The 57,671-nt window shown below is 35.0% G+C and carries 64 protein-coding genes (1 of these 64 only partly in view); 14 read left to right on the top strand and 50 right to left on the bottom strand.

Annotated features, from left to right (window positions below; all coding sequences use genetic code 11):
- Positions 1-42: 42 nt before the first annotated feature.
- Together ABMA72_RS13440 and ABMA72_RS13435 are read right to left on the bottom strand one after the other, a co-directional pair.
- Complete coding sequence (locus ABMA72_RS13440) at positions 43-1,020, bottom strand: SAM-dependent methyltransferase (RefSeq protein WP_393057491.1); 978 nt, start codon at positions 1,018-1,020, stop codon at positions 43-45.
- A gap of 74 nt (positions 1,021-1,094) precedes the next feature.
- Positions 1,095-1,586: a hypothetical protein gene (locus ABMA72_RS13435; RefSeq protein WP_393057489.1), complete on the bottom strand. Its 492-nt coding sequence runs from the start codon at positions 1,584-1,586 to the stop codon at positions 1,095-1,097.
- Positions 1,587-1,662: 76 nt separating this feature from the next.
- Between ABMA72_RS13435 and ABMA72_RS13430 the strand changes: the two genes are divergently transcribed.
- A complete protein-coding gene (locus ABMA72_RS13430; RefSeq protein ID WP_393057487.1) occupies positions 1,663-3,495 on the top strand; it encodes a hypothetical protein in 1,833 nt (610 codons plus the stop codon).
- A 52-nt stretch (positions 3,496-3,547) separates the two neighbouring features.
- On the opposite strand, the gene ABMA72_RS13425 is transcribed toward ABMA72_RS13430, so the two are convergent.
- Together ABMA72_RS13425 and ABMA72_RS13420 are read right to left on the bottom strand one after the other, a co-directional pair.
- Positions 3,548-4,966 carry an ankyrin repeat domain-containing protein gene (locus tag ABMA72_RS13425; RefSeq protein ID WP_393057485.1) on the bottom strand — a complete coding sequence of 473 codons (1,419 nt, stop codon included), beginning with the start codon at positions 4,964-4,966 and terminating at the stop codon, positions 3,548-3,550.
- A gap of 14 nt (positions 4,967-4,980) precedes the next feature.
- Positions 4,981-5,298, bottom strand: coding sequence for a hypothetical protein (locus ABMA72_RS13420; RefSeq protein WP_392859144.1), 318 nt, complete (start codon positions 5,296-5,298; stop codon positions 4,981-4,983).
- Positions 5,299-5,603: 305 nt separating this feature from the next.
- Between ABMA72_RS13420 and ABMA72_RS13415 the strand changes: the two genes are divergently transcribed.
- Positions 5,604-6,041 (top strand): hypothetical protein, encoded by a 438-nt coding sequence (locus tag ABMA72_RS13415; RefSeq protein WP_393057484.1) that lies wholly within the window; start codon positions 5,604-5,606, stop codon positions 6,039-6,041.
- Between the two features lie 3 nt (positions 6,042-6,044).
- On the opposite strand, the gene ABMA72_RS13410 is transcribed toward ABMA72_RS13415, so the two are convergent.
- The 6 genes from ABMA72_RS13410 to ABMA72_RS13385 all read right to left on the bottom strand — a co-directional run bounded on the left by ABMA72_RS13410 (position 6,045) and on the right by ABMA72_RS13385 (position 10,887).
- On the bottom strand, positions 6,045-6,572 hold the full coding sequence (locus ABMA72_RS13410; protein ID WP_393057482.1) for an NUDIX hydrolase: 528 nt from the start codon (positions 6,570-6,572) through the stop codon (positions 6,045-6,047).
- 14 nt (positions 6,573-6,586) lie between these two features.
- Positions 6,587-6,985, bottom strand: coding sequence for a hypothetical protein (locus ABMA72_RS13405; protein WP_393057480.1), 399 nt, complete (start codon positions 6,983-6,985; stop codon positions 6,587-6,589).
- A 112-nt stretch (positions 6,986-7,097) separates the two neighbouring features.
- Positions 7,098-8,717 carry a C1 family peptidase gene (locus tag ABMA72_RS13400; protein ID WP_393057478.1) on the bottom strand — a complete coding sequence of 540 codons (1,620 nt, stop codon included), beginning with the start codon at positions 8,715-8,717 and terminating at the stop codon, positions 7,098-7,100.
- A gap of 155 nt (positions 8,718-8,872) precedes the next feature.
- The gene (locus tag ABMA72_RS13395) at positions 8,873-9,748 is read right to left on the bottom strand and encodes a hypothetical protein (RefSeq protein ID WP_393057476.1); all 876 of its coding nucleotides are present in this window, start codon (positions 9,746-9,748) and stop codon (positions 8,873-8,875) included.
- A gap of 278 nt (positions 9,749-10,026) precedes the next feature.
- Positions 10,027-10,563 (bottom strand): metalloregulator ArsR/SmtB family transcription factor, encoded by a 537-nt coding sequence (locus ABMA72_RS13390; RefSeq protein ID WP_103218350.1) that lies wholly within the window; start codon positions 10,561-10,563, stop codon positions 10,027-10,029.
- 3 nt (positions 10,564-10,566) lie between these two features.
- Positions 10,567-10,887 carry a hypothetical protein gene (locus ABMA72_RS13385; RefSeq protein WP_393057474.1) on the bottom strand — a complete coding sequence of 107 codons (321 nt, stop codon included), beginning with the start codon at positions 10,885-10,887 and terminating at the stop codon, positions 10,567-10,569.
- Positions 10,888-11,016: 129 nt separating this feature from the next.
- Between ABMA72_RS13385 and ABMA72_RS13380 the strand changes: the two genes are divergently transcribed.
- Positions 11,017-11,649: a metallophosphoesterase family protein gene (locus ABMA72_RS13380; protein ID WP_393057472.1), complete on the top strand. Its 633-nt coding sequence runs from the start codon at positions 11,017-11,019 to the stop codon at positions 11,647-11,649.
- Between the two features lie 9 nt (positions 11,650-11,658).
- Here the strand turns inward: ABMA72_RS13380 and ABMA72_RS13375 are convergent, their stop codons facing one another.
- From ABMA72_RS13375 to ABMA72_RS13330, 10 genes are all read right to left on the bottom strand, one after another.
- On the bottom strand, positions 11,659-11,850 hold the full coding sequence (locus ABMA72_RS13375; protein WP_393057470.1) for a YwbE family protein: 192 nt from the start codon (positions 11,848-11,850) through the stop codon (positions 11,659-11,661).
- A 228-nt stretch (positions 11,851-12,078) separates the two neighbouring features.
- Positions 12,079-12,462, bottom strand: coding sequence for a hypothetical protein (locus ABMA72_RS13370; protein ID WP_393057468.1), 384 nt, complete (start codon positions 12,460-12,462; stop codon positions 12,079-12,081).
- Positions 12,449-12,913, bottom strand: coding sequence for a hypothetical protein (locus tag ABMA72_RS13365; RefSeq protein WP_393057466.1), 465 nt, complete (start codon positions 12,911-12,913; stop codon positions 12,449-12,451). The genes ABMA72_RS13370 and ABMA72_RS13365 overlap by 14 nt, the downstream gene beginning before the upstream one ends.
- A gap of 12 nt (positions 12,914-12,925) precedes the next feature.
- Entirely contained in the window at positions 12,926-14,164 is a 1,239-nt protein-coding gene (locus tag ABMA72_RS13360; protein WP_393057464.1) for a hypothetical protein, read from the bottom strand.
- Positions 14,165-14,304: 140 nt separating this feature from the next.
- Positions 14,305-14,673, bottom strand: a complete 369-nt coding sequence (locus tag ABMA72_RS13355; protein ID WP_393057462.1) for a thermonuclease family protein — start codon at positions 14,671-14,673, stop codon at positions 14,305-14,307.
- A gap of 148 nt (positions 14,674-14,821) precedes the next feature.
- On the bottom strand, positions 14,822-15,238 hold the full coding sequence (locus ABMA72_RS13350) for a hypothetical protein (RefSeq protein ID WP_393057460.1): 417 nt from the start codon (positions 15,236-15,238) through the stop codon (positions 14,822-14,824).
- Between the two features lie 10 nt (positions 15,239-15,248).
- Entirely contained in the window at positions 15,249-15,557 is a 309-nt protein-coding gene (locus ABMA72_RS13345) for a hypothetical protein (RefSeq protein ID WP_393057458.1), read from the bottom strand.
- Between the two features lie 180 nt (positions 15,558-15,737).
- The gene (locus tag ABMA72_RS13340) at positions 15,738-16,271 is read right to left on the bottom strand and encodes a class I SAM-dependent methyltransferase (RefSeq protein WP_393057719.1); all 534 of its coding nucleotides are present in this window, start codon (positions 16,269-16,271) and stop codon (positions 15,738-15,740) included.
- A 19-nt stretch (positions 16,272-16,290) separates the two neighbouring features.
- Positions 16,291-17,580, bottom strand: a complete 1,290-nt coding sequence (locus ABMA72_RS13335) for a DGQHR domain-containing protein (protein WP_393057456.1) — start codon at positions 17,578-17,580, stop codon at positions 16,291-16,293.
- Complete coding sequence (locus tag ABMA72_RS13330; protein ID WP_393057454.1) at positions 17,573-18,163, bottom strand: hypothetical protein; 591 nt, start codon at positions 18,161-18,163, stop codon at positions 17,573-17,575. The genes ABMA72_RS13335 and ABMA72_RS13330 overlap by 8 nt, the downstream gene beginning before the upstream one ends.
- Before the next feature lie 210 nt (positions 18,164-18,373).
- Between ABMA72_RS13330 and dndB the strand changes: the two genes are divergently transcribed.
- From dndB to ABMA72_RS13305, 5 genes are read left to right on the top strand one after another with little or no spacing between them, the layout of a single operon-like run.
- A complete protein-coding gene (dndB, locus tag ABMA72_RS13325) occupies positions 18,374-19,450 on the top strand; it encodes a DNA sulfur modification protein DndB (RefSeq protein WP_393057452.1) in 1,077 nt (358 codons plus the stop codon).
- 7 nt (positions 19,451-19,457) lie between these two features.
- On the top strand, positions 19,458-20,960 hold the full coding sequence (gene dndC / locus ABMA72_RS13320) for a DNA phosphorothioation system sulfurtransferase DndC (RefSeq protein WP_393057450.1): 1,503 nt from the start codon (positions 19,458-19,460) through the stop codon (positions 20,958-20,960).
- On the top strand, positions 20,957-22,960 hold the full coding sequence (gene dndD / locus ABMA72_RS13315; protein WP_393057448.1) for a DNA sulfur modification protein DndD: 2,004 nt from the start codon (positions 20,957-20,959) through the stop codon (positions 22,958-22,960). The genes dndC and dndD overlap by 4 nt, the downstream gene beginning before the upstream one ends.
- On the top strand, positions 22,960-23,370 hold the full coding sequence (locus ABMA72_RS13310; RefSeq protein WP_393057446.1) for a DndE family protein: 411 nt from the start codon (positions 22,960-22,962) through the stop codon (positions 23,368-23,370). The genes dndD and ABMA72_RS13310 overlap by 1 nt, the downstream gene beginning before the upstream one ends.
- On the top strand, positions 23,367-24,473 hold the full coding sequence (locus ABMA72_RS13305) for a cysteine desulfurase family protein (RefSeq protein WP_393057444.1): 1,107 nt from the start codon (positions 23,367-23,369) through the stop codon (positions 24,471-24,473). Before ABMA72_RS13310 ends, ABMA72_RS13305 begins: the two co-directional genes overlap by 4 nt.
- A gap of 8 nt (positions 24,474-24,481) precedes the next feature.
- Here the strand turns inward: ABMA72_RS13305 and ABMA72_RS13300 are convergent, their stop codons facing one another.
- The 4 genes from ABMA72_RS13300 to ABMA72_RS13285 are packed head-to-tail and all read right to left on the bottom strand — an operon-like array spanning position 24,482 to position 28,606.
- The gene (locus ABMA72_RS13300) at positions 24,482-24,760 is read right to left on the bottom strand and encodes a hypothetical protein (RefSeq protein ID WP_393057442.1); all 279 of its coding nucleotides are present in this window, start codon (positions 24,758-24,760) and stop codon (positions 24,482-24,484) included.
- An 11-nt stretch (positions 24,761-24,771) separates the two neighbouring features.
- Complete coding sequence (locus tag ABMA72_RS13295) at positions 24,772-25,953, bottom strand: hypothetical protein (RefSeq protein ID WP_393057440.1); 1,182 nt, start codon at positions 25,951-25,953, stop codon at positions 24,772-24,774.
- Complete coding sequence (locus ABMA72_RS13290) at positions 25,954-27,720, bottom strand: DEAD/DEAH box helicase (protein WP_393057439.1); 1,767 nt, start codon at positions 27,718-27,720, stop codon at positions 25,954-25,956.
- Between the two features lies 1 nt (position 27,721).
- Positions 27,722-28,606 carry a hypothetical protein gene (locus ABMA72_RS13285; RefSeq protein WP_393057437.1) on the bottom strand — a complete coding sequence of 295 codons (885 nt, stop codon included), beginning with the start codon at positions 28,604-28,606 and terminating at the stop codon, positions 27,722-27,724.
- 785 nt (positions 28,607-29,391) lie between these two features.
- On the opposite strand from ABMA72_RS13285, the gene ABMA72_RS13280 reads away from it, so the two are divergent.
- Positions 29,392-30,216, top strand: a complete 825-nt coding sequence (locus ABMA72_RS13280; RefSeq protein ID WP_393057435.1) for a hypothetical protein — start codon at positions 29,392-29,394, stop codon at positions 30,214-30,216.
- Positions 30,217-30,492: 276 nt separating this feature from the next.
- Here the strand turns inward: ABMA72_RS13280 and ABMA72_RS13275 are convergent, their stop codons facing one another.
- Positions 30,493-32,103, bottom strand: coding sequence for an ATP-dependent endonuclease (locus ABMA72_RS13275; RefSeq protein WP_392859062.1), 1,611 nt, complete (start codon positions 32,101-32,103; stop codon positions 30,493-30,495).
- Positions 32,104-32,417: 314 nt separating this feature from the next.
- On the opposite strand from ABMA72_RS13275, the gene ABMA72_RS13270 reads away from it, so the two are divergent.
- Positions 32,418-34,124, top strand: coding sequence for a DUF6119 family protein (locus ABMA72_RS13270; RefSeq protein WP_392859060.1), 1,707 nt, complete (start codon positions 32,418-32,420; stop codon positions 34,122-34,124).
- Between the two features lie 83 nt (positions 34,125-34,207).
- Here ABMA72_RS13270 and ABMA72_RS13265 read toward each other — a convergent pair whose 3' ends face one another.
- From ABMA72_RS13265 to ABMA72_RS13155, 23 genes are all read right to left on the bottom strand, one after another.
- Positions 34,208-35,041 (bottom strand): hypothetical protein, encoded by an 834-nt coding sequence (locus tag ABMA72_RS13265; RefSeq protein WP_392859057.1) that lies wholly within the window; start codon positions 35,039-35,041, stop codon positions 34,208-34,210.
- A complete protein-coding gene (locus ABMA72_RS13260; RefSeq protein WP_392859054.1) occupies positions 35,031-36,623 on the bottom strand; it encodes an alkaline phosphatase D family protein in 1,593 nt (530 codons plus the stop codon). Before ABMA72_RS13260 ends, ABMA72_RS13265 begins: the two co-directional genes overlap by 11 nt.
- Positions 36,624-36,832: 209 nt before the next feature.
- On the bottom strand, positions 36,833-37,222 hold the full coding sequence (locus ABMA72_RS13255; protein WP_392859052.1) for a hypothetical protein: 390 nt from the start codon (positions 37,220-37,222) through the stop codon (positions 36,833-36,835).
- 28 nt (positions 37,223-37,250) lie between these two features.
- On the bottom strand, positions 37,251-38,222 hold the full coding sequence (locus ABMA72_RS13250) for a zinc dependent phospholipase C family protein (RefSeq protein ID WP_392859049.1): 972 nt from the start codon (positions 38,220-38,222) through the stop codon (positions 37,251-37,253).
- Positions 38,223-38,282: 60 nt separating this feature from the next.
- Positions 38,283-38,990, bottom strand: a complete 708-nt coding sequence (locus ABMA72_RS13245; RefSeq protein ID WP_392859047.1) for an RloB family protein — start codon at positions 38,988-38,990, stop codon at positions 38,283-38,285.
- The gene (locus ABMA72_RS13240) at positions 38,974-40,263 is read right to left on the bottom strand and encodes an ATP/GTP-binding protein (protein WP_393057433.1); all 1,290 of its coding nucleotides are present in this window, start codon (positions 40,261-40,263) and stop codon (positions 38,974-38,976) included. Before ABMA72_RS13240 ends, ABMA72_RS13245 begins: the two co-directional genes overlap by 17 nt.
- Before the next feature lie 319 nt (positions 40,264-40,582).
- The gene (locus ABMA72_RS13235; RefSeq protein WP_392859042.1) at positions 40,583-41,680 is read right to left on the bottom strand and encodes a tyrosine-type recombinase/integrase; all 1,098 of its coding nucleotides are present in this window, start codon (positions 41,678-41,680) and stop codon (positions 40,583-40,585) included.
- A 9-nt stretch (positions 41,681-41,689) separates the two neighbouring features.
- Positions 41,690-41,875 carry a helix-turn-helix domain-containing protein gene (locus ABMA72_RS13230; protein ID WP_392859039.1) on the bottom strand — a complete coding sequence of 62 codons (186 nt, stop codon included), beginning with the start codon at positions 41,873-41,875 and terminating at the stop codon, positions 41,690-41,692.
- A gap of 8 nt (positions 41,876-41,883) precedes the next feature.
- Positions 41,884-42,192 carry a single-stranded DNA-binding protein gene (locus ABMA72_RS13225; RefSeq protein ID WP_392859036.1) on the bottom strand — a complete coding sequence of 103 codons (309 nt, stop codon included), beginning with the start codon at positions 42,190-42,192 and terminating at the stop codon, positions 41,884-41,886.
- A gap of 17 nt (positions 42,193-42,209) precedes the next feature.
- Positions 42,210-42,614: a hypothetical protein gene (locus ABMA72_RS13220; RefSeq protein ID WP_392859033.1), complete on the bottom strand. Its 405-nt coding sequence runs from the start codon at positions 42,612-42,614 to the stop codon at positions 42,210-42,212.
- A gap of 186 nt (positions 42,615-42,800) precedes the next feature.
- Complete coding sequence (locus ABMA72_RS13215; RefSeq protein ID WP_392859031.1) at positions 42,801-43,511, bottom strand: hypothetical protein; 711 nt, start codon at positions 43,509-43,511, stop codon at positions 42,801-42,803.
- On the bottom strand, positions 43,511-45,031 hold the full coding sequence (locus tag ABMA72_RS13210; RefSeq protein WP_392859028.1) for a helicase HerA domain-containing protein: 1,521 nt from the start codon (positions 45,029-45,031) through the stop codon (positions 43,511-43,513). Before ABMA72_RS13210 ends, ABMA72_RS13215 begins: the two co-directional genes overlap by 1 nt.
- Complete coding sequence (locus tag ABMA72_RS13205) at positions 45,021-45,578, bottom strand: hypothetical protein (protein WP_392859026.1); 558 nt, start codon at positions 45,576-45,578, stop codon at positions 45,021-45,023. The genes ABMA72_RS13210 and ABMA72_RS13205 overlap by 11 nt, the downstream gene beginning before the upstream one ends.
- 1 nt (position 45,579) lies before the next feature.
- The gene (locus tag ABMA72_RS13200; RefSeq protein WP_392859025.1) at positions 45,580-46,362 is read right to left on the bottom strand and encodes a TrbI/VirB10 family protein; all 783 of its coding nucleotides are present in this window, start codon (positions 46,360-46,362) and stop codon (positions 45,580-45,582) included.
- A complete protein-coding gene (locus ABMA72_RS13195) occupies positions 46,359-46,841 on the bottom strand; it encodes a hypothetical protein (RefSeq protein WP_392859022.1) in 483 nt (160 codons plus the stop codon). The genes ABMA72_RS13200 and ABMA72_RS13195 overlap by 4 nt, the downstream gene beginning before the upstream one ends.
- Complete coding sequence (locus tag ABMA72_RS13190; protein ID WP_392859020.1) at positions 46,838-47,131, bottom strand: hypothetical protein; 294 nt, start codon at positions 47,129-47,131, stop codon at positions 46,838-46,840. The genes ABMA72_RS13195 and ABMA72_RS13190 overlap by 4 nt, the downstream gene beginning before the upstream one ends.
- A gap of 13 nt (positions 47,132-47,144) precedes the next feature.
- Positions 47,145-48,533 (bottom strand): hypothetical protein, encoded by a 1,389-nt coding sequence (locus ABMA72_RS13185; protein WP_392859019.1) that lies wholly within the window; start codon positions 48,531-48,533, stop codon positions 47,145-47,147.
- A complete protein-coding gene (locus ABMA72_RS13180) occupies positions 48,530-49,189 on the bottom strand; it encodes a hypothetical protein (protein WP_392859017.1) in 660 nt (219 codons plus the stop codon). Before ABMA72_RS13180 ends, ABMA72_RS13185 begins: the two co-directional genes overlap by 4 nt.
- A gap of 1 nt (position 49,190) precedes the next feature.
- Positions 49,191-51,149 carry a VirB4 family type IV secretion system protein gene (locus ABMA72_RS13175; protein WP_392859015.1) on the bottom strand — a complete coding sequence of 653 codons (1,959 nt, stop codon included), beginning with the start codon at positions 51,147-51,149 and terminating at the stop codon, positions 49,191-49,193.
- On the bottom strand, positions 51,142-51,408 hold the full coding sequence (locus ABMA72_RS13170; protein WP_392859012.1) for a hypothetical protein: 267 nt from the start codon (positions 51,406-51,408) through the stop codon (positions 51,142-51,144). Before ABMA72_RS13170 ends, ABMA72_RS13175 begins: the two co-directional genes overlap by 8 nt.
- A gap of 9 nt (positions 51,409-51,417) precedes the next feature.
- Complete coding sequence (locus ABMA72_RS13165; RefSeq protein ID WP_392859010.1) at positions 51,418-51,738, bottom strand: hypothetical protein; 321 nt, start codon at positions 51,736-51,738, stop codon at positions 51,418-51,420.
- Between the two features lie 10 nt (positions 51,739-51,748).
- Positions 51,749-53,587, bottom strand: coding sequence for a hypothetical protein (locus tag ABMA72_RS13160; RefSeq protein ID WP_392859007.1), 1,839 nt, complete (start codon positions 53,585-53,587; stop codon positions 51,749-51,751).
- On the bottom strand, positions 53,584-53,724 hold the full coding sequence (locus ABMA72_RS13155; protein WP_392859005.1) for a hypothetical protein: 141 nt from the start codon (positions 53,722-53,724) through the stop codon (positions 53,584-53,586). The genes ABMA72_RS13160 and ABMA72_RS13155 overlap by 4 nt, the downstream gene beginning before the upstream one ends.
- 479 nt (positions 53,725-54,203) lie before the next feature.
- On the opposite strand from ABMA72_RS13155, the gene ABMA72_RS13150 reads away from it, so the two are divergent.
- From ABMA72_RS13150 to ABMA72_RS13135, 4 genes are all read left to right on the top strand, one after another.
- Positions 54,204-54,995 carry a hypothetical protein gene (locus tag ABMA72_RS13150; RefSeq protein WP_392859003.1) on the top strand — a complete coding sequence of 264 codons (792 nt, stop codon included), beginning with the start codon at positions 54,204-54,206 and terminating at the stop codon, positions 54,993-54,995.
- Positions 54,992-55,339, top strand: coding sequence for a hypothetical protein (locus ABMA72_RS13145; protein WP_392859001.1), 348 nt, complete (start codon positions 54,992-54,994; stop codon positions 55,337-55,339). Before ABMA72_RS13150 ends, ABMA72_RS13145 begins: the two co-directional genes overlap by 4 nt.
- Positions 55,340-55,412: 73 nt before the next feature.
- Positions 55,413-55,847, top strand: coding sequence for a hypothetical protein (locus tag ABMA72_RS13140; RefSeq protein ID WP_392858998.1), 435 nt, complete (start codon positions 55,413-55,415; stop codon positions 55,845-55,847).
- 8 nt (positions 55,848-55,855) lie between these two features.
- Positions 55,856-56,761, top strand: coding sequence for a hypothetical protein (locus ABMA72_RS13135; RefSeq protein WP_392858996.1), 906 nt, complete (start codon positions 55,856-55,858; stop codon positions 56,759-56,761).
- Between the two features lie 341 nt (positions 56,762-57,102).
- Here ABMA72_RS13135 and ABMA72_RS13130 read toward each other — a convergent pair whose 3' ends face one another.
- Together ABMA72_RS13130 and ABMA72_RS13125 are read right to left on the bottom strand one after the other, a co-directional pair.
- Entirely contained in the window at positions 57,103-57,312 is a 210-nt protein-coding gene (locus ABMA72_RS13130) for a hypothetical protein (RefSeq protein WP_393057431.1), read from the bottom strand.
- A 265-nt stretch (positions 57,313-57,577) separates the two neighbouring features.
- Positions 57,578-57,671 carry the final stretch of an RHS repeat-associated core domain-containing protein gene (locus tag ABMA72_RS13125; protein WP_392858994.1) on the bottom strand. It continues 8,021 nt past the right edge of the window, so 94 of the gene's 8,115 nt are visible here — the last part of the coding sequence; its start codon lies off the right edge, out of view; it ends in the stop codon at positions 57,578-57,580.

Genomic DNA, 57,671 nt, shown 5'->3' with positions numbered 1-57,671 from the left:
CCTTGCGACTAACTTCTTTGGCATATGAGTACCTATTTATAGCTATCTTGTTGCTATAATAACGTACTCCTTTTTGTGGGAAGGAACTTGTCGACTAATGATATTATGAAATCCCCAATCGTAGAATTGATCCTCAAATGATTCAAGGTTTTCGATATACTCCATCTTTACAACTGGAACAGTAAAGATAATTCCTTTTAATGTTCGGTTATACTTCTTTGCTAGCCTTAGGACTTCTTTAATAGACTGTTTAGGATTAATATTAATATCCGCATGAATCCAGCGTACTTCCTCAGGTAGATCTTCATGAGAAAGGTCCTGCACTGATCTTTTCATATGTGTGAAGTTTTTGTGATTAGCGACCTCTGGGTCTAATTTTGCAGGATCTATTCCCACAACCTTGCAACCTTCATCAAGAAGAAGTTGTGATGCACCACCTGGAGCACAACCAAAGTCTAGCCACAAATCCCCTTTATATAATTTGATTGCGTATAGCTTTATGATTTGAGCAAGTTTTAAATAACCTTTAGAAGGTGCATTTTCGGCTACATTTACTTCAACCACTGAGTTAGGATAGCGAGTACATCCATTGGCCACACTATGAGCACCAAACCAAATTTCATTTGGGCCTAGGGCAATTAAATCAATAACAGTCTTACCTTCAGCACTATAGCCATTTACCTCACGTCCAAAGGCCTCTTGTGCATCAAATTCGCTCTCACACCCAATTGAAAAACTGTGAATCATGAAGTTTTCACTATCAAGCCCTGATGCCTTAACATCATTTACAATATTTTCAGGAGTCGATTTTCCATAGAAGATCCCACTACGTGTTGCAAATGTAAGTTGGAGTTGCGAGATTGTTTTCAAGTCATATGCAACACCCGTATTCTTAAATGTGACAAAGCCTTTCTTAGAAAAACTTAAAACCAATTCCGGATAAAATATCTTAATCTCTTCTTTTAAAAGAATTTCATTTCCTGGATTTGTACATACAAAAATATATTGTTGCTGACTCATGGCCATCCTTATATCTCAGGTGCCATGCACCTTTGGTTTCGCACATGCACAACAAAAAGAGCATGGCACCGTTTTTAAAAAATTACTGAAACCTCTTCTAGCAGGGCCGCATGTCTATTTCTAAGCTCAATCGGGTCATCAAAGCTCATCGACGTCGTCTTTTCAAAGAGAGTTGTGCTCTCACCACTTGGAAGCTGGCACTTAATAAAGGCAGAGCATTCATTCTTATGCTCCCCTAGCATCTTTGTTTCAATGCACAGATTAATCCTAAGCTCTTGAGAGGCCTTTCCAGGATACTTCTTACATAGCTCAATGAGAGATTTTTTAAGTTCTGGATTATCCCATTTTAGGGCCTCCAAAATTGACGGCTCACAAGATTGCACTCGAAATACATCCCCATCAACAACACACTTAATCCCTTTATCTGTCGAGGTTTCAAGGTAGCGATAGGCAAAATTCTCAAGGTTATGAATAAAGAGCGCTGAAACACCATCAGACTCAATTAGCCATTCACGATTCTTAGAATTCATTTCTTCTGTAAGCTTTTCTTTATCAATTTTCGTCATACATACATAATACTTGCTAAATCTAAGCAGTAAAGAGATTCTATAATTATAACTAAATAATAATTGGAGGAAGTAAATGAGTCATGCTATTGAACCATCGTTAAAATCAAAAAAAGCTGGGATAGCCTTCGGCTTCGTCATCTCCTTTGTGCTCGGTTCAGCATTTGTTTTTTCAGCACTAAAAGCAGGAATTACCCCAGGAATCAGCCCTCTTGTCGTCTTATTTGGCTGGGTCGCAATGGGTAGCTTCTTTAAAAGCGACATGAAAGGCTTTCTTGCCATGGCCCAAGTAACAGGTTCAGCGGGAGTTGCAGTAACGGCCGGTGTCGCCTTCGTTGCGCCAATCGTTCAAATCCTAGCTGCAGAATTAGGACAACCAGTTCCTCCAGTCGATATTCTATCACTCGTCCTAGCTTCCGCTGCCGGATGTTTCCTAGGTTGGGGCTTTGTGGGCCTTGCAACACAGAGGTTCTTAACAGATCCAAAACTTCCAGCTCCAGAGGCCGTCGCTTGTGACCGCCTTATCCAAACAGCTGCAGAAAATCCTCAGGCCCGTCCACCTTTAAAATTCTCACTTATTCCAGGTCTAGCATTTGGATTTGTGATGGCCTTTCTAAGCCAAATAAAAGTTTTAAAAGCAAGTATCTATGATCTTAAGTTCACTCTAAGTGGAGTTGAAACTAAACTTCCTCTTCCAATTAACCCACTTTACTTTGGTATTGGAGCGCTTCTTACTGTTCCGACGGCAATCCTAATCTTCTTCGGAGGACTTCTGAACGCAGTCGTTAAGGGAATGTCAGCGGCCCAAAATATGCCAGGGACAACTTTTCGTTGGGTTGGTGGTGCTGCCATGGTTGTTGCCGTAGTTTACTCACTAATTGCTTATATTATTGAAGGTAGAAAAACTCGCAACGCTCTAGCTAATAAAGAAGCAGACTTTGATGCTGACCAATTAGAAATTCCAGCAAGCGTAAGAAAACAGCTTCTGGCCTCAATTGGCTTTGGTGCATTCTTACTAGTAGCCATGATGATGTATTCAGGAGCAACACTTGTAGGACTTGTTGCACTTGGAATCGTTGCACTACTGCTTATCTTTTTCCTAAGTGGCCTAGGTGCACTTTTATCACTTCAAGTTGGATCATCTGCTTCACCTGTAAGTGGAACCGTATTCATGGGAATGCTTGTTCTAAGTTTAGTAGGACTTGCAATTGGTCTTGAAGGTATCCAGGGTGTTTACTTTCTAGTTCCAATTATTGTTGCAGCTTGTGTTGCCATTTGTGCATCTAACGACTCATCACAAGATTATAAGACAATGCAATTTAATGGCCTTAAGGTTTCAAGCTCTTTTGTGGGACAAATCGTAGGTCTTCTAGGTGGTGCAATCTCTGTTCCTCTAGCAATTTACGTAGCTCATGAAACAGGAACTCTTGGAAGCGAGGCCCTACCAGCACCACAGGCAGCTTTCTTTGCAACTGTACTAAAATCGCTATTTATTCAAAGTGATATTCCAATGATGCCAGTTCTTGCAGGTACAGGTCTTGGACTTCTTGCAGTTATTGTTGAAATCATCGGAAAGCGTAAGGGTGTAATCCTAAGCTCTCTTGCTTTTGCAGTTGGAATCTATCTTCCTTCATATATCGGAACGGGAATTCTTCTAGGTTCTCTTGCAAGACTAGCTGGAACAAAGTCAGTGACAAAGATCACTCACCGAGGAATCCTGACGGCCGCAGGTCTAATCACAGGAGACGCTCTATTTGCTCTTCTTTTTGGAATCCTTGCAATTGGCGGAATGGAGATTGCTGGAGTTAAGGACTTTAATTTTCAAACAAGCCTAAGCGTCTTATTCTTTGTAGGTCTTCTGCTTACGACAGCGATTAACTACGCTAAGACTTCTTCGATTGAAAAATAATACCTCGATACATAACAAAAAAAGGGAAGCTTATGCTTCCCTTTATTTATGGCTAATATCCGCAACCGACTCCACTTGAAGAAGGTTCTACATACTCACCATTTCCAAAATTATCATTCTCTTTAAACATATGATGAATTTTATCGAATGTTTCAATCCACTTATTCTTTTCAACAATACTTTTAAACGGCATGATGAAGCTTAAGCTTCTAGAGATACCGTCTGACCCAGTAAATACTGTATTAATTGCTGTAAACTTTAATCCAACAACTCCGACATGAGAAGGAACTGAAACTTCTTCGAATGGTCTAAACGTTCTAAAGTCTGCTTCAATTGTTTCGTCATACCCACATACCTTTTTTGACTTTGCATCCTTAACTTCAAATCCAATTTTTGAACTCGTATTATAAAGTTGTTTTGTATTGTATCTTGAGGCAACTCCAATATCCCAAAGATCAGTACCTTCAGTATTCTTAAATGCTTGGTTACTTAGTTCCATTAGTTCCTGAATTAAAGCAACTGTCTTCTCTTTTTCAGCAAGAATATTCTGAGCACTAGTTGTCCAACCGCTCTTTGGAGCTAGAAGCTCCACAATTACCCTTGAGTTGTTATTAGCTGCTACCACAATTGGAACATCCTCATTAGCTCCTCTCAAATCAACGTCAACATCACCTTCTTCAACTAAAACTCTAACTACTTCAGAATGATTATTAAAGACAGCTAACGATAAAGGTGTTGAACCACTAGTATTTTTAATATCGACGTATGCCCCTGCTTCAATTAAGTCACTTACAACTTGAACGTAATTTCGAGAAGAGGCCCAATGTAAAGGAGTATCCTTGTACTTATTTCGAACATTAGGATTCATTCGATTCTCTATTAAGAGTAATGCTATATGCTCAGAATACTCCTCTCCTCTAGCCAGAGTTCTGAGTAGAGCATTAGAGCCATTTGAATCTCTATACCTCATATTTGCTAATTTATTATCAATCAAATATTTAACTAACTCAAAACGATCTTTAGACCCAATTTTAGGAGTATAACTAGCAATATGAAGAGCATCATTCCTTGAGGGCCCAATATTTGTAAATGATGCATTAGCATCTTCAAAATAGCGTAGGCATTTTATACAACCGGTATAAACAGCGAGGCTGACTGCACTGCTCCCATTCTTAGTAACTTGGTCATAATTGATCCCGGAAGAAGACAAGAAAGAGTATCTTTCAATAACTCTAAGAACACTCGGCTTATTATTCCAGGCTGCAAGAGTTGCAATAGTGTCACCATTGTCATTTAGAGCTCTATTAAAATCAATTTCCTCACCTCGGTATTCTACTTCGGATAAGAAAAAATCTAACTCTTGATCGTTCTCGTTTATAACAATTCTTCTTAGCTCATTGTAATCAACAGCGGCAAAAGTATTGGCAACTAAAAGAAATGTACTCAATATAAGAAGCAATATATTTTTCAAGACTCCCCCTATACCTAGAAACGACAGTTAAAATTAACGTTAGCATCAACTAGAGGATCAACATATGGATTATTCGCTCTCACAAATCCATTGATACACTGACCTGGCATTACATAACCATTTTGGAATGCAGTCATCCATGCACCATACGCAGTCATACCACGCATATTCATATTACAATAAATAGGTCTGCTATAGTAATGGTTACAAACTTCACAAACAGCTTGTCCTCCACCATTGACCCAGCAATTAGCATTTGCATTAACATATGCTTGAGCATTAGATAAAGTACCAACAATAACGAATGCCAAAAGCATCATAAACTTTTTCATGAGAATCTCCTTTAAAATTAATCGTATGGAGCCTCAATACGTTTCACTAAATATCATTGTCAATGAGTGCAAATTCATAGAGAAATTCAACTCTTTAGAATATCTTTAGATTTAGAGTTTAAGCTACTCTTAACTAGGCTATGAAACAGGTATGCTACAAATTGAGCAAGATAGAACTTAAGAAAAACTTTACCTACGGAAAATTAGCAAGATAGAGGTGTCAAATATTGTCAAAAGTACACTCTCTAACTAAACCTAATCAATTTGGTATATATATTAAAAAAAGATTATTCAAAGGCAATTTTATGAAATTATTAAATATCATTCTATTACTACTAGCTGTCTCTTTCACTGCCACGGCCCGCCCAAGAGATGGTGCCCTTTACTGCGGGAAACACGAGTCTCACATTAAGATCTATTTCAAACAAGATTCTAAACTTTACTACTATATTGATAACACTGACTTGAGAAATCTCAAAGAATACAGATGTGTTGAATTCACACCAGAACTTCCATTCTACGATGAAGTTCAAGGTGCCTACCTAAAAGCACAAAAAGATGTTGAAAAATATAGTTCAGCTTCTACTGCTCTTTATCGACTTGAACATGACACGCGCTACTACTGTGGAAATCCACAATCAGGTGGACTATACGCTGCTTACACAAAGAAGTATTCTGAAGCGCTATACCTTTACGATATTGAGTCAAAGACTTTTGATACTTACGATTGTATTAATCTTTAGTACTTATAAGAACTCTTCACGTATAAGCTTTAAAAGATAAGTCTCACGTTCAATGGACATGCCTTTCTTCTCACTTGAGGCAATGGTCTGTTCATTGTGAGCAATTGCATCGTGGATATTTATCCACTTTGGTTTCATACCATTATTCACTTCATAATGTTCTAGCTGCGTTTGGCCTAAGTCGTAATCCACAAAACAAGTAAAACAGTATGAAATCATATGCTGGATATCGAAGTCTGGTTTATACCATGGCCTAAATTCTTCATAGATACCAAACTCTTTGATCTCTCGAATATTTTGAGCGCCAGTTTCTTCTTTTAGCTCACGAATCATCCCGGCCTTGATATCTTCACCGCTATCAAGACCCCCTCCAGGAAGACTATAGTCATCATACCTTTCAGTATAGAGCATGAGAATCATCTCACCATTTAGAGCAATGGCCCTTGTAGCAAGACGTTTGAAGACACTCTTTTCTTCAATCGATTCCCTTGGTCCAATATCTGGATGAATAGTACTCTTTATCATTCTCATTAATCTAGAACTTCCTAATTTTGGACCACTTCACCACAAGTAAACATCTTCTTTCCGTAATATGGATTCTTAACAGAAGATCCTTTTTGAATCCAACGGGCCTTTGCCATTGGACATTTAACGATTTTAAGATCGCTATTTTCAAGTGACTTACCATTCTTGATGTAAATTTCAGAAAGAAGTTTAAATGAATCTCTTAAAGCGCTGACACTTTTTATATTCTTATCACAGTCACCGTATTTATAATCTTTAGCATAGTGACCTAGTTCTTTCGAACACATCGTTTTCCAAGACTTTAAGGCCTTATTTAAATCACCCTCAACTAATGACTTCTGAAGACTTAGGTAATTTTGATATTCTAACTCATGGCAAAAAACGTTTAAAGATAATATTAAAGCTATAAATAATTTCATAATTTCTCCTATGGGTAGCATGATATTACATATACCCCCCTAGGGTATATCGCAAAAACTATAAAATCAAATTAATACGTATTAATCTAGAATTTCCTTAACGCGGCCCTTCTTAAAATCCTAGCTCACATTTCGTTAGCTGTTGATCCCTATAGTAGCTATCAGTCATTAATCTTGCAGCACTCTTACACTCGTATACGGTGTATTCGTCCTCATAAATGTCCTTGCAATTTTCAAGTTGAGTGTACTTGTCCATGCTCTTAGGAATCGATCTAATGAGACTACTACAATGAGAAAAGTTAGATTGCCCCTTAAGCTCTTTAAAGCAACTAGCAACCTTATCCATATAGATAATATCAAAAAGCGTTGCATGAGATAGACACTCTTGGAGCGTGTAGCTGCCCTTAAACTTATCAAAACATTTTTGCTTGTCAGGATTAGGGCCTGTTTTTGATGCTTCAGAACAGTCTTTGAATGTTTCTACATAAGCGGGAAAAGTGAGCTTATTAAAGGTATAGTCAATATTTTCATCTTCTTTATCACTTACTTTATTAACTAGAGTGAATAGGTAGAGCTCTTCATTTAGCTTCGTGAGTTTATGTCTTACGTTTTTAAAACTCACTTCTTTAATTTCATCTAAATCTAGGCTTCCCGAATCATCGGTTGTTGCATATTGATACAAGTTAATAAAGCTATTATCTAGTGAGACTATTTTTGGTTCACCAGCATCATCAATCCTTACAATTGCAAACTGAATTTTAAACTGTGTTTTTGGTAAGTACTCTACCCTTCCATTGATTTTTATATTTATGTCACTACCAGCAAAATCAATATCTGACTTCACTGATACCTTAGGAGATATAGTTGCTGGAACTTTCGGCTTAATAAGCTTCAATTTCTTCTTTAGCTCGACGGCCATAATTTCAGGGGCCCCATAGAGTTTATTAATATACTCAAAGGAAATTGTTCCATACCCATTACTTCCCCAGCTTTTTCCATAGCTATTTTTGAACTTAAAAGTTTTATCTTTTAGGTTATAACCTGTAATGACGATGGAGTGAGCAAAACAATGATTAGAAATATTGCATTCATCTCTTAGCCTCGTATTATATTTGATTTCTCCATTTTTCGAACTAAGCATGATGTCATCGTTAATTACGATATTAACAGATACTGGCCGTTTATTTTTAGCGAGGTATGAAATAATTAGATCAGATCTTTGATTTTCATAATCGTCTATATCAGTGATTTCTAAATTATTACCTAATGAGATAATTCTATTTTTATCGACAACGCTATTATGGTGGTAGCATTCATAACCAGATGATCTAACAGAGGCGTCTTCTGAGCATGGCATGCCTGGGGAGAACCAGCTTTGCTGGTAAGGTAGATCCTGCTCAAAAGTGATCCCATACTTTCTTGCTGCATAAAGATTCCTAATGACACTAGAGCCTTCTTCTAATTCTCCATAACGAGCATAGTTCTTGGTAGCATAAATCATAAATTGTTCTGAGATATTTATCTCAATATTATGTTGTTTGATGATTTCACTTTCTAATAAAGAGGTAGCACTAAAGAATGTACATGCCCCTCGATTTCCTTGATTTTTAACTGAAGACTGAATGCTACTTAAATCCAGTGAAGCCGGAATTACAGACTCACTCGCTATTGCTAAATTGCAAAGAGATAACTGCAAGACCAAAATTGTGAATAAAAATAATGAGTGCTTCATAATTCCAAACTTTAAAAAGAGTTGTATCAGTAATTAGATACAGCAAGACTGAAGCCAGCTTTTGCAAAGAAGTGGGCTTTTGAGGTGTGGATAATCAGCTAGTTATGGGTTGTTGGTTAGGAAAAGTGTTGAATAAATTTTGAGTGTATAAATCATTAACACTCCTGTGCCTGACACCTTAATTCAATTTGATCTAACTCGTCCATGTCATCCACATAAATAATGCTAGCACACTTACTCAAGCTCATTGAGTCGATAAAAGCTACAATTGAGCTATTTTTAAATAACTTCCCGACATAGATATAACTCGGACGAGACGTATAATCCTTCCCCGCATCAAAGTCGTAAAAATCAACTCCATCACGAGAAACTCTTAAACCATATCTAAAAACATAATCGCCATCATAAATTATATCCGTCATATCAATGCGAAGATCTTTTGTAACAAATGATTTAAACTTTTCCTCTTTTATCGTTAACGCTTTATTTGAAGGTTTTTCTAACTCAAGCATATCTTTAGTCCCCTCACTCCAAGAAACAGCTTTAAACTCTTTCTCTAAGAATAAGTTCTCCTTTCCAAAATAAGCAATACTTGGAGCACTACTACGTTTTACAATTCCCTCTAAAGAGAATCCGAGATTAGAGACAATATACTTTCTTAGTTCATAGAAATACTGAACTTTCATTTTACCTAGTTCACTTATTTTATGAGAAGAAGTGTGCCCATCATTTGTATGGTAAATATATAATGAATCGTCTTTACTAATTCCAAACTTTTGTAAGACCTTATTTGTTAACTCCTCTGAAATAGTAAAGGGTTTACGAAGATCATCTTGCTTTAGACCCTGTTCTTTTTCTAAATATGCAACAATCTCTTTTTCCAGATCCCCTTCTAACATTTCATCCCTCATTGTTAGAATTGGTTTTCCTGCGTAATCATTTGTAGTGATAAAAATATTCTTAGGTAAGGAAGACCCTGCAGAAGAGTTCAATGTGAAAAGAATGAATAGAAAACAAAAAATAAACTTCAAGACGTAGCTCCTATGTTTGCCTTACTATTCGTCATATTATGACATAAAAACAAATAAATTTAGGATCTTATGGATAAAACAAGCTATAGAATATAACTAACTTAAATTGTTGATGCAAATACTGAAATTACTACAGAAAACGACATGTACCTAAATTCCACAGTTTGAATTACATGCTTCTTTATAGGGTTTATCGAAACACCTTTCGAAACTTTTTAAAATTTTTAAGTTACTTTCTTCGTGTGGGTTTGTGGAGACTTTTCAAGATACGGCCAGCATTAAGCTTTTACGCGGTAGATGCCGGCCTTTCTCTCCATTAGCTTCTCTGCAATAAACTCACGTCTAATTGTACAAAAGTCTTCGTTATACTTTTCAATCCTTTCGTTAACTTCAGCTTCTGTGTAATCACGGCCCTTTTTAAATTCTTGCAAGAGATGCTTTAAAATAACGAGTCGTTTTTTTCGCTGTACAGGGATCGACTTAAGCACACCATTTTTAAAGAAAGACTTGATGATCTTCTGTTCATATTGAACTTCATTTTCATCTTCGTTTGAAATTGAAACCTCTAAAATTGAACTTAGGATATTCTTATCAAGCATCTTCTTTTGTAGTGAGAAGACTTTGTAGTACTGCTCCTTACGCGACTTAATAAGTCCTACAGCTTCAAGCTTTTTCAAGTGATGCGTAATCGTTCCAGGAGACAGAGAAAGTCTTTCTGCAAGAACTTCTGCATAGAGATCTTTCTCTGCCAGGCTTCTGATAATACTTAATCTCGCCTCATCACCTAAAACTTTAAATACATTCGCAAGACTCATCTCTTAACCTTCGCCAAGGGATGTGCGCATTTCTTGCACAGATGGAAGAGATACGATCCACTCAAATGTACTAAGCTTAACCATCGCCTTGTCTGCATCTTCATCACGGCCAAATCTTATGTCTTCGCTATAGCTCTGTGACCAATCACGGTACATAAGTTTTGTCGTCTTGATGAAATTAGTAGTCGTAGCATTTCCGTAAAGCTCTTCCATAATTTCAAAAACATTCTCTCTAATCTTTCTTTCAACGTTGATATCGATTTTTCCTCTTGAAAGGTTCGATGCCTGCTTTGAAAGTTCTTTCAATTCATCTAAAAAATTCATTTTTACCTCCTGAATCTATTTTGATGCTTGTCAAAATAGATTCAAGAAATAGAAAGGTCAATATTTATTTTGATATTTATCAAATTAGATTTAAGGCCAGTATATTAAAACATATGCTATTATACCTAAATGAAACTAACTTTCTTCTCAGATACCCATAATCGGCATAGCGAAGTTCCCTTCGAATCAGGGGATATCCTCTTTCACACAGGAGACTTCACACGCCGTGGCTCGCTGGAAGATACGAGAGAATTTGCAGATTTTGTAGCTGGCCTTGATTTCAAACACAAGATCGTTATCGCTGGCAACCACGACTTCTGCTTTGATGATGAAAGAAAGGAAGAGGCCGAAGCAATTTTAAAAGAAAACGGCATCATCTACTTAAATGATTCAGGTATTGAAATTGAAGGATTTAAAATCTGGGGCTCACCAATTCAACCATGGTTTCATGACTGGGCATTTAACAGACACCGAGGTCCTGAGATTCAAAAACATTGGGACTTAATCCCAAATGATACTGACATCCTCCTCACCCACGGGCCACCTCGCGCTGTTATGGACTTATGTGCAAATGGTGAACGTGTCGGATGCACAGACCTGCTCAAAACTATCCAACGAGTACAGCCTCGCGTGCACGCCTTTGGCCATATCCACGAAGGTTACGGTACTGATATTTTTGGTGGAATCATATTTGTAAACTCTTGTAGCTTGGATGAGAGTTACAAGTATAAGAATGCGCCGATTACGTTGGAGCTAAGCTAACAAGAGATACTAAAGAATCTCTTTTACGCGCCCAACCTCACCGCTTTCAAGACGAACCTTGATACCGTGTGGGTGATAATCTGACTTCGTTAGAATATCCTTAACAACACCTTCAGTAAGGTTTCCTGTTCGCTGATCTTTCTTTAAGACGATACGGACTCGCTCGCCTATTTCGATATGGTCTCTTACGTTGCCTTCCATGTTATTCCTTTATAAATGGTCTAGGTTTTTATATTCCTCATTTGGTCACTCTACAAAAGCGACATCACCAAGGCAATATAAGACTTAGGAATGTTGCTCATCTCTACATTAGATAATTTAATGATCATCTCATCGAATTGATCTTTTGCTTCATAATGAAAGTAGCCTTCAACCAAATGCTAGGACACTCGCACGTTCATTTTAAACAAAGACATCTGGAACATTTTTTTATTCTTCATTATCTTTCTTTAAAAACTTATAAATCGCTTCAATTACTATCATATAAATCGAGCTAAAAAAAACCGTATACAAGAAAGCTGTAGCAAGCGCGTGGTAATATGACCTCCCCTCTGTGAGGTAATTATAAAGGCAAAGCATCATAATCGTAGAAAAGCCAAAAGTATGTGCTAGGTAATCGTGTCCTTCACCTCTTCTAACCTTGTCACAATTTTGGAGAAAGCAGTAAAAAGCATAGATCCCAAGTCCCGTAACCATTGCATAAGCAAAGCCTGTGCTTAGTATTGTAACGGTATCATTATTAGAAACTCCATATGTTTCAGAAACACCAAGCCCGAAAGAAGAGATTAAACATATAATATTAATTTTTTTCATTTTTCGCTCTTCGCTTTAAATAAAGAAATACAACTTTCATAAGAACAACAAAGATTGCTCCAGAGACAACCCCCTTAGCAACAGAATGAAGCATCATCTGATGAAACTCAACTTCTCCTTCAATGCCTCCAATCAAATTTAATGAAAATACTAGATATCCTATTCCAATGGCGCCAATCCATTCACTTACAGGAGCTAGATATTGGGCGAGACTATATGGAGAATCAACTTGGTTAACACTTATCTTTTTAAAATCCCTTTCTACTCTTAATATCTGATTTACCTTGCCCCAAATTCCAAGGACTACAACTTCAATATATAAAAGTGCTACGACAGTAAATAAAACATCAAAAATGAGAGCATCACCTTGACTTGTTAAAAACACAAACACAGCAGGAATTAGGAGCGAACAGTAAATTAAGATATTTATCTTTTTTATATTTTTCATCATTTCATTCCTCAATTAAAATTCAAAAGATGGATATCCAAAGTTTATAACTAAATCGTTTAATCTTAGTTTACTATTAAAATTTGTATTTATGTGAGATTCATTGAAGATTGTCTCATCAAATTGTTTCTCCCTCTGTACCTGCAATGAGCTTCCCTCTTCTTCGCATTTAGCTTGCTCTCCACATGCACTGCTATCGCTAGGAACATCTACTGGTTTAATATTATCTTTTGGTTTTTCAGGGTTTTCGACATCATCAGCTTTCTTAGGTGGGACAACATCATCAACCTCAGGAGTATCTGGTTTACCGCCACCACCTCTTGGATTATCAATATCACTAGGTTGTGATACTCGTGGCTTATCTTTCTTCTTTTGTTCTAATTTATCTTTAAGCTCATTTGTACAACTATAAACACAACGAGTCCCAATACCTGAACCTATTCCAACTCCAGCTACAGGACTTTTAAGAAAGATTATTCCAGCGAGACTACCAAGAACTCCTCCTACAGCACACTTTTTCAGACAGCCTAAAGATTCTTCCTGAGTAGGACTAAGTGAATAAACAAATCCATTATTGTTCTTATCCTGCTCCAACTTATTAGCAAGAATCGGACTAACCATCTCCCCTTCATTCACACCAAATTGAGAATCCCCCATTCTCGGAGCAAGGCCATCAACCCCACCCGTCTCAGGAGTTTCACTTTCATCTCCAAAGTCATTTTCAAAATTCCCCATACGAGGACCGCCAAATGGAGATTCTTTATCATGATCAATCTTTACAGCATCAAGGTCATAATCGCGATCTATTTCGATTCCAAAAGTCTTTTCAAGTTCATCACCGACACTTGGATTTAAAGTATTAACAATATTTGCTACCCCTAAAACCTTATCACTCATCCCCATCGAGGCATACATATCCATAAAAACGATTGCAGGATTTAGGAGTCCATTGTGAATTCCATTTTCTTTGATATTGGCCTTGAACTGACCTAAAGCTGTTTGGCGTTCCACACTTCCATCTCTAAAGTCAGTGGCAATTTCACTGATAAGATTATTCGTCAGTTTTTGAAGCATTTTATTTGGAAATTTCTTACTATACTCATTTGTGAAGGCTTCTTCACTCTTAAGAAATGCCTTAAAGCTTGTGGCCCTCTCTTTTAGGCACTCATTTGATAAACATGAATTAGTGGTAGTGGTCAGCGCGAACGAGCTATTAAGAATTATCCCTGCTATGATTAGTATTAGTGATTTCATTTAGTCTCCCTATTAAGTTTTCGACAACTTATAGGGATCACAATTCAAAAGCGAAATATTTCCAATGTGAAATGGTTTTATTCAATTATGAGCCTTTACAAAATGTTTCCTGGATACTTTTGGGGATGCGTGACAGGATCCTAATTCTCCGACGCAATCTCGCGATTCGTCTTACACCAATCCACCTTCTTCTTCGTGCCGCCATCATAAGCATAGGCAAGGCCATTTTTAAGAAGATAGTATGACAGCGACAGGCCATCAATTTTCACATCGGCCACCACGCGAAAGTACTTCCCTCTTTGCACATTCTCTAAATCTATGCGCTTGGCGTGCTTTAAAAGATTCGTCACAATCCTCTTCGCATCTCGCCCCTTACTCTTCTCGCACGCATTCTTTGTTCGAATCTCCGGCGTATCCACCCCACTCACTCGCACATTGATTCGACTTCCGATCAGCGGATGCACATTTGGAATATCAAATGTCACCGTGTCCGCGTCGTAGTTCTTCACATACTTAACACAGCGAAAGTTCTTGGCGTCGTGGGTGCAGTCTGATGCTGCGTATGTTGTTAGTTGGAAGATTGAGATTAGAAATGTGAGGGTTATGTATTTCATACATAACCTATCGGATATTTTGATAAAAAGTTTAAAGTGCTAATTACAGTTTATTGTAAGTAAAAGAACACTCCTCACCTGTCTTAAGCTTTGCTTCCACATAGATATCGAAATATGAATCAACAGCACCTACATCATACAAACTAGGAACCTTCTTCGTTTTTATAAATTCAAATTTCATATAATCAATGTCCTCTGAATAATCAATATTATGTTTCTTTGCATATCCAGCAAAATACCTTTCATATACGGAAACAATTCGCGAAAGCGGCTCAGGTACATTACTCAATCCAGAGATAACTCCTCCAGGAAATGTAATTGTCATCCCTTTTTCACTGCCTGCTATAATTTTTGGTACATCTAACTGGAAATTAAAATCACTCAAGCTCGCGTCATCGTCTGCCATTAAGCTATAGAGACTACTAATACATGTTCGCGCGAATGCTTTTACTAATTTCATAACCTACCCCCTATTTCTTATCCCAAAGCTTCTGCATATCATGCTCACGCCAATACTCACCTAAGTCCTCGTGAACTTCATCTTCAATATTTCTAAAGCTTATTATTCTATACTCAGTGAGAAAGTATATTGCATAAAACTCGAGTCCCTTCCACTTTATCCTATATACTGATATGTCGTTTCCACGGCGCCACTTTACAAGCTCAACGCATTCATCATCATTAATGATTAATTCATTTAACTCTTGTAATTCAGACTCTGTAATCTCATGACCGATACGTTTTTTGAATCTATTGATTGCGTGGATAGGTGTTTTCATAAAATATTCTTTTCCCTATAACAATGGTACTATGTGCTTTTTCGTTCACACAGCTTAACCAAGTTAAATCGTATTAATTATTAATCGACAACAAGTAGAAAAAGTTGAACGAAATCAATAACTTATGAGAATATTATAGTTTAAATGATAAGTATCTAAAATAATGAGCTTAAACTAAAGTTAGTGCTTAGTCAGAAGAAGATTAAGCCACCTCTCATCACGATCAGGCCTCTTATCTTCAGTAACCCAATCCTTTGAGATCCTAAGCCCCTGAGGTAAGAACTCTTTAATCGTCTCAAGGGTCTGATCATTAAAGAAGCGCCCATTGCGCTCACCTTCAAACTCTCCATACTTGAAAGAACAATAGAAAACAGTATCTTCACTCATAAGATCTGCAATTTTTGAAAAGACATCCTTAAGTTCACTTGATGGCACGTGCAAAAGAGAAGCGCATGCCCAGATTCCATCAAAATTTCCTTCTATACTCACTTCTTGAAGTAAGCCTTCATGTACGACACAACCACTATGCTCACGAGCAAAGCCTGCAAGCTTCGAGCTCGGCTCCACTCCCTCTGTCTTATATCCGTGATCGACAAAATACTTCAAATCACGACCTGGTCCACAGCCGATATCGAGAATAGCTCCACCTGACTTTACTTCTTTTAAGAAAGGTTCATATAGGCTTGTAAGATCGAGATCAAGTGTTGAATCGATGAATTCTTGGTTGTTCTTGTCATAGTAATAACTTGTAAGATTTATGTATATCCTTCAGTACATTTCTAAAATATCTCTTTTCTTCTTTTGAAAGCTTATATTCATTTAATCTGTTTATATCTATATTATTTGTTAATTCATCAATTCCTTGAATCGACAATTCTCTACTATAATAATTTAAAACATCATACATTATTCTAAAATAGTATCCTCTAGAAGTACTACTATTACTTGCAATAGTATTAAAGTCATTTTCTCTTAAAAGGTAGTCATTATGAAAGATATTAATAAAGTCCTCAAGAAGACTCTCCAGGCTGTTCTCATTATCAATTCTTCTTCCTAATAATATTGTTTTAATACATACACTATCGTAGAGGACGTTTAATAAAGCGCTTACAACATGGCCTTTATGTTTTATTTCATTGAAATTATAAATTGTAAAAAATAAATCAAAAAAATTATTTATAAATTGTCCAACAACCTTAAGGCCTTTAGAGTCTTTACCATTTATAACTCTATCATTATAAAAATAGTATAATGGTCCTGGCATGTTTCGATATTTCGAAACGATCTTAATCAAACCTTCAACCAATAGCGACTGACTAATCTTGTCAGTCTCAGTTTTCAAGCGTGCTATATTCCCCTGTAGATTTTCATTCTTGTTATTGAGAAAGTTTATTATTGTGGTACAAAACTGTAAGTCAGAGAACTCAATTTCATTGAAAAAATTACCAAAAATCTCGTAATACATTGATTTATTTACTTTAGTAACCTTAAAGTTTACCTCTGCAAACATTCTGGCATAGGATTGTAGATCTTTTACATAAACAAACGAAACTATTTCTAAGTCACATAAATTTCTATAAAGATCGATATTCGACTCTTCTAATTCCGCCAGAGCTTTTTTTATACCAAACAAACGATGCTGACCATCAACAATAAACAACGAAGCATTTTCAAAATCACTTAAATCAATATTTCTCTCAAGAGAAAGAATGTTTTCATTATCTTCCATATAACCAAGGATAATAGGCGTCGGGAAGATAACAGGTGAATATTCTTCGGCAGCTCGGCTTTTTAAACTGTTTTCAACGAATCGAGCTATTTCTTTTACTTTCTTTTGATTTAACTCTCTTTGAAAGTTATAGTTGTTCCCGTCTTCAAAATTTTCAAAATCCTTGTCAAAAGAGTACTCCTCATAAAACTCTTTTCTAGATGTAACAGTAACTTTCTCAAGTAAACTTTTAACATTTGTGACTAAGACATATAACTCACTATTTTCTATTAAATCTAATCTTGTTCTACTCATCTATCTCATCCTCAGAAAAACCAGCATTATCTCTAGATGTTGAAACTTGTTGTTGTATTTTATTCTCTATAAGTTCATCTAACTTACTTTCTAATTTATTTGATATCTCTGGCCACATAGTCATACGAGACTTCATTGCATAGTCATCAAGAACATACTCGAAGTGTTTTTTAAATTCAGTTTTATAAGAAGCAATGACTTCTGCATCAAGCTCTCTAATTACTTTTTTTATAAATTCTTCGTCATTAATAACCTTAGTTGAGATAGCATTTTGTAACTCCTTAAAGTTAGATAAACCTTTATAAGCTAAAACTATCACTAAGATTGAAAATAGCAATGAAGCAACACCTATTGAATCTTTTCCAATTTTTGAAAGAGACGAGAAGAGACCAACGTTCTCGACTTTGATTAAACAGCTAATTTCGCTGAAAGAGCAATCCTTGATGGTATGTCCAATATAATTAACAAGATTTGGATAGTGCTCAAAATTTGAGTAATAACCAACAATAAAAATAGATAAAAATAATAACCCTCCCACCAAAATGCAGCGGAAACAATAAACTTCAATTTTTTCTGTATTCATAATTAAATTGTAATAAATTAAACCAATATAAATAACCGGTATTTTGTTCTCAACGTTTCAGTTTTTGACAAACCCATAATTCTACTCATTTCCACCTTGTAAATAAATAAATTAACGATCATTTTAGTTGACTTAACTTTTTCACTACGTTCAAATAACAGGAAGTTAAAAGCAAACACACGGAAGTTAAAATTTAACAAGGAAATATCTATGCTACATTCTTTCAAATTCCCTGCAATCAGGGGAGTCCAATCAGGCCGTGAATTCTTTACGGTTATGTGTCCATTAAGATTAGTATCAAAACTATTTACATTCACAGACGAAGAACTAAGGCCAGAATTACGTGCGCAGCGCGTTTTAAATAAATCTAGAATACCTGAGATGAGAGATTATCTCGTTAACAACCCAACAAACTACACTTTCTCTTCCATTACAGCATCAATTGACTCAGAGTACAAATTCGACTCTGTTTCAGATGACAATCCTAATATTGGAAATCTATCTATCTCGATGGACTGCCGCTTCATTATTAACGATGGGCAACATAGACGCGCTGCTATTGAAGAAGCCTTGAAAGAAAGGCCAGAACTTGGAAATGAATCAATTTCAGTAGTTATGTTTGTTGATGAGGGCTTAAGACGCTCCCAACAGATATTTTCAGACCTAAATCGTCACGCCATAAGACCTACTAACTCTATAGGAATCCTCTATGACCACCGTGACCCAATGAGCTCACTTACTCGTGAATTGATTGAGAGCGTTGAAATTTTTAATGGTTTAACTGAAAAAGAGAAGTCCTCGATAAGTAACAGATCTACAAAGCTTTTCACGCTTTCAGCTGTACACAATGCGACTAAAGTTTTACTATCCAAAAAGAAGAAAGACACCACACTAACGCAGAAAGACAAAGACAGGGCGCTAGAGTTTTGGACAAATGTGACACACAATATGCCTGACTGGAATGATGCCAAACTTAGAAAAGTCAACACTTCTGACTTAAGAGAAGAATGTATTCATGCACATGGAGTTGCACTACAAGCTCTTGGAGAAGTTGGAAAAGACTTAATGAGGCGCTACCCAAAGGATTGGAAAAAATACCTTAAAAATCTTTCTAAAATTAACTGGTCTAGAAGTAATACTCAGCTTTGGGAAGGTTCAGCTCTTATTAATGGTAGAGTATCTAAATCTACAGACAGTGTTCGTCGAACTTCAATAATTATTAAAGAACAATTGAAAGTACCACTTAACAAAGAAGATATAAGCTATACTTCAAACACAATACAATAGAGGCGATATGGGGAATATACAATCTAATCTACTAAACACTTTTGGTGGCAGAACACTTGAAGAATATAAGGAAGAGATCAAGTCACTTTATCTTCATAATAAAACACCTTGGGTTATTGGATATTCTGGAGGCAAAGACTCTACAGCAACAACTCAATTAGTTTACTCAGCCCTTAGTGAGCTTAGTCATGATCAATTGAATAAGACTGTCTATATCCTATCATCAGACACAAAAGTTGAGACTCCGGCCATTGTAAACCATATTGATATAACACTAGATATGATCCAAGAGTCAGCTAAAAAGGATGGACTTCCTTTTCAGTGTGTAAAAGTAGAACCAAATACTGCAAATACTTTTTGGGTAAATCTTCTAGGTCGTGGCTATCCTGCCCCATCACAACAATTTAGATGGTGTACGGATCGTATGAAGATTAAACCTGCAAATAGGTTTATCTCTGAGCAAGTTTCACGCTATGGTGAAGTAATAATGGTTCTCGGCGTTCGTAGTGATGAATCAGCAAGTAGAGCTCAAACAATTGAAAAGAATAAAGATAAATACAATCCAGATTCATTATTAAATAGACACAACTCTTTATCTGGAGCATTTGTTTACCCAGTAATTAAAGACTTTACTACAGATGATGTTTGGACTTTCTTATTACAAAATGAATCACCATGGGGATTCGATAACAACTCTCTTCTTGCGCTATATCGCTCAGCTAACGCAGGAGAATGTCCTCTTGTCATTGATGCTTCTACAAACTCATGTGGTAACTCTCGATTTGGATGTTGGACATGTACCGTTGTAACAGAAGACAAGGCCTTAACAGCAATGGTTGAAAATGGAGAAGACTGGCTTGAGCCACTTCTAGACTTTAGAGATACTCTTGCAAAAACTCAAAAGAACAAAGAAAAGTATCGTTCACACAAACGAAGAAATGGACGTGTTGATTGGAAAACAACTAAGACAGTAAAAACAAAAGACGGAATGCAAAGAGAAAAAGAAAGTACTTCTGTTGAAATGAGCTACGGTCCATATAAATTTGAATATTTAAAAAAATTCTTCAAAGAACTCCTTATTACGGAGAAAAAAGTTAATGAAGAAAACCCAACTCAAGAATATTTTGAACTGATCTCACTTCCTGAAATTGAAGAAATTAGAAAACTTTGGAAATCGGAACAACAAGACTGGGAAGATAGTGTTGTAAAAATCTATGAAGAAGTAATGGCCAAGCCTTACCCTCTATCCAATGCAAAAGGAGGAGGATTTACAGGTAGCGACTACGCCCTACTCGATGAGATTTGCGCTGAAGAAGGCATTGAAACGAATATGGTTGCAAAGCTTCTCGAGACAGCAAGATCATATGATGGCCTTAAACGAAGAACTAAGGCTCTTCACTCTTTAGAAAATGTCATCAAAGAAGAATGGCGTACAAAAGAAGAGATTCTGAAAGCAAGAAAGGAAAAGCTAGAAAGAAGAGGCGTATCTTTTGAAGGAGTTCAGCAATGATTATTAACACATTAGAACTTCAAAACTTCGGGATCTACAGCGGTAGAAATGAACTAGACCTTACTCCTGAAACTAAATATAACAAAACTCGTCCAGTTATTCTTATTGGTGGGAAAAACGGTGCCGGTAAATCAACAATGTTTGAAGCTATCAAACTTTGTTTATATGGAAAGAAGTCACTTGAAGGAAAAGTTTCTCAAAAGGAATACCTAGAGTACCTTGACTCAAGAATAAACTGGTACACACCTGAAGATGAAACTGTCATGATTAAAATGACGTTTTCTCTATATAGAGACAATATCGACCCAACACTTGCCAAAGAATATAAGTACGACCTTACTCGTGAATGGTATAGAGAAGGAAATACAGTAAAAGAAGAATTCACTATATACCAAGATAATGTCCTCATTGAGCTAGATGAAGAGTTTTGGGAAGACTTTATTGAAGAAGTAATCCCTCAAGGCGTAATTGATCTATTCTTCTTTGATGGTGAAAAAATTCAGGGCCTAGCTGAAGCAAATAATGCAGAACTTGAAAAATCAATCAAGGCATTACTTAATCTAGCAATTATCCCTACTCTTTCAAGAGACTTAAGAAATATCTATAAGAGGCATATTGAGCAAGGTGCAGATAAAGTATCAAAAAACATTATTGCTCAAACTAATAATGATATTAAAAGAATTCAAAAAGAGCTTCAGAAACTAACTTACTCATACGGAGAGGCAACGACTAAAGTAGGATCAGTTAAAAGAAAAATTGAATCTTTAGAAAAGAAGCTAAAAGAAACAGGTGGTGAATTCTACGAAGAAAGAGATCACTTAAAAAGTGAAGAAGGACGACTTAAGGCAAATGTGAATCAAGTTAATCTAGAAATTGGTTCAGACTGTGGAGAACTAACTCCTTTCCTTCTCGCTCCAAACTTAGTAAAACGAGTACTAGAAAATGTAGAAGAAGAAGTTCAAGCAAAAGAAATTCAATCTTCACAAAAAGTACTAATGAACAAGAAGGCAGAGCTAGAAAAGAAGTTAAAAAAGATCCTTAAAGAAAGTAAGATTGATAAATCTAAAGATGAAGAAATTTATAATAAAGTTTCTGGTTTCCTAGCAAGTTGGGAAAGTGAATCCAACATCGAGAGCAAATACAATATTGGCCCTATTGAGTTAAGAGAAGTAAAAGCTCGATTATCAAATAATCACCTTGAAAAGTTCTTAAAAGACTTTGACAAGTTAGAAGGTATTCACAGAAGCTTAGATACAATACAAAAGAAAATTGAAGCAGCAGCTAATGATGATGTCATTATTTCAATTCATGAACAGATCAATGAGCAAAACCTTATTTTAGGCCAAAAAAGTAAAGACCAAGAATTGATTCTAAAAGAGAAGAATCAAAGAGAGAATGAGCTCAAAATACTTCAAAAAAATCTTCAAAAAGTTCATGATCGAATTGATCGATCAGAAGATCAATCATTAAATTACGAAAAGATTGATCAAGTAGTTAGTGTTTTAAAGAAATTTGAAGACCGATTAACAAAAATCAAAGTAGCAAACCTTGAAGATGAAATTCTCAATTGCTACAGACAAATCCACCGTAAGAATGGGTTTATTTCGCGTGTTAATATCAATGCTGAAACTTTCGATGTTACGATGTTTGATAATCAGCAAAGAGTAATTCCTGTCGATAAACTTTCAGCTGGTGAAAAACAAGTCTATGCAACATCTGTTCTTTGGGCCTTATCAAACCTTTCAGGGCAATCTCTTCCAATGGTAATTGATACACCACTAGGCAGACTAGACTCTGAACACAGAGATAACCTAATTAAGAACTTCTTCCCTAATGCAAGTCATCAGGTAGTTATTCTTTCTACAGACACAGAGATTGACGAAGAATATTACACAAGAATGAAGAACGACATTTCTCATACTTACTGTATTGACTTTAGTATCGATGACAAAAACTCTAATGTTGGTGGCGGATATTTATTCAATGAAGGTAAAGCATAATGAATATTTCAAATAGAATTAAAGTTTCAAAAGAAGCTACAGATAAAATGAAGCAGCTAAAAGCAAAGCTAAAGTCAGGACCTCTTTATTCTATAGCCAGAATGGGTCTAATGTACAGTCTCGCTGATGAAATGCCGCCTCAGAAAGAGTATTACCAAGAAGATGGAATGGACTTTAATAAAACAACATTCTTTGGTGATGATTACTATACATACATGACTCTACTTGAAGAATACGGCCTCTACACAAAACCAACTGATTCTAGAAAATCAGAAATAACAGATGAATTAGGCCCTAAGCAGTTAACGTCTTACTTAGCCGCTCACACAAATAGAGGAATAGTTAAGCTTAGTAACCGCATTAAAGGACAAGAGGACTTACTAGACTTAGTTAAAGAACAAAATTTATGATCTACCTTGATGACAATGCCACAACACCTGTTCTTCCAGAAGTTATGGAAGTGATGCTTCCTTACTTTACGGAAAAGTTTGCAAATCCAGCTTCACGTACACATGAGATGGGAAGAGAAGCTTCCGCTGCAGTTGAATCTGCAAGAAAACAACTAGCAGCTATCTTTAACCTAGACTCTAAATACTGTATTTTTACTTCAGGTGCTACAGAAGCAAATAATATGGTAATTCTTGGACTTAAGAAACACCTTAAAAAAATCGGTAAAACGAAAATCGTCACTTCAATGTTTGAACATAAAGCTGTGCTTGATCCTTGTAGCCACCTTAAAGAAGAGGAAGGCTTTGAAATAATCTATGTTAAGCCTGAAACTAATGGATATATCGATCCTGAAAAATTTCGCGATGTCATCGATGATAACACAGGACTCGTTTCACTTATGCATGTTAATAATGAGCTAGGAACTGTTCAACCAATCAAAGAAGTTGCAGAAATAGCAAAAGAAGCAGGTGCCTTAATGCACGTTGATGGTGCGCAAGGTTTTTGTAAACTAGACCTCGACCTTGAAGACAGCATTGACTACTACACAGCCTCTGGACATAAGGTCTATGGGCCAAAAGGTATTGGTGCACTTTTCATCAATGGTCGAAAAGCACGTAAGGTCCTCTCTCCTATTATCTTTGGAGGAGGCCATGAAACAGGGCTTCGTTCAGGAACACTTGCCACTCCATTAATCGTAGGTTTTGCGGAAGCAGCAAAACTGACACGCAAAAAGTTTCTTAATAAGAAAGAAATTGAAAAGCGTATAAAGTTAGCAAATGAGATCGAAGAAGAGATTGCAAAATATCCTAATATTCATATAAATGGGTCAATAGATAAAAAACTCGCAACAACAGTTAACTTCAGAATTGACGGAGTCAACTCTGAAGCACTTATGTTAAGAATGAAGGATTACTGCTTGAGTAATGGGTCAGCTTGTACGAGTAAGGACTACTCTCCTAGTCATGTATTGCGCTCAATGAATATTACGGAGGAACAATGTAAATCATCTTTTAGATCATTTATAAGTCTCAACTTAAGTCGTCTAATTCAATCCACACAATAAAACTTAAATCAAATTTTAATTAAATCATCAATATCAATGAGATCTACATCTACGACTATTGTCTTAACCTTTTCAAGGCATTTACTACATAGCCCAAGATCAATGTATACATCAGGGGACATACATCCACCAGATAAGGACCTTATTCTTAAAAATGTATCCCCAATGCTAATGAGACAACCTTTAAAACAAGAATACTCTCCTCGTGATTTCTTAGTTATTTTTGTCGACAGGACTTGTATACTATTAATTTCGACACCTAACTTATCTCCTTTTAAACTTTTCATCTCTCCCCCTATTACTTACTAATTTTTGCACTCAGGTTTTTAATTCTCTCGCTAAGAGTTTTCAAAGAAGATTTTAAATGATCAGATTTAGTAATCATTGTGTCTAAGTCAATCCGGCCTAATTCTTCGATTAACTTGTCAATAATCTCTGTAGGCATTACACCATTCTTATGAGCTATCATATCTTGTTCGATATCGAAAATTCGTCTTGACTCCTCTGGCTCTAACAAATTTATATCAGTTGCAAATGAAGTTGAAGTAGTTGGCTTAGCATCGTAATCAACAAGCTTCTTCCAAACCACCCAAGACTTAGCTGTTGGGAAGATATTCAGCTCTCTTTCCTCATCTCCTCTTCCTTTTAAAAAACTACCATTAAAAAGCATTAAAGCTGCATCATCATCAAATTTAACATCCAGCTTATCAAGACTAAACCTGTCTCGTAAAAATACGCTTGATGAGATTTGCTCTATAAATTGCTGATCACGAACATCAAACTTTGTACCATCCTTTAACATATGGGAATAACGACTTTTAAAGTCTTCGAAAATTAATGCATTTTGAATACTAGATCTGGCACTCCTTGTGCTAACGCCAAAAAGAGATGCAACTACACGAACAGTATCCATATCTATTTTATTCCGATCTCCACCATGACTAAAGTAACTTTCAACAATATAGACGTTTCTAGCATGAGGAGACCAAGCAACGGCACCAGAGATATGTCTAACCGATAGAATATGTGCCATTTTCTTTGCCATCTCAACAATATCATCTTCTTTTAACAATTTTACTTCTATTTTTGATGTATCTGAAATAACACTTTTGTAGTTTTCAAAAGCATCACTCTCATCATTCATTCGAGTAAACTCTTCCCTAATTTTCTTCAAAGTACCGATTCGACAATTCCCTTCTAAAACAACATATTTCCCTTTCTCTTTTGGATGTTTCCATACAATAGGTTTACTATCCGGGTACCAACCTAAGCTAAGTATTGAGTTTTTTAAATCTTGTTTCAAAAACTTATTTTTATTAAGAAGTTCTAGAGTCTTCCCCTGCTCACCTAAATCAAAAAGAACCCTATTATCCTCGTACCCCTTTTTCTTTTTACTTCCAAACCGAGGGTTATTTATATCCAAATACAACGAATCGAAATCTACAACAATTTCCTCTATATGGTCATTTATTCTCATCACTTAAATCTCTCCTTCATTATTAAATATGAGTCCCTTACTAAGCTCGTCCATTGTTAAGATATTAATTCCCCAGATGGCAGAATAAGGAAGTGAAACGTTTGACTTTTCTAATATATTTACATTATTGGTATCATTGTTAGCATTCTTAAACTTTTCCTTTATAACTTTAAATTCAAATTCACTAATTATATATGCTTTAAACTTATTATTAAAAAGAGGTAGCTTAAATAAAACTAGACCTTTTTCATTCAAAAAGAGTGATCTTACCTCTTCAGGGTTTACAACATCTCTCAAAAATGAATCAAGTCTATTTGAACTAGATTCTCGTAAATTGAATATTTTCAAGTATGTTGAAGAACAGCTCAATGGCCTCGAAAAGAACTTTTTCTTATTATGGACTTCTTCAAAAGCGTAGTTACAACTTATAATTAAATCATACAAAAACTTCCTTGAAATACTCTGTCCATCAAAGACTTCAAGCAACCTCTCTATATATACTTCAATATTCTTAATTGTTTCTTTTTCAAATGCGATATCATTAAAAATTTTTTTCAAAATTATTTTATTCTTTGGCTTGAAGTTAATTACTCCCCACTCAGCCAGCTGTTCAAAATTATCCCTATCACCATGGTATGAAATCCCATACATAACAAGTGTATCACCCAAGCAACAATCTTGAAGATTAAAACCGGAGTTCACGATCCTATACTTAGAGATATACTCCTCAATATTTTCAAGATCCAAGACTTTAACCTCAGGCTTTAAATAATCAGAAAAATCTACATCTAACCAAGCATTATCAAAATAGTATGCAACATCATTATTGTAGAACTGTATGATATAAGCACTTGTCTTACCTTCAGAATATCTTAAGCATCTCCCTGCGGACTGTAATTTATTAATTATACTAGAAGATTGAAAGGTTAAAAATATTGCATCAATTGATTTATCGTCATAACCTTCTTTCACTAATGAATCAGTAGAGAAGACAACCCCTCGAGCATGTAGCAAGGACTGGTTTTCACTATCTCCAGACTTTAATATAAACACCATCTCTGCTAAGCCAGGTTCTTTTCGGATAGTAAGGAATTCTTTAAACTCCGTATAAAGCTTATCTCTATCCTCAGTTTTTTTTACTAAGACCAGCATCTTGTTCATTTTAGAATTTAAGTTGCTTAGAATAAACTCGAAAATCTTTTGTTTATTAGAAGATTTTGTTAAAGAAAAATCAGATATTTCAAATGGAACAAATTCAGGCTCAATGATTACACCACGATCAAATAGCTCCCTATATGTAATCTGAAAACTTATTTTTTCAAAACCTATTGGTAACAAGTCAGGACGGTTCGGGGTCGCCGTTAAGTACAAAACATTACAATCAACATTTTTTAAAAAGGCATAACTGTTTGCAGCTGAACGATGCGCTTCGTCTACAATAATTAAATCATACTGATCAAAAGTACAATCTTTAACATTGTTAACTAGCTCAAAGTCAACTGAACTTAAAAATTCTTTTTCCTCTATTTTATTATCTTTAAATAGATTTTCTAACCTATCTGCAGCTTGTTGCCTTAGGAAATGTCGATGAGTTATCCATAATATCTTACAACTCTGACTTTTCCAGGCTTTATATGCTGACATAAGAGCAATTCTAGTCTTACCACCACCTGTTGGGACAATCACGCCCAAGTGATTATGTAGAGGTCCTTTTAAATCTGAAAAAATATTATTAATCGCTACTTCTTGATATGACCAATCGGGCTTCATCTTACGCTTCCTTCTTAATTAACCATTCACTATATCTTTGCACTACTCTTACTTCATATTCATTACTTGACTCAACGATCAATGAATACAGTTTATTCACTTGTGAAATATAATCCTCATTTGATGGCGTAGGAACATCGACAATATTCTCCCTTAACCATCGCTTTATAACTCCAAACTTTTGACCAGCTCCTACAAAGTTCAACAAATGCTTCACTATATTCAGATCCAAGAACTTTACTTTTACTAATTCATACGAATCATTGATACTCAATCTCATTAACTCAATATCATGTATTACGACTTCATCAAAAAAACCACTCTGAAGTTTCTCATACAATTTTTCTAAAGACTCTGACTGTGGAATATCTAATATCGAAAATCCATCAGGTGATGATAAATTTGTAAAACGTCCCATTTTATCAATTTCTAAATTTTCTAATATCTCAATAGTTAGTTTCTTAGATCCATTGAAAAAATCAACTACATTTGTCACATCATAATTTGAAATAGAGCACATCAACTCAAGATTCCCACTCAAGTTGTTAGAGATACCACTTCTTGTTAAATTTGCCGAACCCAAAACACAGGACTTTTTACGAGAAGAATACAATAGCTTCATATGGGTTTTACTATTAGATCGAACCTCCCAACCTAAAGACACTAAAGCCTTTAAACTATCTAAGCACAAACTTCCATATTCAACATCTCTTATATCACCTCTAACAAGAATCTTTCCTGGAGGAAGACTTTCAATAAGCTCTAAACCTGCACGAGAGAAAAAAGGAGACACTACAAACAACTCACCTCTTTCTTTTATATTTTCACTCAACCAACCTATGACTTCGTCTTTGTTTTTTAGAAAATTGAAAATTCGATAATTCATAAGCCCTACAGAAATACTAATAAAACAGAAGAAATACGTTCTTTACAAAAACGCCAAAACCGCATAACAAAATAATTTAATTAATACTCTATTCGGTAAACTCATAAATAATTTTAACACCTTAGGAAACTTTAGAGGAAATAAACATTAGGTCCCTATCTGTCCGAATTTACGAAAAGGGGCTAAAGCCAACCCTAAAAAAAATATCAAACTGAGACTTAAATTCTAAAAATGAATAATACGTATGCAAGAAACAGGAACTTTTAATGAAATTATAAAACCAACAAAGTTCAGTAAAAGTATGAAAGAACAAGGAGCTTAAAAAACCAATCAACCTAGGACTGGCATAACTTCATAAAATCTTCCAATCCTCAATATCATAGTATCTTTTAATCTATTAGATAGTTGTGAACTTAGCACTTAGTCATTTTCAATCTAAACGGAGCCTACTAATACAGAAACATGTAAGTCCTAAAGAAGCAGGTTACTTGATTGAAGAGATAGTTTAGACGAAGAACTTAATAAATTTTAAATATATGAAATTAAAACTCATCTAAGATATCGCTCATAATGATTAATAGATATAATAAGCAGCTAAGAATGTAGCGATTAAAGATCGGGCTTATTTTAGTCGTTAAGAAGAAAATAGAGAAAACGTAGAAAGAATCTTGTCAGATGAGTTTGGAGATAGATTTCAAGTACAAATTCTGAATCTTGAGGACTTCCATGTGGAGTAGCTTATATTTTTTGTAAAAAGCTAATAATTATTCGACAGGATATAAACAATGGGAAGGTTAGCACCTAAAACAGATGTACTAAGAGCACTATTCGCAAGGTCAAATAATGAATGTGCCTTTAGAGGATGTAGTCATAATCTCATAAATGACTCGAACCAATTTATAGCTCAAGTATGTCACATAGAAGCTGCCTCTGAGGGAGGTGAAAGATTCAACCCAAATATGACAGATGAAGAAAGAAGAGATTATAAGAATCTAATTATACTTTGCTATGCCCATCACATAGAAACAAACCAAGTTGATAAATATTCAGTAGATTATCTTCAAGAACTCAAAAAGGAACATGAAAACTCCAACCAAAGTGTAGCCTTTACTATTACCGACGAAATACTTAGTCAAATAACCTCAGAGTACGAGAATTATTGGAAAGAGATTAAAGTTCTAAATACAACAAAGCACAAAGCTCCAGAAGTAGCTCTTGAAATAGAAACAGAGCGATCTGGAATTGAAGCAATAGCCTTAGCATTTGAATACATAGAAAGAATCAAAAGTCTCACAGATCAATTTAACATTAGCGATATAGAATTATGGAGTGAAATTAAGTCATTTTTGAATCAGCATCATGTAAATTATGAAAAACTTGACGATGTGCCATATTATGAAAACCCTTTTGAAAATAGAAATTGGGAACATCACAATTTAGGTATTCCAAATATGCTAAGAGGAATGTTCGTAATATTAAAACAAATAGAACTTCGTTACCTTGAGGAATATTTGAAAACAAATACCAATGACACAGAGACATTAGAAAAATTTAAAAAGTTGAAAAACGAGTTCAAAAAAATAGCATCAGATTCAATTATCAATGACTAACCCCTGCCACACCATTGCAACACGACAAGGCAACCACCACGAAAAGCTGAATAATATTAAATAGTTAGAAGATCGTGGTGGAGGTGCCGACAGACTCATAAGGCTTAGTTTTCATTGAGATTACAAAGCGAAGTGTAGCCAAAATAGCCACAACGGCCCTTACTTTCGATAAACGTTCCCACTACTCGTTTGTGTAACGTTTTAGTAAATCCATTTTAATACTAATTATAAGTGTAGGCAAGGTTTGGAAACAATAATAACTAGGAATCAACATTCTCAAAGATCATTGCACTTTTTGATAAACTCAAGTGCTTTTGAGGCACTCTCTTTAAGATTATTTTCATTGATATCTTCTATTCCAAATTTCTGACTCTCACAGTAATCAATATATGCAAGAGCGATATTAACCTTTGTAATTGACTTTAACTTATCTAATTTATGAATGCTGCTAACAACATTAGAATATTTGTTTAGATTTAGAGGACCTTTGTTATCTAGTGCGCTTAACAATACTTCTGACTTAAGGTAATTTTCGATTGTCCTTCCAGTTGTTTCTAAAACTTTTCCTGAAGAAGACCTAACCTCTGCACTTAGTCGTGTTTTTGTTTCATCGAGTAAAGAATCCTCATCTTCTCTATCACTATCATAAGTGTAAATTATATTTGGGTTAATTTTTAGCATATCAATCAAATAAGAAGTTTCAGAAGACGTATTGGCACCAAAATGAGATCTAATCTTGCCACCATAAAAAACAAAGCTATAATGAACTCCTTCGTTTATTTCATTATCAGAAAGAAGTTTTATAAAATAGTTCCAATAAATCCTATCAGAAGGCCCTTCAACCCAAATCAAACAATTACTCATCAAGATATCACTTGGCATTGCTCCTAACTCTTGAACTAATTCAATTTTCTCTATGCTGTCTTTAATAAACTGAACGTTTGTACAGCCAAACTTCTTATACAAGCGGAAAAGAGTGGCTTGTTCCTTCTTAGATATGAAATCAATAATTGATGAAGAATGAGTTGTCATAAAACAATATGCATCAACATCAATTAACCTTTTATAAATATAAGCGATAAGTTTTTTTAAAAGTCCGGGGTGGAGTTTATTCTCTATTTCTTCAATTAAATACACGTACTCCTTAGCATTCTTATCTTCATACCATGGCAACAGTTCAAACATGGCAACAATCTGAAATATAGAGTTCAATCCATCACCACTCCTAAAAACAGAGTAGTAGTTTTTATCGTCTTTAACTTTAAAAGCTAAAACATCTGAAGCACCACTCGCTTCAATATTAAACTCTGTAATTGGCCGATCAAGATTTAATATCGAGTTCACAATTCTAATATATTCATCTAAACGAGACCCATTTTTTCGTTCACCAATAATTAAACTCTTAATTAGCTTAGTAGTACCTTTACCATCAACACTAAATACAAAGCTCCCACTAGATACTTCTTGGTGTTTTCGACGGTCATGAAGACGAACAACAGTCTTGTTTTTAAGTACATGATCTTTTTCTAGAGGTCTTTTTAGCTCTTTACGAAGTCCATCATCCCTAACTTCATAATGAATAGGAACTGGACATATGGTTAATCCCTTAGTTTCTTGCTCTGATTGAATTCTCTGTCGTACAATCCTTCCTGATTCTTTATCAAACTCCCACTCGAATGAAATTTCAGGGTAATGTATTTTATCATGATAAAACTGTTTATCAGAATCATTAAAAGACCTACGAATCAAAGATGCTACCGCATTCTCGATAGTTGTCTTCCCTGCATTATTTTTACCAATCAAAACATTAAGATTACTTATAGGCCTCAAACTAACACCTATTTCATTAACACCAAGGTAATTTTTAATGAAAATCCCATCACTCATAACTATCTTTTCAATTACTTTTTATTACGAATATTGAAAGAAAAAATAATCAAATCTCCCATTTATATTATTGTATAACTACGACATTGTGTAGGCAATAACCGTATAGAATATAAAACTAAGTAAATGAAATACAAAAAACATTCTAGAGATAAAATTAAGATTTGAAACATACATCACTGAATTTACTCTAGCGATTATCTCATGCTTATTATTGACATCTGCAATAGACTCTCAACAACTAAAGAATTAAGTAATAAAGGTCGAAAAAAGGGATATACGTTCATAAAAAACTAACATTTCAGGAAGTACAAATGCCAATAAAAAAAAATACTCGCTATAGTATTTATATGTCACTCGAAAAAATAACAAAGAGATCTTTAAAGACGGGGAAATCAGAGAAAAGAGCGATAAAGCAAAGTGATTGTATTTCAATAGATAAAGATAGTCCAAGCGTCAAATCATATAAAATAAATACTTCAGATTTGAAAGGGAACCTTTATATTACAAAAGGAAAAAGTAATCCTCCAGACTGGATTGATATGTGTGAAAACTTAACAAGTGGCGAAGACTTAAAAAAGTCTTACAAAAGACATTCTATTTCAGCTGTTGCCATAGTCAAACTAAAAGGATCGAAAAGATATTTTATACTTACTTTTGGACATGGTCACCAATATGTAAAAGAAAGCTCAGTAGAGAAAAATTTTGGGAGAAACGTAATTCTTAATACGGTCGATGCTGATAATTTTAAAGCACTAAGATCTCTATCCTACGATAACACACCATGGCATAAGGAAACGCAGGCAACGATTGCTTCAAACCTGGCTCTTTTCGAATATAATGGTGACTATGAACTACTAAAGCGAGTTACTGCTGAGTTTAATGAAAATATCCCTAAAAAATTTTTCAAAGAAAAAAGGTCTAAAGAAAACTTAGTCTCCTCAAGTGTAACAGGCCATGAATCACTTAGTCTAAGCTCAAAAATAGGAATAGACGAATTCCCTGATTTTTTTAAATGGATTGAAGGGCAGTATAAAAGGAAACAGTACAAAAAACTTATACCGAATATTGACGCATTCGAGGAAATTAAAGACCTAGAGAGAATAAACAAGTTAAATAATAGTCTTATAAAACAAATCCAAAAAAGGCATAAAAGACTAAATGTTATAATTCCAGACTTTATTGATATGGAAAAAGTTGATGCTTATTCAATCAATGATCTAGAAAAAAGCGATGAATTATCATCAGATGAAGTATTATTGTACCTACAAAACAAAGAAAAAATTACGATTGATATTTTAAAAAGTAATCATATTAAAGTATATTCTGGTGATACAATACAAGACAAATGGACTATTTATAAATGCATAACGACAGAAGTTATTATTGGCTCTAGTACATATGCACTAATAACCAACAACTGGTATAAAATAGATAAAGACTTTTACTCAAAGATGACGACAAATTTAAACTCTTATTTGGTCCAAAAAAAGACACATTCTAACTATTGCGATCTAAAGAAATTTAATAAGTCGATACATAATAACGAGGCTGGTTATAATTCTGATCACCTTAACATCAATGATCAAAAATATGTACTAGACCAGAAGTTTGTATATTTTAACAAAGGGACAAACAAGATTGAATTGTGTGATATATTATTTAAAAACCAACTAATTCATGTAAAAAGGTTTGGCAGCACAACAGGAATATCCCACCTTAACTTTCAAAGTATAATCTCTGCTCAAGTCATTAAAGAATTCCCTAAAGAAGTTGAAAAATTAATAAAGAAAGAAATTAATAATAGCACACACGAAGATTACATAATTTCAAAATTAAAAGAATTTGACTTTACTATTCACTTGGCCATAATTTGTGAAAACAATAGTTATGATAAAAGTAAAAAAATAAAAAACTTCTCAATATTTAATCTTATTAGTTTAAGTAAAACAATAGAAGAATTAAATAAGACTATTGGCCCAGGAAAATGTTTTATACAGTTGATTGAATGTACAAACTAAAATGGTGTTACTGATGAAAACACAATATATAAATAACAGTCTATAAATACTTATAAACTGTTATTTTTTATTTCTAACAATAATTAATACTCTATACAATATTGATCACTAAAGAGATCAACAAGACCTTTATGTGCACAGGCTCTATTAGACACAATCATTCTTTTCTTTACCATTTCAAGATATTCATTCTCTCGAACACAACCTTTAAAGTCATTTCTTCTAAAAGAATCAAGGTTATTATTCTGCCTAATATATTTCTCCATTCTCTTCTCTTTAAACGGTATTATTTTTGACTCTGCAAATTTCCCAACACCATTATTCAAGAGGTTAAAGCTAATTGTTACAAATAAAAATACCATTCCCCTCTTTAAATTCCTGACTAAAAAACGCCCCGAAAACTTAATATATAAAACGGAAATAAAAGGAACCAGTAACATTAGTATCAACGCCACTAATACACTAACTTGTCCACCATAGCCGTTGTATAGACAATTACGGATAAATAAGACCAACATATTAATTTCTAGATATATTGCTAGCTCAGTAAGCCCAAACGCAATAAAAAACAAAGTACTGACCGCCCCTAATAACTTCCAGAAATTTATTTTAAATTCAAAGAACTTAAATAGTACTGTTAAGACTATAAGCATAAAAGAAGTCGAATAAATTACTTTCACATAATCTAGTACGATCAATCGAAAAAAGGGAGTTATCCCTTCCTTTACAGGCGAATAAGGATAGTCATCAACAAAGAAAAACTCACTGTAATTATTAACTATAAATTTCAAGCTAACATAATAAATTATGCTTAACGATATAAAAAGAAAAGCATAGTCATCTACTCTCCATACCTTCTCTTTAAACAATAGTAATTTCCTGATTGCAAAGTCCAGTATAATCTTCTTAAATTCCATAAGTATCATCCTTTTTCTTTGTAATCTCTTTTCTTTCTACATTAATTGTATTAATTAAATCATTAGTATTTATCTTGTATTTCTGATTGATTACTTTTGAATACTCAAAATGATGCGAAGATTGTAAAAACTCTTCATCAAACGTCATAAGAAGAAAATTTCTTTCAGCAATATACTCATTATTTAACTGATATATATTTACTTCTTCTGTACTAATAAGATTAATTCGACTTTTTGATGTCGTTAATTTTTCAACAAAGGAACTCATTGGTTCATAACCGATAGGACTACTTACTAATATAGGAACTTCATATACCTGTTCCTCAGACTTAATATATAAAGTAGCACTTCCTCCAATGTGAATATCACCCGATAGGAACTGAAATGAAATGCCATTACTTAAAGGAGGAGTAATTATTTCCATTATCTTTTTAAAATCTTGACGATTCTTTGAACTCCCTAAAGAATCATCAAGGTCATCAACCAGATCTGCTACCATAGTTTTTCTAAAAGCTTTTCTAATATATTCATCTGTTCGACCAAGTTGTCCAATTGTACTTAACAGCAACGACCTCAAGTAACTTAATCCCTTTCCAAAATATCGTACGCCACCATCTAAACAAGAAGAACTTCGTGCTATTATAACGGGAGAAACTATCGTCACATTTCTGATATTTTCTGGTAGGCCCAATATACTATTTCTGAAATCATCAAAATCATCCTTAGACATTAATCTTCCTTTAGAAGAATCTCGATGTGTTCTTAGATCTAACAAGTAAATTCTAGTATTCAATATATCAAGATAAGTACTATGTGATTTTTTGAATTGATTATTAGGATTTCGTATAGCCTGAAATGCAGAGAAGCACTCATTTGCAACCTCAAAGTATTCTTGCCAACGTTTTCTACTATTTTCCGACTTGAACTGTTCTGGTCTGCTACCATAACCATCAGTAATATCGTGGTCATCCCACATAGCAATAGAAGGTATTCTAGCTAACAGCTTTTTACGGGATAATATTCCGAAATATGCTAAATAGTTTCGGATGAACTTACGACGTAACTCAGAATGGTTGATATCATTTTTCATATTCTTTTCAAGATTGTCGTTGTATACCTGATCACCTGCTAGAATCACTAACTCAATGTCCGCCTGAATTGCTTCGGTATAGAACTTATCCCACATATTGAAGCGTTTTGACTTAGTTTCTTTAAAATGAAATGGGTTATTACAAGATACTGAAGCTATCTTTTTTATTTCTGATTGTTTTATATTTTTAAAATGTAAGTCATCAAAAATTAATCCATCGATATCTCTAATTAACTCTCCATTCCTTTTAAATAGATATTTTACTTCAGTACCAAAAGGAATCTCATCAGGTAAATCAAAAATACGTAAACCAAACTCTTTGTCAAAGTTATGAGTTCTTGACTCAACCTCTAAGTGCTTTGAGCCTGAAGTGAACACACATGTAATTTTACTTTGAGATTCATCAAATGGAAGTGCAAGATATACACTATAAGATTGTTGATTAAATCCAATAAATGGACCTACATACTTAGGTAGTTGTTTTCGACTCATTACAGTCCCTCCTGTGGACATTTAAGTTTAAAAACTCTTGACTTAAGTATGGATTTGATGTGAAGATAATGATCCGACCCAATTATCTTTACAAATCCAAGCTTAAGCTTCAAGTTTTGTGAATTTAATTTTTATAACTGGAGGACACTTAATCCTCCAGTTCTATTTTTCATATAATCACTACATATAACCTATACAAAATATAATTTTCATAGCTCAATTTTCTTGGAAATCTCTTCTAAATTTATTGGCCATTTCTTTTCTCTTTTATAGTAATCTAAACCTGCTGTTCGCGCATTATCACAAAGTATGACCTCTGCTTCAGAAGACTCAATACAAACTACAAAATTTATCTCAGATGTTCTGAAAAACATATTAACAGAATAACCAGTTAAAAAGCTTACATACTCTTTCTCACTATCAACCGACCACTTCTCAATTAATGCCAAATAGTTCTTGTCATTCAGTTCAGCAAATTTTAACTGTTCTTTCCCTCTGTTTATTTTTGCTCTTAACGTTTTGTTGAAATGTGCCATATCAGTTTTAATATCAACAAAGTCATTATCTGTTGGAGTAATCGTACAACTTAGTACACACAAAAATACTATCCATTTAACAACATACATCTCACAGCTCCCAGTAAACCGCTGGTTCATTTAAATTATACCCGTCAATTCCATTTGATAAGTCTATCCTTCTTCCAGTATCTAAATTTATCGCCGGTAAATCACTATTATCAAATTTATGAATATTATCAGTTTCGTAAACATACCCATATGCTTTTTGAGAGATTGGCTTTAAAGCTTCAAAGAACTTAGGTACACAATCTTTTAAAAAATGTGTTTCAGAGTTTCTAAAGTTAGCAGATCTTCCATCTATCGTTTTATTAGTTAAAATCAAGTCGTCACTTATTGATGCTAAAATATCTGATTTATCCTTATATAGAAAACCACTTAACCCAGGTACTATAGAGTAATATTGATTATTTTCATTTGCAGCAGACTCAAATAATAGTTCCATACACTTAACCCACATTTTTATATCTGACGAATTGGTGTACTTTGAATATGAAGAGTTTATACATTTTGAAAATAATTCTGCAACATGATCAAAACTAGCTAAAGGGTTCTTCAACTCATCTTGAAAATTTGCACAATTTAAGTCAGCTTTTTGAATATAATCAGAAAATATAACATCTAATCGCATTTCAAGTAATCTGTGTTTTGTAGCATTATCACCTTCTTTGTAAGGACCAACTTTGTCTCGAACAAAAGGATGTATAATACCATCAGCCACAATATGACTAATGAAACCAAGAAAAAAGGCAAAACACTCATCTTTCTGATCCCCAACAGGCATTCTTCTAATTTCTTCTAGTGCTTTTATTGGTATACATGTTGCATCTGTATTATGAAATAGGTCCGCTATTTCCTTCATCTCTTTACTAGTTACTTGAGAATATGGTAAGTCAGGCCCAACAGCTCCTAATTGAAAATAATCAAGCTTCTCATCAAGTAAGAATCCTAAAGGTGAATCATCCAGCCCCGATTCATTTGTAAAATGTTTCGCAAGTAAAATATGAGTAAATCCAGCAGGCATAACTCCCCCTATGAGTTTATTATTCTTAAAAACATCTCTATAATATATAAAAGATATCTTCTATTCTCGACTATTCCTTTCTGCTATTTTATTTAACGTACAAACTAATTCATACATTTTGGTATAAGGATTTTCTTGCAACCAGAAAACAGGATTTTCAGCAACTGCTAACTTGTCTTCAAAGATAGCCTTTGCTCTTGAAGCTGCTTCATCTATTTTTGGGAGCAAGATCTCAAACATTTCTTTGGTAATTCTCTTGTTAAAATTTTCAAAACCTGGAATCATTCGAAGTTTTTGTAGAACTTGACCTTGATCCATAGGAGGTACTTCATTCTTAAAGTGTAAATAGAGCCAATAATCAAACGTTGGATTAGATATTGCGAATTCATAAAAATCACAAGAATTAATTATTTGAAACCCTGTATTCGCATTCTCAATTAAACTTTGACAATACTTTCCATCTTCACCAACAAGGTGTTCATCCCCATCACAAACTACAAAGCCTTTATCACCTGCTACTTCATTAAATATATCTTCCTTTCTTTGTTTCTCAATTTCCCTCTCTAGCTCTTTTACACATGTCAACAAGTCTCCACCGGGAGCTTTCTTAATCGTTACAATTGGTTCTGCAATGCCTAAAGCCAATCTTAAACGATCAAGATAATCATACTCAGTCTCCCCCTCGACAACAATAACCAAACGAGACGATTTCCTTATGGTTTTTGGATTACTTCTTTTCCTATAAGACATATCAACTAATTCTCTCAATTACATGATACTCAAAAACCGAAAGACTATCTTGCACATCTTCACGAAACAGTTTATCACTCTTTAAAACAGGTAAACCGAGCATTCTTCCCGACAAGTATTTCTTCAAGAATGGGTCCCTCTGTCTTATATCCTCAATCTCTATAAGAGAAGTAATTGATGTTACTGCAGATTTATTTTTTTCTGCTAAATATATCTGCTCCCTACAAAATATTAAATTATCAAGTAGATTCAAATCATGAGATGTAAAAACTAATTGAGCACCATTCTTATTGAGCTCACTATCTTGAAACATCATAATAATTTTCTTACTTATTAAGTGATGTAGATGAGCATCCAGTTCATCAATAACTAACACAGTCCCCCTTCTGAAGGTATTTAAAATAATTGCAGATAATCTAAACATTTGCCTGATCCCTTGAGATTCTAAATACAAAGGCATATCATACTCATTATCGTTTACCTTCAATACAACCATAATTTCTTCATTTACAGACTTGATATCAACAATCGATGGCTCAAACAATGAAAGAAAACCTGTGACAGCCTTTCTGAAAGACTTATATTTCAACTCCCGTAAAAGAAAATTCTTTCTAGCTAAAGGAATATCATCTTTCCCTCCGTCCTCTTTCAACGGAACCATTTTCAAAGAAAGAATTAAACGACTCAATTCTTTTAATTCTTCATTGTCAAATGACAAAGAGTAAAACGAAAAGAAGAGCCTCTTATCATCAAGATTATCCGCTAGCTTTCGGTGCATTTTAGGAATCTCATACTTTGTTGGAGTTCCTATCCCCCAGTTCCACTGATACCCCCCACCTAAAAACTCTCTTTTAAATATATCAAAAAATTTATTATTCTCACCTTTAGAGTTTATTACTATTGATAGTTTTTCAAAAAGAACCCTCTCTTTATTTAGGATTAGAGTGTACTCATAAATATTCTTGTCAACACCAAAAACAGAGAAGAACTCAATAGGAGATTCCTTTGAGTGTTTATCAAACATGTAAGTAGAAAATCTAACCTTATCCTCGTAACCACTTACGCTTCCATCGCTTACAATATGAGCAAAGAAACTCATGGCCTCTATCAAGTTTGTTTTACCTGACGCGTTAGCACCAAAAACTCCAGCAACAGGAGATACTGGAAACTTTGAATACTCTCGCGTTAAACCAAACCCTTCTTGTGCAACAGACTTTGAAGTGAGCTCAAAATCAATGGATTGATTTTCTCTCAGAGACTTATAATTCTTCACAGAAAAATGAACTAACATACTGTTTTTCCTTGGTTAAATTAATTATATCACAATCCTTCGGTTTTTTTTACCACACTTTCAACATAATTCAACAAATATCTTTAATATCAATAACTTAAAAAAACTGAAACAATTATATAAATTCAAATAAGTACTAGTTTAAGAATTTTTGAAAATCGTATACTTAGAAGTCATTAATTCAATTTGAATTGATAATATATGTAACGTAGATGTGTAGAAAGCAATAAATTAAACTCCAGTATTATATTTCATTTTTAGAATTTATATTATCATCGCTGTTAACAAAATGAGTTTAAAATCTAGAGCTTTAATCAGTCTAGGGTAAAAAGCAAAGCCCCTCCGTAGCCCCTCTCTCATCAATCCCGGCCAACCTCAAGTAAACACCAAGCGTCTTCAAGTCACGCCACCCACAAATCTTCATTACCTTAACCGGCTCAACACCTGTTCCAATTAACTGTGTCGCAAAGCACGCCCTCAATGTATGAAAGCGAATTTCAGGTAAGCCAATAGACCTGCAAAAAAGTTTTAAAACCTTAGCCTGTTTTCCTCCTATCCAAAGAATAGGCCTTGGAAGAATATATTCGCGTGTCGCCCCACTCTTTATCTCTAGCAGCAACGAGCGAAGCTCAGAAGATATCGGAACGCTTCTCCAGTAACCAGCTTTCGTGTCTTTGTATTCACCTACTTTAAAGTTATATGACCTCTCCACCTTTATTAGTGATGCCTCAAAATCCACATCTTCCCATCTAAGAGCAAACAACTCTCCATTTCTCATTCCAGTAAGAAGGGCCAACGCCCAAATGTAGTACCAGTCATGCTCCTGAGCCTTAGCCTCATAAAGAAGTTTTCGTATTTCGTGGGGCTTCAGAATCTCGGGCCTCTTATCTTGTTTAATGACAATTTTTAAACCAAAGACTGGACTATGTGGGACTCCTCGAATTGTTCTATTTTCGATGGCCCAGTTGTAAATCATGTTGATGGTATTTTTGAGACGCTTTTGAAATGCTTTACTTCTACCTTCCTCGATAACACGATCGAGAGCTTCACGGCCGTCGCCTTTTGTAATTTGAGAGGCGGGCCTATCGAGCCATTCCACCGTCCAACGATGGAGCATTGAAACATAGTCTCTGATGGTTGCAGGGTTATAGCTCTTTTCAATATAAGAAGGCTGGGCGACTTCAGCCGCCCACTTCGCAATGATCATTCTCCATGTAAAACCATGTCCCTCTTCTTGTGCAACCTTTTGAGAAAGCTCCTTAATGAGTTTCTTTTCTCGACGGCTTGCCTCTGCCTTTGTCTTCAACCCTTTCACACGTTTTTGGCAACGGATATGTGGCATTGCGCGACTTCTAATGTTTACATATACAGAAAATTGAGAGTTACCACTTGGCAAAATTTCTTGAGTAATGGCCATCACAACCTCCTACAAAAATGATGTTTCTAATAATTGATCTAGCTCGGCCCTTTTAAAGTAAAGTCTTCGATTCCACTTTCTTTTAATTAGTGTTCCTTTACTTACGAGAAGCCATACAGCATTACGTGTCTTGCCAAGATACAATGCTGTTTCATCTGTATTGAGCCACGTTTTATTCAGGAAAATTTTCTCCAACGATCCTCCTAGTTAAGATTAGTGAATCCTACGAGACGAGCATTCACTTCCTCATAAGATTTCATATCACCATCAACTGTTTTGAATGACTTTGTTTCAGCACGTCCTTGAACAAAAACCTCATACCCTTTCTTAAGATATAGATTACAAAGTTCTGCTTGTTCATCCCAAACCGTAACCTTTCGCCAATGTGGAGGATTATCTTTTCCCTTATAGATAGCTACAGATAAATGGCATACTGGTTTTCTTTCTTTTGTATACTTAAGTTCTGGATTTCGCCCTAATCTTCCTATAAATGTTTCGTATGTATTTTCCATCTTCAATCTCCTTGCTATTAATTAAGTCCAAGCTTCTTTAGTAAAAAGTCATCAAAGGACAAACTCTGCTTATTTTTCTTATTAAAATCCTCCCAAGCCCTTTCTAGTAATTCTCTTTTGCTTAAGCTTAATTCTTGAATCTTTTCAATGTCCTTTGGACTAATCTTCTCAATTCCAAATAAGGATAAGTCCTTGAAAGTAATTTCTTTGCCGTAGTCTTTATTGTTAGAGGCAACAAGAAGTTCCATTACTTTGCTAAGGCTTTCCTTATCCTTTGATAAATCCACAAAAAACTTAGTTTGCTCTGGATTTATTTGGAATTTAATCTTTACATTTTTTGGCTTTCTTCCGCGCTTTTTTATTTGCACAGTCTTCGCACTAACACCCAAGCTTTCTTCTTTTCTTCCTTCCCCTACACTCATTACTAAACACTCCTTTTATTTTTTTCGCCCCTGCCATTTTCTTTTCCTAGGGACATAGAGAGTGACTTTTTGACCTCCTTCACTTATTCGTAGAGTGAGGGAGGTCAAAAATCATCTCGATAATGGCCCGAAATCATTCAATAAAATGGCAGGGGCGAATTTTGTTTAACTTCATTTGACTCTAATTTAACCTTTCTCATCACCAAAAAGACTCCTAAAGCTCAATTCTCTACCTAGATAGAAGCACTCTGACTTTTCATAATTAAATTTGGTTGCTGTCATTTGCTTATCTAGTATTAGGACTATGGCCTCTTGAATATCTTGCTTCATCTCCTCCAAAAAGCGTCGGTAAGTCTTAAATAATGTCTCCTTATTCGTGATAAAGACTCCATAAGTGAAAACACTTCCAGTTGCATATCGACGGTACTTTTCTTTGACTCTGTTTTGTGACTTTTGAGTAAGCTCGACTTCTAATGCAAGTCTGAATATATCCTTTCCCTTTCGCACGCTGGCCTCAGCATCTGGTAAGAGCTGATCTCCTGATATTTGATGAAACATTCTTCCATTCATAAATGAGTCGTTCTTTAATAATTCTTTTAGAACTCGACTTACAATTAGATCATGGGTTAAATTCTCATCACAAATTTCATAGGTGTAATCATGGTCAGTGTATTTAAGCCCTTTGTTCGTTAGATAAATGTGCTTATTCTTTCTGCCAAGAAGTACCCCTTTAATAAGTCCATGCGTTTCAAGCTTTCGGACTTTCTTTAAAAGGTTATGATAACCAACATCGTAATTGCACATTTCACTTAGACTCTTCATGTCCACGACTTTCCATTGCCCAACAATATTGATGATGTCCTCATAAACCCCTTGGGGAATAAAACTAGTTTTCATCACCTACCCTCAATTAACAAAGGGCTACGTTTTTTTACTGAATAAGGTTTGTTTTTTTTGGATTCTCTAGTATTCTCTTTTTCGATAACTACCTCCTTATTTATAAATTTGACGTTATCCCAAACGATCTTAGGGTCGATATACTTCACGTTAAGAAGATCAACTTTTGTTGGGTAGTGCCTCAAAAACACACATTGCCCTACGTTTAAATTCTTTAAGATATTGGAATGAACAATTAACTCCTCAACTGTTCTCTGTGATCCTTGGGCCTGCTCTTCCCCATCTTGAACACGTATTGTCTGTTTCTTTGACTCCATCGTTCCAATAGACTCAGCAAATAATCCTGCACCGTCTTTTATTCTTTGCTTAAAAAGAAACCAATTAGAAGTATTCTCTAAGACTTGGGCACAAAGTTCAGAATCATATTTTGCGATATCACTTGGAGACTGAAAGGCAAAAGTAAGCTCCATCTTTGCCCCTCTTACCTTATTTAGAATTTCGATAAACTCATCTGTAATAATTGCTGATAGCTCATCAATATAAAGTCCCATCTTATCAAGGTGACCTTCGTTAATAGGAGTTATATCTCGATAGGTTTTATAAGCTGAATAAGAGATGTCTCCTAAGATCACTTTCCCAAGAGACCTGGCAATTTCAGCAAAGCCTAGAACAGATAATCCGATATAGACGCATTTATTGCTCTTCCTAATATCAGAAAAACTAAGACCATCTGCTCTATTAAGCTTCTGACCAAAGTCTGATCTCATAAGCTTTTTAAGACGTGATAAAATCCCTTGAATGTCATCTCGCTTATAAAGGCTTTCTTCTTTATTCTTAGAATCACTTATTTCAATAAGCTTGTTGTAGATGCTTTCAAGGTTAACTAACTCATCTTTGCTTTTAAGAATTGAAACCGCATCCTCGATAGCATCACGACAAATTTGGGCGTAATGTTCCTCACTCCATGTAAAGGATTTAAAAATACGATCTGCGATATTCGTACTTGAACCATCCTTAACAGGATTTAAGGCACTAGCTCCCTCGCCATTCCAGTATTCAGAAAAGACATAAAAATCCCGTCCTGTTAACTTACAAAGATTGATAAAGTTCAAAAGAGAGCCGTTATCGCCCTTAGGGTCAATAAAGACCACAGGCTTTCCTTGTCTCATGTCTTCAAACATAAGAGCATCAAGAAGAACGGTTTTTCCGGAACCACTAGCTCCGACCACCGCCGTATGAGCTGATTTATTAATTTCGCTTCCCATAATATTTCGTTTGGATGTTACGGAATAACCGATAGCCTCATCAAGTAGAGTGCGTCTGTCATTTTTAAGATCATCTCTTTCAATCTTTTTAATGGTATTCTTATTATTTCTTTTAAAGACATACTTATCCATTCCAAGAACAAGTCCTGTGGCCATTAATTGGCTTAGTTTTAAAAGAATCTCTGACATTAGATCAATTACAGGGACTAAGGCTTCTCCAAGCCCAAAGTCTCCTGATTGCTTCTTATTGCTCATTATTTTCTCCTTCTGAATTGTTATTAATTGAATCAGGTGTCTCTCCATAGGCGTGTTCATAAACATCAAAGGCCGGAATATAAAAAGTTTTGTTCCCTTTTTTTACGTAACGCTCTTTGGATTGATATTTGATTAGAAATTGTCTATTTACTTTGCCCTTAAGCTCTTCAGGTAACTCCTTAACTGGAACCTTGTAAGCTTCTTCTTTACTGAGGTTGGCATCTATATTGAGATTTCCTAGGCCTATCTCGATTACATTAGGATCATACGGAATATTAGTTTTCTTCTTATCCACAAGCATTTGATTGAGCTTATAGTTTCGAGGATCATCCTTATAAAGGGCATAGCCAGCAAGAGCCGCCAGTCCTGCTCCCACAAGCCCAAAGACGGCAGCATTTGCACCACGACTTTCTTTATTAGGACTAAGCATTGCTCCTGCCGTGGCTCCTGTTGCTCCACCGGCTAAGGAGCTATAGATAAGAGTTTTCTTCATGGTTGAGCATGAAGTCATGCTCAAAGTTAAAATTCCTAAAAGTATTCGTTTCATTCTATTCTCCATCTAACTTTAAAGACTTATTAAAAAAGACAAGAACTTCTTTTCCAGAGTTCACATAAGAGATCGTTAAATTCTTCTCTCCTGACTCGATCATCTTGTTCTTGGCATTAGTTACGATACTACTTAGACCGTCCATGATCTTATTCTTGGCCGTATTTTGATTAAATGTGCCAAAAGGAGAACTTACTCCACCTTTGGCCACATCAAACGTAGCTCCTAGAAATGACGCAAAAGAAGAAGTTAGAAAGGTTTTCTCTTCTCCTGAGTAGTAATAATCAGCAATGATTCCTTCCGCTCCGTCTAAATCCCAAATATCCACATCAACGTCGTATTCTTCGCCATCTATAACCAAGAGGTCACACTGGCTCGGAACACGTTTTTCAAAGCTAAATCCAAGACATCGAAGTTCAGCTCCGTTCAAATCAGAGTTTTCACTATTTATTCTCACGATAAATTTTGAAGGCTTTACATTCATGGCCAAAACTGAATTTAGAATAATTCCACGAACGCGTGTAAGGGCCATGATTTTCTCTTCCTTCTTTCTAACGATGACTCGCTTCTCAGACTTCTTTAGCAGTTCTAAGATCGCTTGATCCTTTTCAAGTAGACTCTTAGTATGTTCATCAAGTTCGCTCTTTTTATTCTTCCTAACAGTTCTTTTTTGAACCTTCTTAGGTACTGGCTTCTTGTACTGATAGCGATTTGAAGCAGGGATCTCACTAAATCCCGCTTGAGCGTATGAATGTAGAAGTAATAAGACAAATACCCACTTCATAGAGCACGTCCTTGGTAGTAGATCATCTTTCCATCTAAGAAGATTGGAGGCCCTTTAGATAAGTAGCTCTTAGCCTTGATTGTTAATTCATTAACCTTAACTGGTCTTTTAGACTTATTTACAAAGAATAAAGACTTAGGACACTCAAAGAGCTGATATTCTTTCGTCTCTTTTAAGAGAGTAAAGTAAGTGCATCTTTCTGCCTTACGAATCTCAACGTCCTTATTTGAGAAATTCTCGCTATATTTCAGATTGAAATGATATTTTTCCTCTTTGAGAAACGTTATGAAATTTCGGCTAAAGCCTTTCTGCTTTGGCTCGTAGACAAGACTTTTTCCTTTATTTAACTCATAAATCTTAAAGTCTCCCTCTTGGCCTCCTACATAGTCTTGAACCTTGTTTGGAAAGTTCACGCTTGTAAGGTGCGACATAGATAGAAAGATCGTAAATATATGTCCTGTAATGATGTAATAGATCATAGTGAGTCCTCCCATTGATAACGAGAGGCCAGTCTTTGCTCTTTCACATCAGCAATTTTATAGAAATGAGGAAAACTTGCATTCTTCTCCAAAGCAACTCGAAAACTTCGATGCCCCTTGCTATCTTTGGCCACAACATCACAACGAAAGCCACTTAATTGCTTTATGAGTCCAATTTCTTCAATCTCAAAGGTATGCTCTTTAACGTCCTTTAAAACAGACTTGTTAAATAGCTTCTCCGTAGGATTATTTTCAAATAACTCTCTCATTCCCATGTAACACGCTTCCATTGCACTAAACCTCTTATTGTCTTCTTTGTGGTTGATTAATATTCCTGTTCCTAGAATGAGGATGTGAGTTAGTGCGCTTATTAGAGCGATATATATTAGAGGTCTTTTGATGTGGTCGATGGACTTTGCCATGCTTTTGTACTGTTCCATTACTTACACTCCTTTTATTGCTTTGCAGATTAGTAGATTCTTTTGGGCCTACCTTAGGATTTATTTGGTGAACTTGCTTAGACTTATAAGCAGGGTTCTTTCTTGTTGGAGCTGAAATAAAATCAACTCCTGATGATTTACTTGAATTTTTAAGAGTCACATAATCCGAATCATTCACATGAGGTGGGATATGACCTTTTATATGTGTATGCCCAAGTCCAGTATGCTTAACTCGTTCTGCCTGCTTTGGTGCTGGACGAGAACTACCTCCACTTGATGTGAATTTATTCATGCCTGCAATCTTGGCCTTCTTAGCGAATTGATAGCCACCTTTGGCCATTCCTTTAGCAAATGTTGCCTTTGGGCCAAGTGGGCCTCCGGTTGCCATCATTGCTGCATTATTGACGGTGTTTTTTGGTAGATTCATCACGTAATTGGCCCCAATACTTGCGATAATTCCACCGGCCTGAGAGATACCGCTTCCATTTAAAATCATGGCCCCAATAAGTGGAGTAAAAGCGATAAATAAAGTCAGGATAAAGAGAAGAGTTGTTCCCATCATCGAGCCACCAATGATATGTCCTGAGACATAGCCCTTGTTAATCTCTGTTCCAATCATTGAAATAATAAAGACAAGGACGTGAGGGACAATTAAGCACCACAAATAGCTTAGAATTGCCCCTCTTAGGATATTTCCCATAGATGGAAATAGATAGATCAGGCATGGAATTCCAATGAGCCCATACCCAAGATAGTAAACGAGAGAATACACAACTTTTAAAATCACAAAACAAAGCTTTGTGATGAAATAAATCGTTATAGTGAAACCATCATTAACGAATGAATCAAAGAGGTGGTATTTCAAAAAGGCCAATGCACCAGTAAAGGCATTACTATCTTTAAAGAAATCCTTCTTCTTATCCTCAGTCATTGAATCCCAATGCTTAAAACCATCAAAGAAATCCATTAAGAGAATATTTTGTTGTTTCTGCTCTCTTAAAACTTGATCAGCTGTGTCCATTGATGATGCTATTGAGCTTTCATAAACACTTGTAACCGTCGTTAAAATTAGAATAGAGATAAAAGCTCTCTTCACTAACGTAAATGGCTCTAGGCGATCAAAGTATTCAATGATTACTGCAAGGATAAAGACACTTGGAAGGAGGCTAAGAAAGAAAAGCCTATACTCTTCAATAAGTGTGCTTAGGTTGAAGCTTTGAACTAAAAGAAGGTCTCGCATGATACTTGTCATAGCTTCCCACCTTTCGTAAGAGCTTCATTTACATCTTCTTTTTTGCCATCAACTCCAATCCAGTTTTTATAAAATTCTTCACGACGAAGTTTTTCGACGGTCTGGCTCTTCTTAATGCCAAGATCAACTTTTTGGTATTCAAGATTATCTCGCCTTATTTTAGAGAGAATCTTCCCGTTAAGGGCCGTATTCATGGCCGTGTTTTGAGTATGTTTACTAATTGAGCCCTCACTTGCACTCATTAGCTCTTGATTATGTGACTCTCGCTCATCGGCCATCGAATTTACGACTTTCTCCCAATAGCGATCTGTAAAGTCTTGAGCCTCTAAAACGTCCTTTGCCATAAAGTCGATATTGCTCTTTAAACCTTGTAGATTCATCTTAAGTCTAAGCATGACTTGGTTGAGCTCTTGAAGGTTTTTAGGCTTCATTTTATTAGCTTCTGCTATATCAAGAACGTGTTGCTCAATACGACGTGCAATGAAGTAACGCCTCATTGCGATAAAGTTATATTTATCTATCTGATCACTTGTTTTCTTAGCGACCTCTAGGATTTTTAGAGTATTTGAAACGGTTGATGCTGTATTAGAAACAAGCATCACAAGTGCCGCTGTATCGCTATCTGGCATAAAAAATGTGCTCGCATTTGCTCTCATGCTAAATATCAAAGTAAATGACATTGCTATTTTGAAAATCTTCATGTCGTAACCTCACATAGGCCTCAATAGCCTCTTTACTTGAATCAAAGAACTCTTCAAACTTAGAAAGAAAGTTTTCTAGCTGTTTGTCTTTGCCAGCTTCTGTATGAAACAGCTCCAACTCCAAGGGAGTTAAGTAGTTTCTAAGAATTTTTCTAAAACGATTGTCGGTGGATTTTAGATAGCACTCTGAAAAGACTCCTTTTTGAAACTCTAGGGAGCCAATGTTTTCAACATCAAAGGAAGTGATATCGTGTCTTTCTTCCATCTCTTGAGGGAAGAAGACTTTAAAATAGCAGTTGTTTGTTATTGAATTAGCGAGATCATCTCCAAGACTAGAGAAGTCTTTAAGAGATTGGGAAATCGCAATAGGAAAAGCACCTGTCTTTCTAAATGTCCTAAAGCACTCGTCAATATATGAGCTGTGATCCCCAAGAAAACTCCAACACTCATCAAAGACGAGAATCTTTTCTTTTTCAGGTATATTTTTAAAATATTCCAAGATAAAGATGATAATTGGTGCAATTACGCTCTTTGGGTAGTTTTCTACGTCAACGTATAGGATGCTCTTTGTATCTATATGCTCATCACATATGTAGTCTTTAAAGTCTTCAAAATAGAGATCAATTTCAGCGAAGTCTTCTTTTAGATTATCTATAAATCCAAAAAAGGATTCGCTTTTTGGTAGGGCCTCTTTTATGGCCCTTAAAAGCTTTCCTTTTTCTAACTTTCCAAATCTTTCCACATCAACAACAGAGAGAATAATTTCTCTTAAATACATTGGGTCTTTAAATTGAAATGGATTGAACTTGTATTCAAGATTACTTCCTCCGTAATACTTTGTGAGCTTACGAAAAGAGCCTCCCTTATCTAGAATTACAGTTGGGTGATCCTCAATGAGGTGATGGACAATCTTGTTTACAAAAACAGACTTGCCACCGCCACTAATACCAGTAACGAGCATATTTCTGTTTTTAATAGCGTCTGTGAATGGATCAAAATAGATTGTTCGCCCTGAGTTATCATGAAGCTCCATTCCTTCGTCCATAAGAAAGCTTCTCTCAACTGGTAAGAGGTAACGTAGATGGCTTGTCTTATTTGGAAGAGTTCTTAATCCTAAGCGAGGCTTAACTCCAGGAATAAGTTCATTGAAGATTGAAGTTAGTCCTGATTTAAAGTTTCTAAGTGATTGCCCCTCTGCAAAGACTTTAATCCCGCGTGAAAGCATCTCGCTAACAAAAGCCTCACTCGTTGAGTTTAGCTCTTCTAGAGAATTGGAGCGTAGTAGAAAGAACATCTCCATCTCAAACATGGATTCACTTCCATGAATAAGATCATGCATGAGCTCTTCTGCTTGAGAATATGCTCCTTCACTTGAAATATCTCTTTTAGACTTTAGAAAACTAGATAAATGTCCTGTTCTAATTCGCTCAAGCTTATTAATGGACTTATCTTTGGCCTTCTTCTTAAAACTTAGAACATAGTCAACATCTTGAGGGATTAAGTGCTCATGGGCCTCATCATCTGAAAACTCGCTTACTGAAAACGCTCTTAAGTATTTCCCGTTAAAGCTTATGTAGTCATCATAGATTCCAACTTCTGAGAAAATCTGGCTAGTTTGAAAAAAGCACTCTAAGGGCCTATTTTGTTCCTTAAATTCAATTCCTGAAAAACTTGGAAGTTGAGTTCCATTAGTTTCCAAGAAAGAACAATCAGCAACTTTATAGAACTTGAAATAGCTATCAAGATTTAAGTTATTAAGGCTTCTGGCTAAAGACTCAAAAAATCCATCTCTTTCAACATAATCCATCTGTGAAGTATCAGATGGAAGCATTGAGTAAAACCATGAAACATCACCATGTATAGAGGTAAGCCTATTGCCCTGAACTTCCAATACTGGAAAAGTCGATTTACTCATGACGACCTCCAAGCTCAAACTGCCAAGAAAGTTTCTTGTCATCATTTAGGTGAGCAAAGAAGCCTTGTTTTAGTCTTTTGCTTACAAACTTTAGGCACACTAGAGTCAACGCAATTATTGCGAGAGAGTAAAGACCTGAAAATTTCATCCAAGAAAGGATCAGGTAACTTGAACCAACTACGAGAAGATCAATTCTTGTAAGGCTTGCAAGCATAGTGGCCTTCTGGTTTAGCAATGTGGGAAAATGGTTTCTACTCATCTATGACTCCTAACTAAAGCTTTGAATTAGGTTTCTAATCAGCTCTAGCCCCGAGCCAGCAAAGATTGATAGAATCGCCACATTTGCCGCTTTCTTTTGGTATTCGTCCTGCTTAAAAAATGAAAGTGTGACGAACATAATAAAAGAAGCTCCGGCCACCGCCCCCGCAAGGGGGATGAGATAGGTGGAGGTGATGGTTTCAAAACCATTTTTGAGCTTGCTGAACGCAAATGTATGGGGAGAATATATCAAACTCGTTACTGCCATTGTCCACGCTAAAGGACAGGCAATATCAATTCGTCTTTGACTTTTAACTGATATGGTTTTCATTATATGCCTCTTAATTGTAAAAATTTGTTACAGAACTAGTTACAGAAAAGCTAAAGTCGAGAACTTCCTCTCTATTTTCACCACGTTTAACTTTTGACCAATTAACCCAATGCTTCCACTTGTGAAAATCTTTAGACTCTACTGACAATGGGATATTATTACCTTGAGCAAATCGCATGGTTGCGTCAGGGCAACTATAATGCCCAGTCTTTCCAGACATCGAGTCTAATTTAAAGCCATTGAATAACTTTTCACGAAATGTAGGGGTGTATAGTGATAACGGTTTCTTGCCAACCTCACCTTTCGAAAAGAAGAATGAAGGTTCTATAATTTCATATAAAAATAGTCCTTCAAGATCACTTCTTTTAATGACACCTTTTGAAATTAAGTCATCGAGTAAGTATACTCTATCATCAACTTTAATTTTAAAGACACTTGAGCTTTGCTCAATATCAAACTGTGCTCGGAAGACATTTCCCGTGTAATGCCTTAATGATATGACACATACAAAGTCTCTAACCATACAGTTACCTCGACAAGGAGCAGGCCTTATCGTATCAACCATCTTAATGACCTCATCACCCCATATCTCATTTACATCTATTAAGAATGATATTTTGGAGTGAATCCCAAAATCTCCTAAATTTAACTCGGGAGATTTATCCGAAATGACACTTCTATATGATCTCGTATAGCCTTCGATTTGATTAGACAGCTTGTTACCAGTCATATAAGAGAGAGTAATACTGTCTTGAGGAGTAAAAGGATGTGTTAAGTAACTTTGATCAATCTTATTAGTGTAAACAAACCATCTCCCTTTTTTGTACTCATCTCTAACATCAATTAACTGCTCATAGCTTTTTAGGTTATTTGAGTACTCCCCAAGCCTTGTTAATGCATTTTCAGATATTTCATATTCATCTTTATAAATAGTATCTAAGACCTGTATAAAAGACTTCCCACTATTAGTAGATACATATTCAACTCTATGCTCATCTGGATTAAAAATATTAACGGTTGTAGTTTTAGACTTAATACTCTTAATTAGGTTTTTAAAGTTTGTCTTAACTTCAGTTAGTTCATAATCAAGTAGCTTTAGGTAAACAAACTCCCCTTTTTTAAGGAAGCTCTCCATAACAAACTCCTCAGGTATATCTGATACTTCGATACTAACTTCTTCTAAGACATTTTCTTTTAGTACTAGATCAAGACTAACTCTTTTGAGGACTTGATACTTCTTATTCTTATAGTCATAATAATAAATACCAAATACAGGATTTCTAACTTCTTTAAATAGTGGATGCTTATTAAGATATAAACGTGCCTTTATATTAATTGATATTGACTCAATACTTGATTTTGGTTTACTCAATAACTTTTTTATCTTCAGTTGAGACTCAAAACGACTTAATTCATTATCTAGGTCATATTTAATTAGATAATTATCAAGTTCAGAGATTTCACCAAAACTATGTCCACTAAACCGTCCAACTTTAGCAGAGTTTTGAGATGACTTATCCCACAATAAGTTTTTTCCATAAGTGTAGCTAAAATCAAAGTCATCTTGTTTTACTGAATCTTGAATAATAACTTCTTCTAAGGTTTCATCGTTATGAATATTTAACTGTAACTTATAACCTTGGCCAAAATATAAATCGAGCTTAGGGATATCTGCGATTTGGTTATCTAATCCAAGTTCATTCTCCCTATCATTTGAGATCATATCTCCATCAAAGTCTCGATCTTCTAGTCGCTCAATATTTGAAACGAAGTCACCTTCCTCTTTCTCTGAAAAACCACAAGAGATAAATCCTATAAAGACTGTTAATATTAATATGTTCAATTTCATGCTCTATCTCCTTTCCAATCACCAAGATATTTTCGAAGAAACTTCACTTGATGACTTAGCTCCTTATTCTCAATTAATTCCTCTTCACTAATTAAATTAATCACCTCTTTAATTTTCATGATCACCATTTCTTTCATTTAATCCCCCTTGAGAAATTAATAAGCTTTAAGGCTTCACAAACCTTCTCCATTAAAACCTTGTTACTAAAAAGCTCCTTTTCAGATATACTTCCGACTAAACTTCGAAAACAATCTGTAGCTTTTCTTAATTCACACCTCATGAATTCCTCCAATTTCTATTCTTGTTGTTAAATAAGTGAATGCTGGTTTACATAGGATCGAGATTAAGAATCAAAAGATTCCTACAGTGGGAAACGAAACTTCTTACCACGGTAAGAAATTTTCCAATCTGGGAAACGTTTTTTAGACACTTGGGTGATTATTTTTCACCGTGGGAAGAAAGTATTCCATTTTGGAATAAGACTATTTTGAATTGATAAGTACTTATAAATACATAAGCCGTGTATTTTTCACATATTTTGTGAACTTATACTTGATTATTGGCCAACCAGTTAGTAATAACAAAAGGCATCAAAATTAACGGAGTACGAAATAACGTGTTAGACGCAAATCAATTTGCAGATTTACCTGACTTTCTAGAGTCTTGTGTTAACAAGATAAAGAAGTCATACCCACGTTTTTCTAGCCTACAGCTTTCTAAGAAACTAGGTATTCCTAACTCAACATTTGATCGTATTGCTAAAAAAGAAGTAAAAAATCCTTCTTTCAATTATGCTTTAAAGATTGTCCAAGAAGTATCTACAGAAGAAAATATCCAAACGTTTATTAAGAACTTCTATCCAAAGATGTATGAAAACTTTGAAAGCGTATATCCGGGAAATAAAGACGTACCTTTTGTAGTTCCTGAAGCAGAGGCTTACTTTCAAGATCCATCTACTTATGAGCTTCTGATCATGGCCACATCAAGTGAAGGTCTTACTAGAGAACGAACTCTAGAGGAGTTTGGAAGAAGAGGATTAGGAATCCTAGATAAGCTTATCACTAATGGAATATTAAAAGAAAATAATGGAAAAGTTTCAATTGAAGGGCCAATTAATGCTAAACAAGATACTGTTAAGCAAGTTCTTCAAAATCTAATCAAGTTTAATTATGATCTTGATTCTTTTGGAGATAATAAGAACTGGCTTTCTGTACAATATGAGTCAGTAAATACAGAAGTTGTTATTCCACAATTAAGAGATATCTGTATCGAAGCAAATCAAAAAATAAGAGAAGTAATGAATAATCCAGAATCAAAAGGACGTGACGTCGTTTGGGCAGGAATTGCAATGGATAGCCTAGTTAAGCATTCTGATCTTCTAATTAATAACAAGAAGGTGCTTCAATGAAATATTTAGTTATATTATTGGCCCTATTTAATCTTTCTCAACATTCACTAGCAAGTGATGAGTCTATAAGTACGACAATAAATCGTAGAGCAAATAAGATATCAATCCCAAATGATAAACTAGAAGCACTAATTTCAAAGTCCGGTGTATACTCTAGAGTTATAGACATTCAAGAAGAAATTGAAAAAATTCGCGGTGTTCACTCTACACCAACGAATACAATGATTGATTTAAATGATCTTTCTAATCTTGATCTTAGATCTATATATTTAAACAACGGTCGCAAAATTGACGTTAATGCCCTAAGAAGATTAATCGATGGTGGAGATATGGGGGGCGGATAGTTATTCCACTACACATTCAATAAGTAATAATCATAATCTAATAATAAAAAGTAAATTGAAATATAGGTGCAAAATGGATTCCTTAGGTACTGTAATAGCAATTCTGAATGAAAAAAACTTACTAATTAAAGTAAATAGAAATGCTAATCATCTAGAAGGTAGAACATTTAAAGTCGTTGAAAAAGTTAAACTCCCAGAGGATAGAAAAGTTGAAAATATTGACAGTATTCTTTTCCCAAAAGGCCGAATTACTCTAATGCTATATCAAGGTGAAAGTATCTACTTGGCAAATGTTGTTACAGAAACAAAAACAGTCACAAAAAAAATAATTAAGGAAGGTGGTCGCAAAGCACTTAGCAGTTTACTAAACCCTTTTGATACTTACGGCGAAACAGAAGAAATAACACAGAAAGTTCCACTCAAAAGCTCAGCTCAACTTTCCAAAAGTCAAAGCTTAGAAATTAGACTAGAAAATGAAATCAAGATAGGTGACTATATAATTGAATAGGGTGAAAAATGGAAAACAGCAATATTCAGCTAACAGTTGATCAACTCTCTAAAATCTTGTATCAATCTGCACAGACTCAAAGCACGAACAATATTCCAGAACTCTTACTATGGTTTGCCTTTATTGGTGGGTTAACAGTAACTTCATTCCAAATATTAAAGTTTATAATCCAATTTATTGTTCCTTCTAAACTAGATATTCGACTTTCAAAGGAAGTCTTTTTTAGAGTTTCAGAATGGGGTGAGAGCTTATTTCCAAATATTATTCTAATAAGCCGAAGAAAAACAAGTGAAATTAAAAGCATCTCTTTTGAACTTAAGAAGGTTTCCAAAGAAAACTCTACATCTGAACATAAGTTTCTTGTTAAGCCTAAATACTTTGGTGAAAAAACAAAAGTTGATGGAGTACCTATAGCCGAGAACTATTTCCATACTCAAAGCTCTCTTTTCTTTATTCCTGTAGACAAACCGATTAGAATGGTTGTATTAGCGATAGTGGATGGTTCAGAAGAAAAGTTTAGTAAAACGATTACTGATTTCAAGGTAGCGATTGAAGGATTCAGAGATGAATATTCAAACCAAACAGATGAAGTCGACCAAGAATTTATAAATAATCTTCGCACTAGAGCAGATGGAATTATCAAGGAGTACTCTTCAAAAATACTCGACATCATACAACTAAAACCTGGTAAGTATGAGCTAACATCAAGTATTGAATATAAAACGTTACATTTACTGGCAATGAAACGCACATCAAATTCTAAAATTTCTTTTACTGTTGAAGATGGAATAAGAGACAACTACAGGATTAAGCTTGAAGCCACTCTTCGGAACATTCTACAAGACAACATATCTAACAAGCAATCAACATATAATTTCCCAGAATATTATCCTATAAATGTTAAGGAGCTATAAAACCATAACTATCAAGGCTAACTTTCTATTCTAGCATTACACCACAAAAGATTGATAATTTTCGACGCTTACTAATCAATTAGGTAGATACTATTTCAACACTACAAAAATTCAACGACTTTAACTTACTTTAAAAGTCTTCAGCATCATCAATTCTTGATATTTTGTCTTATACAATGAAGGTATTAAAGTTTTTTGTTTCAATCGTTATTTCAAAGAAGTTAAAGCGCTCGCCCCAATCTCCGCAGCCGCAACTCCACCAACAGCACTTTCTATTATAGAGTAAAGTCCTACATTTTTCGCAAACGAACCAGAAGGATAAGCCTCACATACAAACCTTCTCACTCTCGTGCTGGAATAATAGTGTATTTATTTTCAGGAACAATAACAAGGTAACTCCATGCCTTAAAAACTTTAACTTCTCCGTCCGCGACATCAGTAGAGCAAAGATAGGAAGTCTTACTTTTTAGTAGCAAACATCCATTTACTCCCCTCTTTGGATAAGTAATATTTTGAATAATCTCGTAACCATTGCTTACACTGGAATACACAACGACAGAGTTTATGCTTAATAGGAGCAAAGCATAAATGGGTAAGTATAATACTAAGATGGCAACTTTTTCTTTTATAATTAAGTCATTAAATACAACAAACTCAACTATGAAGAAAATCAAAAACATTAATATACATGAAACATAAGCAGCTCCCGTATCATTTATGACCCAATACCTAGGATTAAACACGTTAAACACTAGAAATATGATACTTAAGAAAAAAGCTATAACTAGTCTATATTTTATTTTTTTATTTACCACTTTAAAGCCCCATACAAACGTTGTAATTATGCATATCACCTCTTGCTGCAAACGGTGCACACTCAATCTTCAACATATTATCATAGAATATCTTA

It is taken from the genome of Halobacteriovorax sp. CON-3 (assembly GCF_043196995.1).
In the GTDB taxonomy this organism is placed as follows: Bacteria; Bdellovibrionota; Bacteriovoracia; order Bacteriovoracales; family Bacteriovoracaceae; genus Halobacteriovorax_A.
The sequence above is the reverse complement of the archived record's forward strand: the minus strand, read 5'-3'. Positions and strand labels throughout refer to the sequence as shown.

What these genes read in the sequence shown, in the direction of transcription:
- ABMA72_RS13360 (WP_393057464.1), bottom strand. Translation starts at nt 14,164, where the DNA reads ATGAAATCACTAATACTAATCATAGCAGGGATAATTCTTAATAGCTCG.
- ABMA72_RS13410 (WP_393057482.1), bottom strand. Translation starts at nt 6,572, where the DNA reads ATGAGAATGATAAAGAGTACTATTCATCCAGATATTGGACCAAGGGAA.
- ABMA72_RS13345 (WP_393057458.1), bottom strand. Translation starts at nt 15,557, where the DNA reads ATGAAAACACCTATCCACGCAATCAATAGATTCAAAAAACGTATCGGT.
- ABMA72_RS13415 (WP_393057484.1), top strand. Translation starts at nt 5,604, where the DNA reads ATGAAATTATTAAATATCATTCTATTACTACTAGCTGTCTCTTTCACT.
- ABMA72_RS13145 (WP_392859001.1), top strand. Translation starts at nt 54,992, where the DNA reads ATGAAATATTTAGTTATATTATTGGCCCTATTTAATCTTTCTCAACAT.
- ABMA72_RS13195 (WP_392859022.1), bottom strand. Translation starts at nt 46,841, where the DNA reads ATGATCTATTACATCATTACAGGACATATATTTACGATCTTTCTATCT.
- ABMA72_RS13390 (WP_103218350.1), bottom strand. Translation starts at nt 10,563, where the DNA reads ATGAGTCTTGCGAATGTATTTAAAGTTTTAGGTGATGAGGCGAGATTA.
- ABMA72_RS13170 (WP_392859012.1), bottom strand. Translation starts at nt 51,408, where the DNA reads ATGAGTAGAAACCATTTTCCCACATTGCTAAACCAGAAGGCCACTATG.
- dndB (WP_393057452.1), top strand. Translation starts at nt 18,374, where the DNA reads ATGCTACATTCTTTCAAATTCCCTGCAATCAGGGGAGTCCAATCAGGC.
- ABMA72_RS13435 (WP_393057489.1), bottom strand. Translation starts at nt 1,586, where the DNA reads ATGACGAAAATTGATAAAGAAAAGCTTACAGAAGAAATGAATTCTAAG.
- ABMA72_RS13440 (WP_393057491.1), bottom strand. Translation starts at nt 1,020, where the DNA reads ATGAGTCAGCAACAATATATTTTTGTATGTACAAATCCAGGAAATGAA.
- ABMA72_RS13335 (WP_393057456.1), bottom strand. Translation starts at nt 17,580, where the DNA reads ATGAGTAGAACAAGATTAGATTTAATAGAAAATAGTGAGTTATATGTC.
- dndC (WP_393057450.1), top strand. Translation starts at nt 19,458, where the DNA reads ATGGGGAATATACAATCTAATCTACTAAACACTTTTGGTGGCAGAACA.
- ABMA72_RS13385 (WP_393057474.1), bottom strand. Translation starts at nt 10,887, where the DNA reads ATGAATTTTTTAGATGAATTGAAAGAACTTTCAAAGCAGGCATCGAAC.
- dndD (WP_393057448.1), top strand. Translation starts at nt 20,957, where the DNA reads ATGATTATTAACACATTAGAACTTCAAAACTTCGGGATCTACAGCGGT.
- ABMA72_RS13305 (WP_393057444.1), top strand. Translation starts at nt 23,367, where the DNA reads ATGATCTACCTTGATGACAATGCCACAACACCTGTTCTTCCAGAAGTT.
- ABMA72_RS13330 (WP_393057454.1), bottom strand. Translation starts at nt 18,163, where the DNA reads ATGAATACAGAAAAAATTGAAGTTTATTGTTTCCGCTGCATTTTGGTG.
- ABMA72_RS13290 (WP_393057439.1), bottom strand. Translation starts at nt 27,720, where the DNA reads ATGAAGCCCGATTGGTCATATCAAGAAGTAGCGATTAATAATATTTTT.
- ABMA72_RS13270 (WP_392859060.1), top strand. Translation starts at nt 32,418, where the DNA reads ATGCCAATAAAAAAAAATACTCGCTATAGTATTTATATGTCACTCGAA.
- ABMA72_RS13220 (WP_392859033.1), bottom strand. Translation starts at nt 42,614, where the DNA reads ATGAGTGTAGGGGAAGGAAGAAAAGAAGAAAGCTTGGGTGTTAGTGCG.
- ABMA72_RS13405 (WP_393057480.1), bottom strand. Translation starts at nt 6,985, where the DNA reads ATGAAATTATTTATAGCTTTAATATTATCTTTAAACGTTTTTTGCCAT.
- ABMA72_RS13365 (WP_393057466.1), bottom strand. Translation starts at nt 12,913, where the DNA reads ATGATGAAAAATATAAAAAAGATAAATATCTTAATTTACTGTTCGCTC.
- ABMA72_RS13160 (WP_392859007.1), bottom strand. Translation starts at nt 53,587, where the DNA reads ATGAAATTGAACATATTAATATTAACAGTCTTTATAGGATTTATCTCT.
- ABMA72_RS13275 (WP_392859062.1), bottom strand. Translation starts at nt 32,103, where the DNA reads ATGAGTGATGGGATTTTCATTAAAAATTACCTTGGTGTTAATGAAATA.
- ABMA72_RS13310 (WP_393057446.1), top strand. Translation starts at nt 22,960, where the DNA reads ATGAATATTTCAAATAGAATTAAAGTTTCAAAAGAAGCTACAGATAAA.
- ABMA72_RS13375 (WP_393057470.1), bottom strand. Translation starts at nt 11,850, where the DNA reads ATGGAAGGCAACGTAAGAGACCATATCGAAATAGGCGAGCGAGTCCGT.
- ABMA72_RS13235 (WP_392859042.1), bottom strand. Translation starts at nt 41,680, where the DNA reads ATGGCCATTACTCAAGAAATTTTGCCAAGTGGTAACTCTCAATTTTCT.
- ABMA72_RS13155 (WP_392859005.1), bottom strand. Translation starts at nt 53,724, where the DNA reads ATGAAAGAAATGGTGATCATGAAAATTAAAGAGGTGATTAATTTAATT.
- ABMA72_RS13260 (WP_392859054.1), bottom strand. Translation starts at nt 36,623, where the DNA reads ATGAGTCGAAAACAACTACCTAAGTATGTAGGTCCATTTATTGGATTT.
- ABMA72_RS13210 (WP_392859028.1), bottom strand. Translation starts at nt 45,031, where the DNA reads ATGAGCAATAAGAAGCAATCAGGAGACTTTGGGCTTGGAGAAGCCTTA.
- ABMA72_RS13175 (WP_392859015.1), bottom strand. Translation starts at nt 51,149, where the DNA reads ATGAGTAAATCGACTTTTCCAGTATTGGAAGTTCAGGGCAATAGGCTT.
- ABMA72_RS13285 (WP_393057437.1), bottom strand. Translation starts at nt 28,606, where the DNA reads ATGAATTATCGAATTTTCAATTTTCTAAAAAACAAAGACGAAGTCATA.
- ABMA72_RS13265 (WP_392859057.1), bottom strand. Translation starts at nt 35,041, where the DNA reads ATGGAATTTAAGAAGATTATACTGGACTTTGCAATCAGGAAATTACTA.
- ABMA72_RS13430 (WP_393057487.1), top strand. Translation starts at nt 1,663, where the DNA reads ATGAGTCATGCTATTGAACCATCGTTAAAATCAAAAAAAGCTGGGATA.
- ABMA72_RS13420 (WP_392859144.1), bottom strand. Translation starts at nt 5,298, where the DNA reads ATGAAAAAGTTTATGATGCTTTTGGCATTCGTTATTGTTGGTACTTTA.
- ABMA72_RS13185 (WP_392859019.1), bottom strand. Translation starts at nt 48,533, where the DNA reads ATGACAAGTATCATGCGAGACCTTCTTTTAGTTCAAAGCTTCAACCTA.
- ABMA72_RS13205 (WP_392859026.1), bottom strand. Translation starts at nt 45,578, where the DNA reads ATGAAACGAATACTTTTAGGAATTTTAACTTTGAGCATGACTTCATGC.
- ABMA72_RS13135 (WP_392858996.1), top strand. Translation starts at nt 55,856, where the DNA reads ATGGAAAACAGCAATATTCAGCTAACAGTTGATCAACTCTCTAAAATC.
- ABMA72_RS13140 (WP_392858998.1), top strand. Translation starts at nt 55,413, where the DNA reads ATGGATTCCTTAGGTACTGTAATAGCAATTCTGAATGAAAAAAACTTA.
- ABMA72_RS13200 (WP_392859025.1), bottom strand. Translation starts at nt 46,362, where the DNA reads ATGAAGTGGGTATTTGTCTTATTACTTCTACATTCATACGCTCAAGCG.
- ABMA72_RS13400 (WP_393057478.1), bottom strand. Translation starts at nt 8,717, where the DNA reads ATGAAGCACTCATTATTTTTATTCACAATTTTGGTCTTGCAGTTATCT.
- ABMA72_RS13190 (WP_392859020.1), bottom strand. Translation starts at nt 47,131, where the DNA reads ATGGAAGCGTGTTACATGGGAATGAGAGAGTTATTTGAAAATAATCCT.
- ABMA72_RS13350 (WP_393057460.1), bottom strand. Translation starts at nt 15,238, where the DNA reads ATGAAATTAGTAAAAGCATTCGCGCGAACATGTATTAGTAGTCTCTAT.
- ABMA72_RS13225 (WP_392859036.1), bottom strand. Translation starts at nt 42,192, where the DNA reads ATGGAAAATACATACGAAACATTTATAGGAAGATTAGGGCGAAATCCA.
- ABMA72_RS13380 (WP_393057472.1), top strand. Translation starts at nt 11,017, where the DNA reads ATGAAACTAACTTTCTTCTCAGATACCCATAATCGGCATAGCGAAGTT.
- ABMA72_RS13300 (WP_393057442.1), bottom strand. Translation starts at nt 24,760, where the DNA reads ATGAAAAGTTTAAAAGGAGATAAGTTAGGTGTCGAAATTAATAGTATA.
- ABMA72_RS13240 (WP_393057433.1), bottom strand. Translation starts at nt 40,263, where the DNA reads ATGTTAGTTCATTTTTCTGTGAAGAATTATAAGTCTCTGAGAGAAAAT.
- ABMA72_RS13250 (WP_392859049.1), bottom strand. Translation starts at nt 38,222, where the DNA reads ATGCCTGCTGGATTTACTCATATTTTACTTGCGAAACATTTTACAAAT.
- ABMA72_RS13280 (WP_393057435.1), top strand. Translation starts at nt 29,392, where the DNA reads ATGGGAAGGTTAGCACCTAAAACAGATGTACTAAGAGCACTATTCGCA.
- ABMA72_RS13370 (WP_393057468.1), bottom strand. Translation starts at nt 12,462, where the DNA reads ATGAAAAAAATTAATATTATATGTTTAATCTCTTCTTTCGGGCTTGGT.
- ABMA72_RS13180 (WP_392859017.1), bottom strand. Translation starts at nt 49,189, where the DNA reads ATGAGAGCAAATGCGAGCACATTTTTTATGCCAGATAGCGATACAGCG.
- ABMA72_RS13165 (WP_392859010.1), bottom strand. Translation starts at nt 51,738, where the DNA reads ATGAAAACCATATCAGTTAAAAGTCAAAGACGAATTGATATTGCCTGT.
- ABMA72_RS13215 (WP_392859031.1), bottom strand. Translation starts at nt 43,511, where the DNA reads ATGAAAACTAGTTTTATTCCCCAAGGGGTTTATGAGGACATCATCAAT.